Origin of the sequence: Stenotrophomonas sp. AS012628 (assembly GCF_010608305.1) — a bacterium.
In the GTDB taxonomy this organism is placed as follows: domain Bacteria; phylum Pseudomonadota; class Gammaproteobacteria; order Xanthomonadales; family Xanthomonadaceae; genus Stenotrophomonas; species Stenotrophomonas geniculata.
Genome location: NZ_VMBJ01000021.1, coordinates 1 through 54,462, shown reverse-complemented (window position 1 = coordinate 54,462; position 54,462 = coordinate 1). Strand labels below are relative to the sequence as shown.

Genomic DNA, 54,462 nt, shown 5'->3' with positions numbered 1-54,462 from the left:
TGAAACCGCGCACGGTCAGGCGCTGGCGCAGAATCTGGCTGAACAGTGCGGGCAACCGGTCCGGACCGGGCTGCTCGACGCCGCGCTCGTTGTAGGTGGCGATGGTGCCGCACACCGGAATGCGGGCGAAATCGTTGAGCAGCGGCAGCACTGCATCCAGCACGTGCCCGCCCACGTTCTCGAAATACACGTCGATACCCGCAGGAACCGCTGCGCGCAGCTGGGCGGCGAAATCAGCGGCGCGATGATCCAGCGCCACGTCCACGCCCAGCGTCTGCAGATAGGCACGCTTGGCTTCGCCACCGGCGATGGCGACCACGCGCGCGCCCTGCAGCTTGGCCAGCTGGGCCACAGTCGCACCCACCGGCCCGGTCGCGGCAGCCACCACCAACGTCTCGCCCGGCTTCAAACGGGCGATTTCATGCAGGCTGGAATAGGCGGTGAAGCCGGGCATGCCATATACCCCCAGCGCCGTACTCAGCGGCAGCCCGGCCGGATCCAGCCGGCGCCCCAGTGCCTTGGCCGGCAGCACCACATGGGTCTGCCAGCCACCCGGCGCCAGCACCAGCTCACCTGCGGCCACGCCCTCGGCATTGGACTGCAGCACCTCGGCCACGGTCTGCCCTTCCATCACCTCGCCCACCGCCACCGGCGCGGCGTACGACGGGCCCTCGTCCATGCGTCCGCGCATGTACGGGTCCAGCGACAGGTAGCGGTTGCGCAGCAGCACCTCGCCAGCGGCCAATGACGGCAACGCAACTTTTTCCAGGCGGAAATTGGCTGCACTTGGCGCCCCCTGCGGACGCGACGCAAGCACGATGCGGGAGGTGGTCGAGGAATCGGACATGGCCAGGTCTCTGCTGTTGCCAGCATTGGGAAAGGACTGCCGACACTACGCCGCGGCGATCCCCGATGGCGGCCACGAAAACAGCGTTCCATTGCCCGGACCCGCGCGGGTCCGGCGCCCCCCTTGCCCCTGCAGCTTTGGCGATCGCGGCGACCTGCTGATTTCCACCGCAGGCCATGATCGATTGGCCACGCCCCGCCCCACAACGGAGGATCAAGCACTTGCGCGCGCGCAGACGGCAATGTGAAGAAATCTTGGCAAAACGCTTGCCGAAGGCAGGCGACCTCCGTAATATACGCGTCCTTGGCAGCGACCTCGCTGCAACGAAACATGTGGCCGAGTAGCTCAGTTGGTAGAGCAGGGGATTGAAAATCCCCGTGTCGGCGGTTCGATTCCGTCTTCGGCCACCATCTTCAGAGACCTGCAGAAATGCAGGTCTTTTTTTGTCTGCGATCTGCGATCCACGCCTGGCCTCGATACATGCCAGCCCACCGCCGTCCGGTTGACGAAACATTTACACCGCCGCGCGCCGCGGCACCTACGCTCCAGACTCCTGCCTGGAGCCTGTCGATGCCTCTGCGCCCCGCCCTGCTCGCCTGCCTGCTGCTGGCCGCCCTGCCGGTGATCGCCGCCGAGCCGGTGCGCGCGGTCGACACGCTGGACATCGATCGCTATGCCGGCCAGTGGCACGAGATCGCGCATCTTCCGGTGTCATTCCAGAAGCAGTGCGTCGGCGAAATCACCGCCAACTACGGGCTGCGCCGCGATGGCCGCATCAGTGTCACCAACGCCTGCCGCAACGGCGACGGAGAACGTGTGGTTGCTGAAGGCGTAGCACGCCCGGTCGCCGGCCATCCCGGCCAGTTGCAGGTGCGCTTCGTGCCGGACTGGCTGAGCTGGGTGCCGCTGGTCTGGGCCGACTACTGGGTCCTGGCACTGGATCCGGACTATCAGTGGGCGTTGGTCGGTGAACCGGACCGCAAGTACCTGTGGATTCTCTCGCGCCTGCCGGAAATGGATCGCGCCCGGTTCGAACAGCTGAAAGAAAAAGCCGAAGCCATGGGCTACGACCTCGGCCCACTGCGCCTGATGGCCCCGATTCGCGATACACCCGCCGACTGAACCTCCCCGCATCCGGCGCACCACGCGCGCGCCATCCGGCGCCGCGCACGCCCGGCCGCCATCTTCACGCGCTACCCTCTGCGACGGGTCGCCACAGGCGATCCAAACGACCATACGCCGTAGTATGCTTATCCAACGCACCCCTCCAGAGGACCTGCGCCCATGCTCCACCGTTTCCGTATCGCCTTGATCGTCCTGTGCACCCTCGCCCTTGTTGCCTGCAACAACGGCATCGTCAAGCGTGTTTCGGAACCGGCGGCCAGCCTGCAGCAGCTGACCGTGCGCGCCGACGGCAACTGGACCGTGGCCCTGCGCCTGCAGAACTACAGCTCCATGCCAATGACCTTCGATGACGTCGCGCTGGCACTGACCGTCGGCGACAGCGACGCCGGCACCCTGCAGGCCAAGCCGGGCATCTCCATCGGCGGCACCTCGGCCGATGTCATCCAGGTCGACCTCGTGCCCAGTTCGGCCGCGCGCCTGGTGGTGGCCGACGCATTGGCCAGCAACCGCACCCTGGCTTACGGCCTGAAGGGAACGGTGGCGGCCACGCCGCAGGAAAAGAAGCAGCGCAGCTTCGACATCAGCAGCCGCAGCACCCTCAACCAGGCCCCGGGCCTGCCGGGCGTGCTGCGCTGACTCCCGCTTTCCGCCGCGGCGCCCGGCGCCGCTCCCCCTGTCCCTGATCAAATCGAGACGTACCGATGAGCAGCTACACCGCCCCGCTTTCCGACCTCCGTTTCGCCCTGCACGACGTGCTCAAGGTCGAACCCCTGTTCGCCCGCCTGGGCTTCACCGACGCCACCGCCGACGTGGTCGATGCCGTGCTGGAAGAAGCCGGCCGCTTCAGCGCCACCGTGCTGGCCCCGCTCAACAGCGTCGGCGACGAGATCGGCTGCGTGCTCGACCAGGCCACCGGTGAAGTGACCACCCCGCCTGGCTTCAAGCAGGCCTACGACCAGTTCGTCGATGGCGGCTGGACCGGCCTGACCGCCTCGCCGGAACTGGGCGGCCAGGGCCTGCCGCACACCCTGGGCGTGCCGCTCAACGAAATGATCAACGCCGCCAACCTGGCGTGGGGCAACTTCCCGCTGCTCTCGCACGGCGCCATCGAAGCGCTGAAGCAGCACGGCGAAGCCTGGCAGCACGAGGCCTTCCTCAAGCCGCTGATCGAAGGCCGCTGGACCGGCACCATGTGCCTGACCGAACCGCACTGCGGCACCGACCTGGGCCTGCTCAAGACCAAGGCCGAGCCGAATGCCGATGGCAGCTACGCGATCACCGGCACCAAGATCTTCATCACCGCCGGCGAGCACGACCTGACCGGCAACATCGTGCACCTGGTGCTGGCCAAGCTGCCTGACGCCCCTCCGGGCGCCAAGGGCATCTCGCTGTTCGTCACCCCCAAGTTCAAGGTCGACCGCGACGGCAACGTCGGCGAGCGCAACGCACTGCGCTGCGGCTCGATCGAGCACAAGATGGGCATCAAGGGTTCGGTCACCTGCGTGATGAATTTCGATGGTGCGCAGGGTTACCTGGTCGGCCAGCCGCACAAGGGCCTGCAGGCGATGTTCACCATGATGAACACCGCGCGTCTGGGTGTGGGCCTGCAGGGCATTGGCCTGTCCGAGCGCGCCTACCAGAACGCGCTGAAGTACAGCCGTGAGCGCCTGCAGTCGCGCGCCCTCAGCGGCGCCAAGTTCCCGGACAAGCCGGCCGACCCGATCCTGGTCCACCCGGATGTGCGTCGCATGCTGCTGACGGTGAAGTCGCTGGTCGAGGGCAGCCGCCTGCTGGCCCTGCACGCTGCCACCCTGATCGATGTCGCCCACCATGCCGAGGACGCCGCCGAGCGCGAGCGCGCCGACACCCTGGTGAGCTTCCTCACCCCGATCTCCAAGGCCTGCCAGACCGAGTGGGGTATCGAGAACACCTACAACGCCCTGCAGTGCTTCGGTGGCCACGGCTACATCCGCGAGCACGGCATGGAGCAGCTGGCGCGCGACGCCCGCATCACCACGCTCTATGAAGGCACCACCGGCATCCAGGCACTGGACCTGATCGGCCGCAAGACCGCGTCCAGCCAGGGCGCCGGCCTGAAGCTGATGCTGGCCGAGATCGAAGCCTTCGCCAAGGAACACGAGGGCAACGAAGCGCTGGCCGAGTTCATCGGCCCGCTGCGCGCAAAGGCCACCGAATGGGGCAAGCTGACCCTGGACGTGCTGCAGCGCGCGGCCGCCAACCCGGACGAACTGGGTGCGGCCAGCTACGACTACCTGTTCTATTCGGGGTACGTGGTTCTGGCCTACTGGTGGGCCCGCAGCGTGGCCGCCGCCGATGCCAGCGCGCACGGCGCCGCCTTCGCCCAAGGCAAGCGCGAGACCGCGCGGTTCTACTTCGCCCGCGTGTTGCCGCGCACGCTCAGCCACGCCGCCGCCATCCAGGCCGGCGCCGCCCCGCTGATGGCCATGGACGACGAGCGCTTCGGCGCCTGAGCCGGGCTGCCGCGGTAGTGCCGGCCGCTGGCCGGCAACCGCAAAAGCAACAGCTGGATCCCGGTGGATGGCGGGGCGGTGTGGGCTGGCAGGACACGCCGTAAACCCATCCCTGGGGGCTCGATGGCGCCATCCATGGCGCCAACGGTCCTGCCACCCCACACCTCCCCGCCTCTGACAGTTCCCCGCGATCTGCGTAGATCCACGTCATGCGTGGATGAAAACCACCGAAATCCACCTGGAGAAAAGCCCCCCTTTGTTAAGGGGGGCGCGCCGGCGGCGCAGGGGATAGGAGGAATGCGTGGGCATCCCAACCCGCCATCGGCGGGCTGGGATGCGGAATGCGCGGACCTGAATGTTGACGATTTGCGTATCGCCGACGGGCGATACACAAATCGTCAACATTCAGGTATAAGCTGTTCTCCCGATGGAGACAGACACTACACGCTTGGGTCTGATCGAAGCCGGAGCTCCGTTTTCTGCTCCGGGCGCCGAAGCATCGCCCAACGCCACGACGTTGCATCGCCCCGGTTCGGTCCGGCTGCTCTCGCTTGATGCCCACGGACGCGTACTGGACTGGATCACCTGGCAGGATGCGGCGTGCCTCTACGCCCGCGAAGCCGTCGCCTGGACACTCGGCGATCCCTGCCTGCACATCCATGGCGGCACCAACCGCTTCAGCGGCCTGCAGAGCGGGATGGACCTGCACCCGATCATCGCCGCGCGCGGCCACGCCCGCTCCCGCGCGATCGACCCGACGCCGAACCTGACCAACCCGGCCCTGTTCGCCCGCGACGCCCACCTGTGCATGTACTGCGGCCAGCAGTTCAACCGCCCCACGCTCACCCGCGACCACGTCATGCCGCTGTCCAAGGGCGGGCTGGACTGCTGGGAAAACGTGGTCACCGCCTGCTTCCACTGCAATTCACGCAAGAGCGACCGCACCCCGCAGCAGGCCGGAATGCCCCTGCTGGCGGTGCCCTACCGGCCCAGCTGGATCGAGCATCTGATCCTGTCCAACCGCAACATCCTGGCCGACCAGATGGCCTTCCTGAAGGCGCAATTGCCGAAGCGTTCAAAACTGAGCACCTGAACCGCCGAAAATGCAACCCTCACCGTCCTGTCACGGGCGGCGGCGTTTGCTTGCCCCACCCCCGTTTGAGGGCGAAAATGGGCGTTCAGAACAAGTGCGAACATGATGATCGACTCTGCCCGCTATCCCCGCCTCGCGCGCATCCAGACACCGGATGACCTGCGCACGTTCGACGAATCCGAAATGAGGGCGGTCGCCGACGAACTGCGTGCCTACCTCATCGAGTCGGTGGGCAAGAGCGGCGGCCACTTCGCCGCCGGTCTGGGCGTGATCGAACTCACCGTGGCCCTGCACTACCTGTACCAGACCCCGCAGGACCAGCTGGTCTGGGACGTCGGTCACCAGACCTACCCACACAAGATCCTGACCGGTCGCCGCGACGAGATCCACACCGTCAAGCAGAAGGACGGCGTGGCACCGTTCCCGAAGCGTGAAGAGAGCGAGTACGACACCTTCGGCGTCGGCCATTCGTCGACCTCGATCTCGGCCGCGCTCGGCATGGCCATCGCTCGCCAGTCCGAAGGCGACAACCGCCAGGTCGTTGCGGTGATCGGTGACGGTGCGATGACCGCCGGCATGGCCTTCGAAGCGCTGATGCACGCCGGCGGCATGGAGCCGGAACCGAATCTGCTGGTGATCCTCAACGACAACAACATGTCGATCTCCGAGGCGGTCGGCGGCCTGACCAAGATGCTCGGCCGTGCTACCGGCAGCCGCACGCTCAATGCACTGCGCGAAGGCGGCAAGAAGATCCTCGGCGACAAGAAGAACAACCCGGCGCGCTTCGTGAAGCGTTGGGAAGAACACTGGAAGGGCATGTTCGTGCCGTCCACGATGTTCGAGGAAATGGGTTTCCACTACACCGGCCCGATCGACGGCCACGACATGCCCGCCCTGCTGTCCACGCTGAAGACGCTGCGCGCCTCCAAGGGCCCGAAGCTGCTGCACGTGATGACGACAAAGGGCAAGGGCTACGAGCCGGCCGAAGGCGATCAGATCGGCTACCACGCGGTGGGTCCGTTCGATCCGGACAAGGGCCTGGTGGCCAAGGCTGGCGCCAAGAAGCCCACCTATACCGACGTGTTCAGCGACTGGCTGTGCGATGCCGCCGCCGCCGAGCCGCGCCTGTACGGCATCACCCCGGCGATGCGCGAAGGCTCCGGCCTGGTGCGTTTCAGCAAGGAATACCCGCAGCGCTACTTCGACGTGGCGATTGCCGAACAGCACGCGGTCACGCTGGCCGCCGGCATGGCGACCCAGGGTGGCAAGCCGGTGGTGGCGATCTATTCGACCTTCCTGCAGCGCGCGTACGACCAATTGGTGCACGACGTGGCCATCCAGGACCTGGATGTACTGTTCGCGATCGACCGCGCCGGCGTGGTCGGCCCGGACGGTGCGACCCACGCCGGCAACCTCGACCTGAGCTTCCTGCGCTGCGTGCCGAACATGGTGGTGATGGCGCCATCCAATGAAGCCGAGTGCCGGCAGATGCTCAGCACCGGCCTGCAGCACCCGGGCCCGGCCGCCGTGCGCTATCCGCGCGGCACCGGCACCGGCGTGGCTGCCGGCACCGACCTGTCCACCCTGCCGATCGGCAAGGGCGAGTTGCGCCTGCAGGGCAGTCGTATCGCCCTGCTCGCCTTCGGCAGCACCGTGGCCGCCGCCGAACAGGTTGGCCGCGAACTGGGCCTGAGCGTGGTCAACATGCGCTTCATCAAGCCGCTGGACCGCGAGCTGGTGCTGGCTGTCGCCGCCCAGCACGAGGGGCTGGTGACGATCGAAGACAACGTGGTGGCCGGTGGCGCCGGCTCCGGCGTCGGTGAGCTGCTCAATGCCGAAGGCGTGCTGCGCCCGATCCTGCACCTGGGCCTGCCCGACAGCTACCAGCACCACGCCAGCCGCGAGGACCTGCTGGCCGAAGCCGGCATCGACGCCGCAGGCATCCGCGCGGCCGTACTCAAGCGCTGGCCGCAGCTGGCTGCCGGGACCCCGCCGCTCAGCGCGGCAGGCTGAGACCGGTCACCACCCAGTGGATCCACGCATGGCGTGGATCCACTGCGGAACAGGGGTCGATCCACGCCATGCGTGGGGACAGATCAGGGAGCCCCAGCCCTCAGCCGTAGCTGACCGCTTCCACGAACGCGCCGCTGGCCTCCACCCGCACCGCAGCGCGCTGCCCGGTGTCGACGAAGTGGAGGCGTGCAAGGGTTTCAGCGAAATCGTAGGCCCGGGCACCATCGCGGAACTCGATCGGTTCCGGCCGGTCCGGGTGCAGCACGCGCCATTGGCGTTGCTCGCATTGCAGGCGGATCAACATGCAGCTCACTCCTTGAGGCAGCGTATCGACGGTGGCGGGATGGGCGTGCCGGTTACGGCAGACTTCATCGCGGCGGATCAGGGGCACGTAGAGGTGCCCTGATCGCAGAAGATACGACGTTCAAAATGTGAGCTGTATCAGATTATTCTGATTTTCGAGGCGCGTGCTCAATTCACCTGGAACTGCGCCCGGCAACCGTCGCTGACCCAGATGCCACGGCGGTCCCAGCCCCAGGTCTGGCCCTCGATGCAGGCGCTGCGTGAATCCTGGCGGACCAGGCGCACACCACGACGGATGCGCGCATCGCAGTACTCCTGGCGATGACCGTTGGAATGGCAGGTGATCACCTCACCCCCACCCCAGCCATTGCCACCATTGCCCCAGCCGTTGCCATGGCCACCACCCCAGCCACCGCCGCGGCGGTACTCGCCAACGAACTCGGCACGACAGCCCTGGGTAACCCAGACACCATAGCGCGATTGTCCCCAGGTCTCGCCTTCCACGCACGGCGAGCCCGACAACTGGCGGATCATCCGGGCACGGCCTTCCAGGCGGCATTCATTGCTGCGGTTCTTGATCGATTCGCAGCGTACGATGCCGCCGCCATCACGACCGCCGTAGCGATCGTCGTCATAACCGTAACCATAGCTCTGCGCCTGCGCGCCGCCCGCGGCCGCCAGCATTGGCAGCAGGGTGCAGGCCAGGGTGCGCCAGGTGAGTGCCTTGCCCATCGGGATCTCCGGATGAATACGATGGCGCAAGCATCGAGGATTCGTGGCGCGGCGCACAGGGGGGCGCCCCACGGCGGTTTTTTCCCCATTCAAACAACTCAACCGTGGCTGACTGCGCCTCAGCCGGTGGTGTCAACTTCCGACGTGGAGTGCGTCCACCGAATTGCCGAGCGCCTCAACCCGTACCGTGCTGCGCTGGCCGGTACGGCGGTGGTGCTCCAGGGCCCGCGCCGCAGCGACATCGAAAGCCTCGGCGCCCCGTGCATAACGGGTGGCGTCATGCGCCTGCGGATCCAGTACGGACCAGTGCCGGGCGTTGCATTGAACGGTAATGACCATTGGAAGACTCCTGCGGAATGAAGGCACGCCGGCAGCGGAAGCCCCTGAGCGCCGGTACACCATCAGGCTAGCGAGCACCTCCGGGATGGCCTATCAGATTTGTACGAAAATGCCGCGCCGGACTGTCAGACCGCCCCGCCCTCACATCCCTGAGGCCGTTTAGTGAATCCCTTTCGTGACCCTTGTCACGGAGTTGACAGAGCTTCACACTACCGTCACCAACAGGGGCCCCTTCCACATGCGCACCTTCTTCTCGCAGCAGCGTTGGACGTTGCTGAAGTTCTACTTCGTGGCCAGCTATCTGGTGCTGATCGAGGAACTGATCCGCGCCGCCCTGCACTGAGCACTTGCTGCCGTTTTTCCTGCGGCCGACACTGTTGCTTTGGGCACGGAGCTCCGCCGATGAAATCCCTTCTTCTGATTCCCGCGCTACTGGTCCTGGTCGCCTGCGCCAGCCTGGACAAGGCACCCACGCACGCCCAAGCGACAGCCACGCCGGTGGTCGGCGGTGATCGCGATGCGCATGGCTGCATCGGTTCGGCCGGCTACCAGTGGTGCGAGCACAGCCAGCGTTGCGAACGCCCGTGGGAACTGGCGCAGGCACAGGGCCTGGCCAATACCGCCGAAGCCATCAACGCCTATTGCGCAAAGCCGGCCAGCCCGGCGCGCAAGTGAGTCGCGCCCACCATGGCTGAGCTGAGTCCGCTCCCCACCCTGGCCCCGGGCCGCTACCGCCACTTCAAGGGCGGCGAGTACGAAGTGCTGGACATCGTCCGCAGCAGCGAGACCCTGCAGCCGATGGTGCTGTACCGCGCGTTGTATGGCGAAGGCGGCCTGTGGGTACGCCCGTACGCCATGTTCGTCGAGCAGGTGCCCGGCGAGCACGGACCGCAACCACGTTTCGCCCGCGTCGACGCATGACGGTTCCGCTGCCGGTCCAGGCCGGCAGCGCGCGGCAACACAGCGGGCCTGCGCTACAATCGTACCGTCCAGTCGGTTTCTTCCCACCATGTCCGCATCCCCCTCCCGTTCGCGCCGCAAGGCGCCCGACAGCGTGCGCCAGTCACTGCTGCAGGCCACCATTGAAGTGATCGGCCGTAACGGCCTGGCCGCGCTGACCGTGCAGGACGTCGCGCAGGCCGCTGGTGTCAGCAAGGGTGCGTTGTTCCATCATTTCAGCAGCAAGCAGGCACTGGTGGATGAAGCCGTCGGAGCGCTCATCGGCGAGTTCGAAGCGCGGGTACGCGCCCTGCTGCAGGAAAATCCCGAAGGCCATGGCCGTTTCAGCCGCGCCTATGTGCAGGCCAATTTCGAGCATCTGCTGCAGCAGGAGCAGGACAACGACATCGGCCTGACCCTCGGCAACCTGATGGAACCGGCCCTGCTCGCGCATTGGCGCACCTGGAAGCGTGCGATGCTGGCCGAATTCGCCGGCGAAGCCAACGATCCCCGGCTGTACGCGGCGCGCTGCGCTGCCGATGGCTACTGGGCCACGGCCTATGGGCGTCCACTGGACGAGGAGGAACGATTCCGACCGGCATCGCCTACGCGATCTGGTCCGGCGTCGGCATCGTGCTGATCTCGCTGATCGGGCTGGTCGTGTTCAAGCAGCGCCTGGATGCACCCGCGTTGATCGGCATCGGCCTGATCTGCGCCGGTGTACTGGTGATCAATCTGTTCTCGCGCAGCAGCGCACACTGAGCACGCTGCTGCGCGATCAACGCTAGCTGACCTTCTTCGCTACGGTCATGCCGAGCAGGAACAGCACCACGGCGATGATGATGCCGGCCCAGAACAGGAACTTGGCGATGCCGACCGCGGCGCCGGCAATGCCACCGAAGCCGAGCACGCCCGCAATGACGCCGATGATGGCGAAGATGATGGCCCACTTGATCATGTCAAACCTTTCCCCGCAGGGACTGCGTACTGGATGATCAGGCTAGGCCGTGGCCGATGCGGCAGTCGTGAACAGGCCGCGTGCGCGGCGTGAATCAGCGCGGACGGAAGCGCAGCAGCGCGACGGCAAACGCCAGGAACACGCTGCCCACCAGCCGCTCGAACCAGCGTCGTGCAAACGGCTTGGCCAGCCAGCGGCGCAGGCCATGGCCACCGGCTGCATACATCACGTACCAGAACAGTTCGCAGGCGGCGAAGGTGGCCACCAGCACGCTGTACTGCAGTGCCTGGCCGCGTGACGGATCGACGAACTGCGGCAGGAACGCCGCCGCGAACAGCAGCAGCTTGGGATTGCTCAGGCCCACCAGAAGGCCACCACGGAACACGGTCCAGGCACCAAGCGTCGGCGTCATCGGCAGTGCGGCATCCACCGTCACCGCAGGCGCGGGACGGCAGCTATCGCGCCATGCCTTCAGGCCCAGCCAGGCCAGGTAGGCCACACCCAGATAGCGCAGCATTTCGAACAGCATCGGCGAGGAATGAAGCAATGCGCTCAGGCCAGCAGCGGACGCGGCCAGCACCAGCAGCATCGCCAGCAGGCAGCCGGCCATCGCCGGCACACTGCCGCGGAAGCCGAGTCCGACGCTGCGGCCGAGGATATGCAGCATGTTCGGCCCCGGCGTGCCACACAGAACAAACACCGTGGCCAGGAACCACCACCAGGTATGCAGGGCCATAGCGCACATCCACTTCAGAAGACGCAACCAGCATAGAACGCGCCTGCAGCGCGCGGCACATACAGCACAGCGTGGATGTGGTGGTTACAGAGGCCGGCTCAGGCAGCGAGCGCGTCGCGCCGTACCAGTACCTGGTCGATCAGGCCCCATTCGCATGCCTGCTCGGCACTCATGAAACGATCGCGGTCCAAGGTCTGCTCGACGTCCTCGACACTGCGTCCGCAATGCTGCGCATACAGTCGGGTGATGCGCTGCTTGGTGCGCTGCATCTCCTCGGCGTGGATGAAGATGTCCGAAGCTTGGCCCTGCACCCCGCCCAGCGGCTGGTGCACGTGCAGGCTGGCATTGGCCAACGCCGCGCGGTGACCGGGCTCGCCGGCCATCAGCAGGAACGACCCCATCGACCGCGCGGTGCCCATGCACAGCGTATGCACCGGGGCCGAGATGTATTGCATGGTGTCGTACATCGCCAAGCCGCTGGAAATGACTCCGCCTGGCGAGTTGATGTACAGATGGATCGGCTTCTCCGGGTTTTCCGATTCCAGGAACAGCAGCTGCGCGCAGACCAGCGCCGACACGGTGTCATCGACTTCGCCGTTGAGAAAGATGATGCGCTCGCGCAGCAGCCGCGAGTAGATGTCATAGGAACGCTCGCCGCGCTCGCTGCGTTCCACCACCATCGGTACCAGCTGCATCCTGTCCCGCATGTGCCTGCTCCCTATAGCGTTCGATCCAAGCGCTGGTTCAAGCCGCGCGCATCACCGTGCGATGCTCATCGTTGGAAGCCGGCGGGATCAGAGAACGCCGGTCAGTGAGCCGATGCACGATGGTCAGCACCGTCCCTCCACCCCCATCCGCGCGCAGCCGGAAACACACCAGACTGTGCAGATGTGGGGGCTGCGCATCGCGCAAGCGGAAGCCCAGCTCCCGTCCCTCCTCGCACAGGCAGGGCTGCGGGTCGGCAAGATCGGCTGCGGGCAACCAGCGCTCACGCAGCGCCGGGTCCAACAGTGCGCGCCAGACCCGTTCCGGTGGCGCTGGCAGCCACTGCTCCATCACCAACGCAGGAGCCGCTTCGTTCAGAACGTCGTCCATCAATCCATCTCCTTCAGCAGATCCTGCAAGGCATCCATACGCGCGGGCCAGTAGGCCCGGTAGCGCTGCAGCCAGTTGCCGATGTGGGCCAGTCCGCGCGGATCGACCTCGTAGTAGACGAAGCGGCCTTGGCGCTGTTCGCTCACCAGCCCGGCATCGCGCAGCACTGCCAGGTGCTGGGACATCGCAGACTGGCTGATCGCCACGCCCTCGCGCAGCGCGCTGGCATGCTGCCCGCCCTCGGCCAGCTTTTCGAAGATGTGGCGGCGGGTCGGGTCGGCCAGCGCCTTGAACAGGGCGTTCTCGATCATGGTCAACACATTAGCAATCGCTAATGTGTGGTGCAACTCCCGCATCGGCTGTGCTGCAATGACGGCTCCCCGGCATGGAGCTGTGCATGAAGACCCTTGGCCTGATCGGCGGCATGAGCTGGGAAAGCTCGGCGCAGTATTACCGGCTCATCAACGAGGACGTGCGGCAGCGCCTCGGTGGCGCACATTCGGCGCAGCTGCTGCTGTGGTCGGTGGACTTCGCCCCGATCAAGCAGCTGCAGCACGACGGCGACTGGGATGCACTGGGCGACCACATGGTTGAGGCCGCACGGCGCCTGCAGGCCGGTGGTGCCGATCTGCTGCTGGTCTGCACCAACACCATGCACCAACTGGCCGACCGCATCGAGGCGGCCTGCCCACTGCCACTGCTGCATATCGCCGACCCCACCGCCCAGGCCATCGTGCAGGCAGGCGCGCGAAAGGTGGGCCTGCTCGGCACCGCCTTCACCATGGAGCAGGACTTCTACCGCGGCCGGCTGCAGGATCGCTTCGGATTGGAGGTCCTGGTTCCCGAAGCCGATGATCGTCGCAGCGTGCACGACATCATCTACCAGGAACTGATCGCCGGCGTGGTCAGCGAACACTCACGACAGGTCTACGCCGGCGTGATCGAGAGACTGGTCGCGCGCGGCGCCGAGGCCATCATCCTCGGCTGTACCGAGATCATGCTGCTGGTACGGCCGGAGGACAGCACAGTGCCGCTGTTCGATACCACTGCACTGCATGCGCGGGCCGCCGTGGATGCGGCGCTGGCGTGAATCAATGCGCGCCGGAACGCGGAATCAGTCCGCGCCCTGCACTTCCAGCGCGGTGATCAGCCACTCGACCACCGCCTGGGAATCGCACAGGAAGAAGATGGCATCGCCGGAGCGCGCTTCGGTAAGCAGGCGATAGACCGTGATCGCCACCGCCGACTGGTTGGCGATGAACACTTCCGGGCTGCGCGGCCCTTCGCTGTGGCCGGCAACCGCGTGCAGCGCCTTGCGTGCGGCCACGGTCGCAGCCGGGTCCGCGCTGCGGGTCAGTTCCGGCCCGCGCAGGCCCCAAGCAATGAACACATGCTTGCCCTTGAACGTGGTGTCCAGGACCCGCACCTCGGCGCCGCCTGCGTCGGCCGAGCGATGAATGACGGTACTGCTGATCAACGCAACCCCCTGTGGTCGTCGTGGTCCGCGCATCCTCCCCCACAGGCCGCCCGCACACCAGTGACGGCAGCCACAGGCTGCGCCGACAGGCGTGGAAGACATGTAAGAAGGTGTAAACCGATGCGATCGGATGTGCAGCGATGATACGGGATGTAAGCCTCTGCATGGGCCCGTGCGCACTACTAAATCCTTACTGAGCCACATCCGGAACGATGCGTTCCGACGGCCTCGTGCTGGGTCATTCTTGCCGCCCGAATCCACGCTCGAGGCTCCCTATGACCCTTCGCCCGCTGCTGCCGATCACCGGCGCCGCCCTTGTCCTGCTGCTGGCCGCCACCGCCGTGGCCGCCCAGGACTACGACACTGATCACATTCCAGCGCTGCGCTGCGAATCCCAGTTCAACAAGACCGAGCAATGCCCCATCGAGGGCCCGATGCGCCTGGCCAGGCAACTGTCGGTCACCCGCTGCGTGGAGAACCAGAACTGGGGCCAGAGCCGCCGCACATTATGGGTGACCGACGGCTGCCGCGCCGAGTTCGTCGCCGATGGATACGGGCGCTGGCCGGGACGTGGCCGCGGCCGTGACCGCGACAACGAGGGTGAACGCCTGGTCTGCGAGTCCTACGAGAACAAGGACAAGGAGTGCCGGATTCGCGTTCGTCACGAGGTACGGCTGGTCAAGCAGAAATCGGTGACGACCTGCATCGAGGACCGCAACTGGGGCTGGGACCGTCGCGGCGTGTGGGTCAGCGACGGCTGCCGTGCCGAGTTCCGGGTGTATTGACTGCCTGCCACGCGCTGGCTGCAACGCGTAGGCGTGCGTGCAAGGCGGAGTCGATAGACTATGGCCTGCATGGCAGGGAGCACGACATGGAACGATGGTATCTGGCGACGCTGCTGGCGTTGATCCTGCATCAGATCGACGCTGCGTTCTGGCAGGAATGGACCATGTTCCATGTGCCCGGCGGCATCCAGGGCTTCCTGCTGTTCAACCTGTTCGCAGTCGGCGCCGTGCTTTGGGGTTATCGCCATGCCCTGCTGGGTACATCCACGGCGCGCGGCTATGCACTGGTTTGTGGCGCGCTCGGCATTGGCACGGCGCTGATCCACCTGGCGTTTGCCCTGCTCGGTCGCAATGAATTCCACCTGCCGCTGTCGATCATCGTCCTGCTCGCCTGTTTTGTATCGGGTGGCGGTCTGTTGCTGCAGCTCCGCCCGCGATGAGCCGGACGTCCCGTTCTCCGCGCCTGCGTAACGGCAGCCCCCAGGACGCGGATGCCTTGATCGCGCTCGACAGCGTGGCAGCCATTGATCCAGAGCGGATCATGCAGATTGGCAACTGGCTGGCACACGGCGGCGTGTATGTCGCCGAGCAGGACGGCAGGGTCGTCGGCTACCTGGTCATGCATCACCACTTCTTCGGCGAGGCCTTCGTCGAGATGCTGATGGTGGCGCGCGAACGCCGCGGCCACGGCATTGGTACCGCACTGCTGCGACACGCGATCGCACGGCGCGGTCGCGGCAAGCTGTTCACCTCGACCAATGCCTCCAACATCGGCATGCAGCGCCTGCTCGTTGCGTCGGGCTTCATCGACAGCGGCATCGTGCACGGATTGGATGACGGCGACCCGGAGCTGATCTACCGCTTCGCTGAAGACTGATCATCGGCATCAGCAGCGCGCACAAAAAAGCCCACGCATTGCTGCGCAGGCTTCTTGATTCATCACAGTGGTCGGGACGGCCGGATTCGAACCGACGACCCTCTGCCCCCCAGGCAGATGCGCTACCAGGCTGCGCTACGCCCCGACTGATGCTGCGATGTGCCCGCCAGTGCGGCGGGCCGTGAAGTATAGCGGATTACGATGGAAATGGGATCAGCGGCGCAACAACTGCAGCACTTCTTCCAGCTCCATGCGTACCTGCTTGATGATCTGATTGCTCAGCGCCGATTCCTCGCGGGCATCGGGGCCGTCCAGACGCAGGCGCGCACCACCGATGGTGTAGCCCTGTTCGTACAGCAGGCTGCGGATCTGCCGCACCATCAGCACGTCATGGCGCTGGTAGTAGCGGCGGTTGCCTCGGCGCTTGGCCGGCTCAAGGCTGGGAAACTCGGTTTCCCAGTAGCGCAGGACGTGCGGCTTGACGTCGCACAGCTCGCTGACTTCACCGATGGTGAAGTAGCGCTTGGCCGGGATCGGCGGTAGTTCGCGGTTACTGCCCGGATCCAGCATAAGCTTCCACCCTCTCCTTGAGCTTCTGGCCCGGACGGAAGGTGACCACCGTACGGGCGGAAATCGGAATTTCCTCGCCGGTCTTGGGGTTGCGACCCGGGCGCTGGTTCTTGCGCCGAAGATCGAAATTACCGAAGCCCGACAGCTTCACCTGACGTCCCTGTTCCAATGCTTCACGCAGCACATCGAAAAACGCGTCGACGAATTCCTTGGCTTCCCGCTTGTTCAGACCGACTTCGTCGAACAGCTTTTCCGCCATCTCCGCCTTGGTCAATGCCATTGCCTGCTACCCCCGAGTGCTGCCCGCTCAGCCGCGGATCCGGGCGTGGTGTTCACGCTCGATGGCAGTGACCGCCTCGGCCACCACCGCATCCACGTCGCGGTCCGTCAGAGTGCGCGACTTGTCCTGCAAAATCAAGCCCATAGCGAGACTCTTGAATCCCGGCTCGACGCCCTGGCCGACATAGCGGTCGAACAGGTTCAGGTCGCGCAGCAGCGGGCCGGCGGCCTGGCGGACGGTCGCCGCCAGATCGGCCCAGGCCACCTGTTCAGGCACCAGGAACGCCAGGTCGCGGCGCACGGCCGGGAAGCGCGACAGCTCGCCGGCACGCGGCAGGCGGCGGGCGGTCAGCGGTTCCAGATCCAGTTCGAAGGCGTAGACGTCGGATTCGATGTCCATCGCCTTGACCAGGCGCGGATGGACCTGGCCGATCCAGCCCATCGCCACGCCATCGCGGAACACCTCGGCCGAGCGCGCCGGGTGGCCGTAAGGACGGGCCGACGGGCGGAACTCCAGCTGCGCGCCACTGGCAGCGGCCAGCGATTCCAGGTCGCCCTTCAGATCGTGGAAGTCGACCTTGCGGGTCGGCAGGCCCCACTGCACCGCCTGCGCATCACCGCAGACCGCAGCGGCCACGCGCGGGGTTTCCAGCGGCGCCGGCTGGCCATCTCCGGCCTGCTGGGTGAACACCCGGCCGAGCTCGAACAGGCGCACGCGACCCAACTGGCGCGCGGCATTGCGGCCCAGCGTGGCGACCAGGCCCGGCAGCAGCGACGGGCGCATCACCGCCAGTTCGGCCGACAGTGGGTTGGCCAGCGGTACCAGGCCATCGCGCAGCTGCCACTGGGTCAGCAGCGCGTCGTCGACGAAGGCAAAGTTGACGGTTTCCTGCTGGTCGCGGGCGATCAGCTGGCGACGAACGCTCAGCGCGTCCAGCTGGGTCTCGCTCGGCATCGCCACGCGCGAGGCACCGCCCGGCAGCGTGGTCGGGATCTGCTCGTAACCGTGGATGCGGGCCAGTTCTTCGATCAGGTCTTCTTCGATGGCGATGTCGAAGCGACGGCTCGGCGCGACGACCTGCCAGCCCTCGGCCGTCGCAGCCACGTCCATGCCCAGCGCGCGCAGGATGCGCTCGACTTCGGCGTCGTCGATGGTGATGCCCAGCACGCGGCTGATGCGAGCACGGCGCAGTACGATCGTCGCCGGCTGCGGCAGGTCATCGGCACGCACGGCCTCGGTGACCGGCGCCGGGGTACCGCCGGCGAGGTCCAGCACCAGGCGGGTGGCGTATTCGATGGCGGTGCGCGGCAATGCCGGGTCGACGCCACGCTCGAAGCGGTGGCCGGCATCGGTGTGCAGGCCGAGCTTGCGGCCACGGCCCATGATCGCGGCCGGCGCGAAGTGCGCAGCTTCCAGGAACACGGCGGTGGTCGCGTCGGTGACGCGGGTATCGAAGCCGCCCATCAGGCCGGCCAGACCGACCGCACGGTCAGCATCGGCAACCACCAGGAAGCTGTCGTCCAGTGCGGCATCGCGGCCGTCCAGCAGCTTCAGGCTCTCGCCCGCGCGCGAACGGCGCACGGCGATGCTGCCCTGCAGGGTACCGAGGTCGTAGGCATGCATCGGCTGGCCCAGCTCCAGCATCACGTACTGGGTGATGTCGACCAGCAGCGAGACCGGACGCACACCGCTGCGGCGCAGGCGCTCAGCCATCCACAGCGGGGTCTTGGCAGCGGCGTTGACGCCTTCGATGACGCGGCCCAGGTAACGCGGTGCTTCGGCGCCGGCGTCGAGCTGGATCGACAGTTCGCGGCTGCCGACCGGCGCAATGGCGTCGGCCGCGAAGTCCAGCACTTCACTGCGGGTGGCGGCGGCGACGTCGTAGGCGATGCCGCGCAGGCTGAAGCAGTCGGCACGGTTCGGGGTCAGCTTGATCTCGATGCTGGCGTCCGGCAGCCCCAGATACTCGACCAGGGACTGGCCGACCGGTGCGTCGTCCGGCAGTTCCAGCAGGCCGGAGGCATCGTTGTCCAGGCCCAGCTCCTTGGCCGAGCACAGCATGCCGTTCGACTCGACGCCGCGCAGCTTGGCCGGCTTGATCTTCAGCTCGCCGATCTGCGCGCCGACCATCGCCAGCGGCGCGACCAGGCCCGGGCGCGCGTTCGGCGCGCCGCACACGATCTGCAGCAGCTCGCCCTGCCCGGCATCGACCTTGCACACCTGCAGGCGATCAGCTTCGGGATGGCGCACCGCTTCGACGATGCGCGCCACGACCACGTGCTCGAGGCCTTCGCCAAGCGCGGTCACCTCTTCCACTTCCAGGCCGATGGCGGTCAGCACCGCGCTGAGCTCATCGCGCGAGGCGGAGGTCGGGACGTGGCTGCGCAGCCAGTTTTCGGAGAATTTCATGGTGTCACCCTGGTGGGAGGTGTGCCTCCCGTTGCGGTTTTTGTGGTCGCCCAGCGCATGCGCAAGGAGGCGTCCATCCAGAAAAGCAGCCGAGCATGGCCCGGCTCTACACGGTTGCGGCTTACGCGAACTGCTTCAGGAACCGCACGTCGTTCTCGAAGAACGCGCGCAGGTCGTTGACGCCGTAGCGCAGCATCGCGAAACGCTCCACGCCCATGCCGAAGGCAAAGCCGGTGTAGCGCTCCGGATCGATGCCGACATTGCGCAGCACGTTCGGATGGACCATGCCGCAGCCGAGCACTTCCAGCCAGCGGGTGCTGCCATCGGGCTGCTGCCAGGCGATGTCCACTTCCGCACCCGGTTCAACGAACGGGAAGTAGCTGGGACGGAAACGCATCTCGAAGTCGCGCTCGAAGAACGCGCGCACGAACTCGGCCAGCGTGCCCTTCAGGTCGGCGAAGGTCGAATGCTCGTCCACCAGCAGGCCTTCGACCTGGTGGAACATCGGCGAGTGGGTCTGGTCGCTGTCGCTGCGGTACACCTTGCCGGCGGCGATCATGCGCAGCGGCGGCGCGTGGTCGCCCATGTAGCGCACCTGCACACCGGAGGTATGCGTGCGCAGCAGGCGTCCGTCGCCGAAGTAGAAGGTGTCGTGCATGGCGCGCGCCGGGTGGTGCGGCGGGAAGTTCAGCGCCTCGAAGTTGTGCCAGTCGTCCTCGATCTCCGGCCCTTCCGACAGCTCGTAGCCCAGCCGGCCGAAGATGCCGGTGATGCGCTCCAGGGTGCGGGTGATCGGGTGCAGGCCGGCGCGGTCGCCGTTGCGACCCGGCAGGGTGATGTCGATGGCTTCGGCGGCCAGGCGCGCATCCAGTGCCGCGTCTTCCAGCAGCGCCTTGCGCTCACCCAGCGCGCGGGTCAGCGCATCGCGGGCCTGGTTGATCGCTTCACCGGCGGCCTTGCGCTCGTCGGCCGGCAGCGCGCCGAGCTGCTTGAGCTGCGAAGTGATGCTGCCACTCTTGCCAAGCAGGGCCACGCGCAGCTGTTCCAGCACGTCGGGGCTCTGTGCGGCGGCCACATCGGCCAGCGCCTGGGTGGTGAGGGATTGGATGTCGCTCATGGGGGGCCGGAACTCCAGTCGATCTGCCATCGCGATGCGCGAAGGGCCGACCCCTGTCGCCACCGCCGTCCCCGCGCTGCCATCGTGGCCTCGCCGGGACCCAAAAAAGAATGGGGAAGGACTTGCGCCCTTCCCCATGCATTGCCTTGACCTGACACCGTTCCGAGTGAACGGTTACGGCATCGGGAAGGACTTATGCCGCCAGCGCGCCCTTGGCCTTTTCGGCCAGCGCAGCAAAACCGGCTGCGTCGTGCACGGCGATGTCAGCCAGGACCTTGCGATCCAGGGTGATGCCGGCCTTCAGCAGACCGTTCATGAAGCGGCTGTAGCTCAGACCGTTGATGCGGGCAGCCGCATTGATACGGGTGATCCACAGCGAACGGAAGTTGCGCTTCTTCTGCTTACGGCCGATGTAGGCGTACTGCTGAGCCTTGATGACCGCCTGCTTGGCGACGCGGAAGACCTTGCGACGGGCGTTGTAATAGCCCTTGGCGAGATCCAGAATCTTCTTGTGGCGGCGACGCGCCTGTACGCCACGCTTAACTCGTGCCATTTTTCAGTTCCTCAGAGGTAAGGGAGCATGCGGTCCAGACGGCCTGCGTCTTCTGCACGGACATGGCCCGTCTGACGCAGATTACGCTTACGCTTGGTCGCTTTCTTCGTGAGGATGTGGCTACGGTTGGCGTGGCCGCACTTGTACTTGCCCGAGGCGGTCTTGCGGAAACGCTTGGCCGCTGCCCGGTTGGTCTTGATCTTGGGCATTGCAATGTCCTTGATGGGATATGACCCTGGTTTCTGACTGATCTGGCGGCGGCCTGGGCCGCTCTTTCCGTCCTGCCATGATCGGCGTACGACCCGTCCTGGGTGGGTCGAGCCGGGCATGATACAGGCAAAACCGCCCTGCCACCAGCCCCTGCAACCCTTTCACGGCAATTCACCGGCATGCCGCAAAAGCGAAGGGGCGCCGATGGCGCCCCTTCACCCTGAACCGTTCAGCCAGGCGCCCCGGAGGGCGGCCCGTCAGGCCTCAGGTCTTCTTCTTCGGCGCGATCATCATGACCATCTGACGCCCTTCCAGGCGCGGACGGGATTCAATGACGATGTCCTCGCCCAGATCGGTCTCGATCCGGTTGGCCATTTCGCGGCCCAGTTCCTGGTGGCTCATTTCACGGCCGCGGAAGCGGATGTTGACCTTGATCTTGTCACCATCCTCAAGGAACCCGCGCATCTTGCGCAGCTTGATCTGGTAGTCGCCCTCGTCCGTGACCGGACGGAACTTCACTTCCTTGATCTCGACCTGCTTGGTCTTCTTCTTGGCCTCGCTGGCCTTCTTCTGCGCTTCGAACTTGAACTTGCCGAAGTCCATGATCTTGCAGACCGGCGGATCGGCCTGCGGCTGGATTTCGACCAGGTCCAGGCCTTCATCTTCGGCCATGGACAGCGCTTCGTCGCGCGACAACACGCCGATCATTTCTCCGTCACTGCCGATCACGCGGACGCGCGGCACACGGATTTCCTGATTCTTGCGGTTCTGTTTGTTGTCAGGGGTGCTGATATTACGTTCTCCCAAGGGTATCGAACCGGTCCGGGTGCCTGTGCGCCCGGACCGGACCTTTGCTTACGCGCCCTCGGCGTGGAGCCGCTCGATGAAGGCCTGCAGGCTCATGCTGCCCAGATCTTCGCCAGAACGCGTACGCACCGCCACAGCCCCATTTTCCTTCTCGCGGTCACCAATGACCAGCAGGTAGGGCACGCGCTGCAACGTATGCTCGCGGATTTTATAGCCGATCTTCTCGTTACGCAAATCCGAGCTGACGCGGAAGCCTTGCTCCGCAAGGGTTTTGGTCACGCCCGAGACGTAGTCGGCCTGGGCGTCGGTGATGTTGGCCACCACCACCTGGGTCGGGGCCAGCCAGGCCGGGAACTGGCCGGCATGGTGCTCGATCAGGATGCCCAGGAAGCGCTCCATCGAGCCGACGATGGCCCGGTGCAGCATGACCGGGTGCTTCTTCTGGCTGTTCTCGTCCACGTACTCGGCGCCCAGGCGGCCCGGCATCATGAAGTCGACCTGCATGGTGCCCAGCTGCCAGGTACGGCCGATGGCGTCCTTCAGGTGGTACTCGATCTTCGGGCCATAGAAGGCACCCTCGCCCGGCAGCTCCTGCCATTCCACGCCACAGGCGGTCAGCGCCGAGCGCAGCGCGCCCTCCGCTTTGTCCCAGGTCGCATCGTCACCCAGGCGCGATTCCGGGCGCAGGGCGATCTTGATCTGGATGTCGTCGAAGCCGAAGTGCTGGTAGACCGCCAGCGCCTGCTGATGGAAGGCCGTCACTTCCGACTCGATCTGGTTTTCCGTGCAGAACACGTGGCCGTCGTCCTGGGTGAAGCCACGCACGCGCAGGATGCCGTGCAGCGCGCCGGACGGCTCGTTGCGGTGGCAGGAACCGAACTCACCGTAGCGGATCGGCAGGTCGCGGTAACTGTGCAGGCCCTGGTTGAACACCTGGATGTGGCCCGGGCAGTTCATCGGCTTGACCGCGTAGGTGCGCTTCTCCGATTCGGTGAAGAACATGTTGTCCTGGTAGTTGTCCCAGTGGCCGGACTTCTTCCACAGGCTCACGTCCAGGATCTGCGGGCAGCGCACTTCGCCGTAGCCGCTGTTGCGGTAGACCTTGCGCATGTACTGCTCGACCACCTGCCACAGCGCCCAGCCCTTCGGGTGCCAGAACACCAGGCCCGGCGCTTCTTCCTGCAGGTGGAACAGGTCCTGCTGCTTGCCGATGCGGCGGTGGTCGCGCATCTCGGCTTCCTCGATGCGCTTGATGTACGCCTCAAGCTGCTTCTTGTCCGCCCAGGCGGTGCCGTAGATGCGCTGCAGCTGTTCGTTCTGCGCGTCGCCACGCCAGTAGGCGCCGGAGATGCGGGTCAGCTTGAAGGCCTTCAGGAAGCGCGTGTTCGGCACGTGCGGGCCACGGCACATGTCCACGTATTCCTGATGGTAGTACATGCCCATCGCCTGGATGTCGTCGGACATGTCCTCGATCAGGCGCAGCTTGTAGTCCTCACCACGGGCCTTGAAGATCTCGATCACTTCGGCGCGCGGCGTCATCTTCTTGATGACGTCGTAGTCCTGGGCGATCAGTTCACCCATGCGCTTCTCGATCGCGGCCATGTCGTCCGGGGTGAACGGGCGCTCGGAGTAGATGTCGTAGTAGAAGCCTTCGGCGATCACCGGACCGATCACCATCTTCACATCCGGGTACAGCTGCTTGACCGCGTGGCCGACCAGGTGGGCGCAGGAGTGGCGGATGATCTCCACGCCCTCCTCGTCCTTGGCGGTGATGATGCGCAGGCTGGCATCGTGGTCGATGACGTCGCTGGCATCGACCAGCACGCCATCCACGGCACCGGCGATGGTGGCCTTGGCCAGGCCGGCACCGATCGACTGGGCGACGTCCATGACGCTGACGGGGTTTTCAAACTCGCGGCGGCTGCCGTCGGGGAGGGTAATGTTGATCATCGGAGTGGCTTCGTGCGGGGCCCGCTGGGCGGGCTGGAAAGCGCTCCCGGGGCGGCGCCCGGGCAATAAAAAAGCGCCACGAGGGCGCCAGGGACACAGGGCCTTCGGGGGCAGGTCAACAGTGGGCGGTGGTAGTGCTCATGTCGCACGCTCGGCCGGCGCTGGGCGCGGGCCACCTTGTTCCAGTTAGGGAGTGTGATGATCTTAAACCAGCGCACCGGAAAGCCCAAGGGCTACCGTACGGTACGCTGAATGGCCCTCGCTGGCGGCGTGAAAACGCAATGATTACCATGTCCGCGCAGCCCGCCCCGTGCCAGCCTGCCCGCTTCCCCCCAGGACCTCGTGATGCGCCACCCGCTCCGACCGGCTCCCGCCGGCCCCGCCCGTGCCCCGCGTTCGCTGGCCCGCTGCCACGGCGGCCGCCCGCAATGATCACCGTCGGCCTTTCCACCCTGGGCTTCTGCAGCCTGGGCATGCTGGCGGCGATGTTCTCCGCGCTGGCCTTCTATGCCGCCTCGCCGCACTGCCGCTGGCCGCGCCTGCGCCGGGCCGGCCGCCTGGGCCGCCAGATCGGCCTGGTCGCGGCCGCCGCCGCGCTGTGGCTGTGGATGGCCGAGCTCGGCTTTGCCGCCGGCCTGGTGGCCATGCTGTGCACCTGGATGCTGGCGGCGATGCTGCTGCCGGCACTGGCCGCCTGGCATCGCCCGGGCACGGAGTCGCCCTGATGTGGCCGCGCGCCTTCGCCGGCATCGTCGCCGGCTTCTTCCTGGCCGCGGCCGCGACCGGCCTGCTGGCATGGCTGCCGCCCGGCCCCTGGCAGCGGGCGCTGGTGCCGACCCTGATCGCTTTCATCCCGCTGTGGATGCTGGCCGCCCTGTGGGCGTTCAGTTTCCGCAGCGCGCTGCGTGCCTGGCTCGTGCTGGGCGGCAGCGCCGCCGCCGGCTTCGCCGTGCTCGGGCTGCTGCGCCTGACCGGCGCGGTGCAATGAGACCTCTCCCATGAAGTTCAGTTCGCAGACGCTGCGCACGTTCACCACCCTGCACACCTGGGTCGGCCTGGTCGCCGGGTTCGGCCTGTTCGTGGCCTTCTACGCCGGTGCGCTGACCCTGTTCCATCACGACCTGCCGCTGTGGCAGACCCCGGGCGCGGCCACCGCACTGCCAGCCGGGCTGGACGATGCGCAGTACCTGCTGGAAGACGTACTGGCGACACACCCGGAAGCCCGCCGCCACGTCGGCATGACCTTCCCCGGCGCCGACCACCCGCAGCCACTTGCGTACTGGCAGGCCGATGATGGCAGCTGGCGTTATGCCTGGCCGGGGCAGATTGGCGGCAGCCCGACGCCGCCGCAGACCGGGCTGGCCGAGCTGGTCAACGAGCTGCACTACAGCCTGGGCCTGCCCGTGGCCGGCATCTACGTGATGGGCATTGTCAGCCTGCTGTACGGCATGGCGCTGCTCAGCGGCCTGGTGATCCATCTGCCGAAGCTGCTCGGCGACCTGTTCGCGCTGCGTCCGGGGCGCAACCTGAAACAGCTGTGGCAGGACGCGCACAACGTGATCGGCGTACTGAGCCTGCCCTTCCACCTGATGTTCGCGGTGACCGGCGCCCTGCTCTGCCTGGTGTTCGTGCAGATGGCCCTGCTCAACCCCCTGATCTTCGACGGCAAGGCCCTGCAGGCCGTGCCAACAGCGATGGACACCGCACCGGTGCGTGAAGCGACCGGCATCCCCTCGCCGCCGGGCAGCCTGCGCGTGCTGCAGGCGCGGGCGCTGGAGGTGGCGCGCGCACAGGGCGTGACCAGCTTCGAGCCGGCCTACCTGAAGCTGGCCAACGCGGGCGACACCAACGCCACCATCGAGATCACCGGCGAATCCACCGGCACCCTCGGCCCGCTCGGCGCCGTGGCGCTGGATGTCGCCACCGGCCAGGTACTGGCCACCCAGCTGCCAGGCCAGCGCGACGCCAACCACGCCACGCTCAGCGCCGCCTATGCGCTGCACTTCGGCGAGTTCGGCAACGGGGTGGTGGTCTGGCTGTACTTCCTGCTCGGCCTGGGCGGTGCGTTCCTGTTCTACTCGGGCAACCTGCTGTGGATCGAGTCGCGGCGCAAGCGTCGCCAGCCGCAGCAACCGCGCGCCGGAGTGAACATGGCACGGGCCACGGTCGGCGTGTGCATCGGCCTGTGCGTGGCGATCTCGGTCGCGTTCCTCACCGCGCTGGTGCTGGAACGGCTGGCGCCGGCGGCGGTCGACCACGGCATCCGCTGGGCCTGCTTCGGCAGCTGGGCGGCCTGTGCGCTGTGGGCCGCGCTGCGCCGCCCGGCACAGGCCGCACGCGAGCTGCTGTGGGCGGCGGCAATCAGTACCGCGCTGGTGCCGATCCTGCACGGCGCACTCAATGGTGACTGGCTGTGGCGTGCGGCCGCGCGTGGCCACTGGCCGCTGTTCTGGGTCGATGCCATCGCGCTGGCCATGGCCTTCGGCTTCGCCCGCCTGGCAGTGGCCAGTCAACGCCGCGCCCGCAACGGCGATCCGAACAGCGTCTGGGCCAACTGAGCCTTCGCCGGGCATGGCCCGGCGCTACCGGAGCAGGTGCGCTGGGTCCAGGTAGCGGCTGACTTCGATCAGGTTGCCATCCGGGTCGCGGAAGTACACCGATTCGATTGGACCCAGTGCGCCGGTGCGGGCCACCGGCCCCTCCTCCACCGCGACGGCCTGCGCCTGCAGGTGTGCCAGCACATCGATTGTCGCCGTAAGCGTGACCAGGCACAGGTCGGCACTGCCCGGCGTGGGTCGTAACGCATGCGGCTGCAGCGGGGCACTGGCCGGATGCAGATTGATCTTCTGCTGGCCGAACTGCAGCGCGGTACGTCCCGCGCCGAAGCGCACGACCTGCATGCCGAGCACGCGCTGGTAGAAATCACAGCTGCGGTCGATGTCGGCGACGGTGAGGACCAGATGGTCCAGGCGTTCGAGATGGATCATGCCCGCAGCGTAACGCTGCGGGCGTGGACATGCTGTGCGGGGTTGGGCCGATGGCGTTGCGGCATTGCGCCGGGCATCGCCTGATGCAGCTCAATCGCCGATGCGCGCCTTCTGCCAGGGGCCCAGCATGGCGTTGAGCAGGCTGGCCTGCTCGTCGTCGCCGGTCAGCTCCCACATGAATACACCGGCCAGGCCCTGCTCGCGGGCGAACTGCGCATGCAGCCCGATCGAGCGCGGGTCTTCATAGCTGATGAAGACCTTCTGTTCGGCGTTGTACAGCCACGGGCTCTGCGCCTGCGGCTGCCAGTGCTTCGTCCAGCCCGGCTGGTCGAGATAGCGCGCCTTGATCACCCGCCAGTCGCCTGCATCGGCCGGTGCGCTGTAGGGCTGGTACAACCCATCCGGGGCATCACCTGTAACCTTGAAGCCGCGCCCGTAGAACGGCACGCCCAGCACCAGCTTGTGGGCCGGTACGCCGTGGTCGCGGTAAAACTGCACGGCACCGGCCACGTTGTTCCAACGGCGCAGCTCCGGCGCCAGTGGATCGGCCGCCACCTCAAGCAGCGGTGCGTTGAAGGTCGACACCGCCGAGAAGCCGGTGCCCATGTCGTAGCTCATCAGGTTGATGAAATCGAACACCTTGGCCAGCGCCGGCAGGTCGTAGCTCGCCGCCGGATCGTAGGGGCCATCCGTCTGCAGGCGACCGGCGGCCAGCGCGGCGGTCAGCAGCATCGGCTGCCCCGCCTTGCGACCGCGCGCATCAAGTGCCACGCGGAACGCCTGCGCGAGCCGGGTCAGGTTGGCGCGATCCTGCGGGCGGTGCGCCAGTTCCTTCGGCCCACCACTGACCGGGAATTCCCAGTCGATGTCCACACCATCGAAGCTGCCTGCATGGCGCTCGAAGAACAGCGTCATGCATGAGTCGACCAGGCGCTTGCGGCTGGTTTCGGTCAGGGCCGCATCGGAGAACCCGCCTGCGCCCCAGCCGCCGATCGAAATCAGCGTGCGCAGGTGCGGATGCGCCTTCTTGAGTTCGGCCAGTGCGGCGAAATTCTTCGGCGCTTCCGCACCGATCGTGCAGCGCCCGTCCTCGATGGTCGAGAACGCGTAGAACAGGTGGGTCAGGCGCTCGGCCGGAATGCTCGACACCGGATAGCGCTCGGCGGAACCACCGGGGTAGTAGGCACCGAAGATCGGCGGCTGCGCGGGCGCAGCGTGCGCGGCAATGGGCAGGGCGCCGGCAATCAGTCCGGCAAGGACGGCCACAGTCTGGCGGAACATGGAATCTCCCGGTTCGAAGGCGCCGCCACGTTAGCAAACCGATGGGGCTGTGGGACCGATGTCGTGGCATGTCGTCCGATGGACAGGCGCGATCCGTGCAACGGTGACAGAACAATGGCTGCGTAGCGCCTCTCATGCACCGCAGCAGGACATGCGGCGACCTGGGTGAGCGGTTGTTCGCAACTTCGAGGCAAAGAAAAAGCGGGCCGAAGCCCGCTTTTTCATTTCAGCGATTCCAGGAGCGTGTCAACCAAGCAAGGTTGACACCCACCGCCGATTATTCGGCGCTGACGGCGTCGCCTTCTTCCACGGCCTTCATCGACAGGCGGATACGGCCCTGCTTGTCGACTTCCAGCACCTTGACCTTGACCACATCGCCTTCCTTCAGCACGTCGCCGACCTTCTCGACGCGATCGCTGGAGATCTGCGACACGTGGACCAGACCGTCCTTGCCCGGCAGGATCGTGACGAACGCACCGAAGTCCATGATCTTGGCAACCTTGCCTTCGTAGATGCGGCCCGGCTCGACGTCCGAGGTGATCTGCTCGATGCGGGCCTTGGCGGCCTGGGCAGCGATGGCGTTGACCGATGCGATGACGATGGTGCCGTCGTCCTGGATGTCGATCTGGGTGCCGGTTTCCTTGGTGATGGCCTGGATGGTCGAACCACCCTTGCCGATCACTTCGCGGATCTTGTCCGGGTGGATCTTGATGGTCAGCAGGCGCGGCGCGTAGTCCGACAGCTCTTCACGCGGAGCGGTCAGACCGTGGGCCATTTCGCCCAGGATGTGCAGACGGCCAGCCTTGGCCTGCTGCAGGGCCTGCTTCATGATCTCTTCGGTGATGCCTTCGATCTTGATGTCCATCTGCAGGGCGGAGATGCCCTCAGCGGTACCGGCCACCTTGAAGTCCATGTCGCCCAGGTGATCTTCGTCACCCAGGATGTCGGACAGGACGACGAAGCGCTCGCCTTCCTTGACCAGACCCATGGCGATACCGGCAACCGGCGCCTTCACCGGCACGCCGGCGTCCATCAGGGCCAGCGAGGAACCGCAGACCGAGGCCATCGACGAGGAACCGTTCGACTCGGTGATTTCCGAGACGACGCGGATGGTGTACGGGAAGGCTTCCAGCGACGGCATGACAGCCAGCACGCCGCGCTTGGCCAGGCGACCGTGGCCGATTTCGCGGCGCTTCGGGCCCATCATACGGCCGCACTCACCCACCGAGAACGGAGGGAAGTTGTAGTGGAACAGGAAGTTTTCCTTGTACTCACCGGCAACGGCGTCGATGACCTGGCCGTCACGGGCGGTGCCCAGGGTGATGGTCACAATGGCCTGGGTTTCGCCGCGGGTGAACAGCGAGGAACCGTGGGTACGCGGCAGCACGCCGGTCTTCACGGCGATCGGGCGGACGGTGTCCAGCGCACGGCCGTCGATGCGGACCTTGGTGTCCAGCACCGAGTCACGCATGGTGCGGTATTCCAGCTCGCCGAATTCCTTCGACAGCTCGGCCGGGTTCCAGCCTTCAGCGGCCACGCGGCCAGCCAGGGTTTCGACCACGTCCTTCTTGATCGCCGAGATGGCGTCGCGGCGCTGCAGCTTGTCGCGCACCTGGAAGGCTTCGCCCAGGCGCGGGCCGATGGCTTCCTTCAGGGCGGAGATCAGCGCGTCGTTCTTGGCCGGGGCTTCCCAGGTCGACGGCTTGGTGCCGGCTTCGACGGTCAGCTCGTTGATCGCGTTGATGACCTTCTGCATCTCGCGGTGACCGAAGGTCACGGCGCCCAGCATCACTTCTTCGGACAGCAGCGCAGCTTCGGATTCAACCATCAGCACGGCGTTGGAGGTGCCGGCGACGACCAGTTCCAGCTGCGAGTCAGCCAGTTCGCTGACGGTCGGGTTCAGGATGTACTCGCCGTTCTTGTAACCGACCTTGGCAGCGCCGATCGGACCCATGAACGGGGTGCCGGCCAGGGCCAGGGCAGCCGAGGCGCCGATCAGGGCCGGGATGTCGCCGTCCACGTCCGGGTTCAGCGACATGACCGTGGCGATGATCTGCACTTCGTTCTTGTAGTCTTCGGGGAACAGCGGGCGGATCGGACGGTCGATCAGACGCGAGATCAGGGTTTCCTTCTCGGTCGCACGGCCTTCACGCTTGAAGAAACCACCCGGGATACGGCCGCCGGCGTAGAACTTTTCCTGATAATCGACGGTCAGCGGGAAGAAGTCCTGGCCTTCGCGCGCGCTCTTGGCGGCGACGGCGGTGACCAGCAGTACGGTGTCGTCCATCTTGACGATGACGGCACCGCTGGCCTGACGGGCGACTTCGCCGGTCTCGAGCGTGACGGTGTGCTTGCCGTACTGGAAGGTTTTGGTGATTTTTGCCACGGAGGGTGTCCTTGGGGATGCTGTCTGCGAATTTGGACCGTCGGCGACCCTTGCCGCCAGCGGGTGGCCGGATCGTTCCGGCCTGAATCGGGGATTGCGGTGCTACAAAACAAAACCGCGGCGCATCGCTGCGCCGCGGGGGATTCGTTGCTTAGCGACGCAGGCCAAGCTTTTCGATCAGGGCCTTGTAACGCTCGACGTCCTTCTTCTTCAGGTAGTCGAGCAGGCTGCGACGGCGGTTGACCATCTGCAGCAGGCCGCGGCGGCTGTGGTGGTCCTTCTTGTGGGTCTTGAAGTGGCCGGTCAGCAGTTCGATGCGGGCGGTCAGCAGTGCAACCTGGACTTCCGGGGAGCCAGTGTCAGCCGAGCTGCGCTTGTTGTCTTCAATGACCTTCTGGGTGTCGATCGACATTTCTTTTTTCTCTGTGATGCGTGGCCGGCAGGAACGCGCTTCGCGCACCGCCAGGCTCGCCGTGGACTACGAGGATGAAACCTGCGCGAGGCAGGCTGCCGGAAAACGGCCGCGAAATTGTAACGGTCGGGGGGCCTCGGAACAAGGTCCGGGGCTGAACCGTCCGGGCCCGGTCAGAGGTTGAAACGACGCTGCGGAGCCAGCAGGCCACTGTCATCGACCTGACCCAACCCCTGGACAGCATCGTCCGGACCGAACACGGCCACCAGACCACGGGGCCACGACAGATCGCGCTGGCGCTGGCCGACGCAGAAGCGGTGGGCCTGGTCGGCATCGAGGTCGACCCGCGGGTATTCAGCCAGGCCGGCCGCCAGCGGCAGCAGCAGCGCGTCCATGCCCGCCTCGTCACCCGCCTCGACCATCGCCCGCAGCTGATCCAGGGTGACCATCGCCGGTTCACGGAACGGCTCGACCCAGAGCCGGCGCAGCGCACTGATATGCGCGCCACAGCCCAGCGCCTCGCCCAGATCGCGGGCCAGGCTGCGGATATAGGTGCCCGAGCCGCAGGTCACACGCAGCCGCAACCGCTCCGGCTGCTGCTCGAGCACCTCGATGGCGTGCACCTGCACCTCGCGCTCCGGCGCTTCAATGACGTCACCGCGGCGGGCCTTCACATACAGCGGCTCCCCGCCCTGCTTCAGCGCCGAATAGATCGGGGCGCGCTGGCGGATGCTGCCGGTCAGCGGCGCCAGCGCCGCCTGCAGGGTCTCGGCACTGATCGAAGGCACCGGGCGCTGCAGCAGCACCTGGCCTTCGGCATCGTCGGTGTCGGTGGTCTGGCCCAGCATGATCTCGGCGTCGTAGGCCTTGGCCGAGCCGAGCAGCAGGCCGGCAATCTTGGTCGCCTCGCCGAAGCACAGCGGCAACAGGCCGGTGGCCAGCGGGTCGAGACTGCCGGTATGGCCGCCCTTTTCGGCACGGAACAGGCGACGAGCCACCTGCAGGGCGGCGTTGGAACTCATGCCGGTCGGCTTGTCGAGCAGCAGGATGCCATCCAGGCGGCGGAACTGAATTCGGGTCATGACAGGACGTTGTAGAGCCGAGCCATGCCCGGCTGCCGCAACGCGGCCCGCACAGGCGTCGCGTTGCCGGAATGAAAAGACGCCGGGCATGGGCCCGGCGCTGGCTTATTCTTCGTCGCTCTCGCGACGCTTCTCCGCGGCCAGCGTATCGGGCAGGTCGCGCAGGATGTTGTCGATGTGCTCACCACGGTCGACCGAGTCGTCGTAGTGGAAATGCAGCTCCGGCACGTGGCGCAGCTTCATCGCGCGGGCCAGATCCATGCGCAGGCGGTAGCCCAGCTCCTTCAGGCCGGCCACAGCTTCAGCCGAACGTTCCGGCATCAGCGCGGTGACGAACACCTTGGCATGGGCCATGTCGCGGGTGATTTCCACGTCGGACACGCTCACCGAGGGCAACCCATGCTCGCGCACGGCGTTGTGCACCAGGGTGCCGAGTTCACGGCGCAGCTGGGCGGAGACACGGTCGGTTCGATGGAAAGTCTTGGGCACGAGGAGCTCTTGGTTCAGTTGTCGCCCGACCAACGGTCGGGCGCTACCTTTGATTCGATTGTCGCCCGACCAACGGTCGCGCGCTACAGGTACATGGTAGGGCCCGACCGTTGGTCGGGCCACCTTGCAGCATTACAGGGTGCGCGGCACTTCGATACGCTCGAAGCACTCGATCTGGTCACCCGGCTTGACGTCGTTGTAGGCCTTCACCGCGATACCGCATTCGGTACCGTTGCGGACTTCCTCGACGTTTTCCTTGAAGCGGCGCAGCGATTCCAGTTCGCCTTCGAAGATCACCACGCTGTCGCGCAGCACGCGGATCGGCTTGTTGCGCTTGACCACGCCCTCGATGACCATCGAGCCGGCAACGGCGCCCAGCTTGGAGCTGCGGAACACGTCGCGGACCTCGGCGATACCGATGATCTCTTCGCGGATCTCCACGCCCAGCAGACCGGAGGCCACCTGCTTCACCTGATCGATCACGTCATAGATGATCGAGAAGTAACGCAAGTCGACGCCGTTGGATTCGATGATGCGACGGGCCGAAGCATCCGCACGCACGTTGAAGCCGATGACGGTGGCCTTCGAAGCAGCCGCCGAGTTGGCGTCCGATTCGGTGATGCCGCCCACGCCGGAGTGGATCACGTTGATGCGGATGTCGTCGTTGGACAGCGCGACCAGTGCCTGGCTCAAGGCCTGCACCGAACCCTGCACGTCGGCCTTGATGACCAGGTTGAGGACCTGCTGGCCCTCGCCCTTGCCCAGGGTCGCCATGATGTCTTCCATGCGGCTGCCAGCGGTGGCCACCAGGCGCGATTCACGGCGCTTGGTCTCACGCTGCTGGGCAACGTCCTTGGCCAGGCGCTCATCCTCGACGACCACGAAGTCGTCACCGGCTTCCGGCACGCCGGACAGGCCCAGGACCTGCACCGGGATGGACGGGCCGGCGAACTCCGGCTGCTTGCCGGTTTCGTCGAACAGCGCACGCACGCGGCCGTACTGGATGCCGCACACCAGGTAGTCGCCCTTCTTCAGGCGGCCCTGCTGCACCAGCACGGTCGCGACCGGGCCGCGGCCCTTGTCCAGCGACGATTCGATCACCACGCCCGAGGCGCGGCCTTCGTCGACGGCCTTCAGCTCCAGCAGCTCGGCCTGGATCGAGATGGCGTCCAGCAGGTCGTCGATGCCCAGGCCGGTCTTGGCCGAGATCTCCACCATCTGGGTATCACCACCGAAGTCTTCGGCCACGACCTGCTCGGACAGCAGTTCGTTCTTGACCCGCATCGGGTCGGCGTCGGACTTGTCGATCTTGTTGATCGCCACGATCAGCGGCACACCCGCCGAACGGGCGTGCTGGATCGCTTCCTTGGTCTGCGGCATGACGCCGTCATCGGCGGCCACGACCAGCACCACGATATCGGTCAGCTTGGCGCCGCGGGCACGCATCGAGGTGAAGGCAGCATGGCCCGGGGTATCCAGGAAGCTGATCACGCCCTTCGGCGTATCCACGTGGTAGGCACCGATGTGCTGGGTGATGCCGCCGGCTTCGCCGGTGGCGACCTTGGTACGGCGGATGTAATCCAGCAGCGAGGTCTTGCCGTGGTCGACGTGGCCCATGATGGTGACCACCGGCGGACGCTGGGTGGCTTCGCCCTGGTTTTCACCGGTCGAGGCCAGCAGTGCGTCTTCGGCATCGTTGTCATTGGCACGGATTGCCTTGTGACCGAGTTCTTCGGTCACCAGCGCGGCGGTGTCATGGTCGATGGACTGGGTGATGGTGGCCATCACGCCCATCTTGAACAGCGCCTTGACCACCTCACCGCCCTTCAGCGCGAGCTTCTGCGCCAGGTCGGCCACGGTGATCGTGTCGCCGATCGCCACTTCACGCACCACCGGCGCGGTCGGACGCTCGAAGGCGTGCGGACCGGCATTGTTGCCACCGCGCGACATGTCGCGACGGCCACCCGCCTGGTTGCGCCCGCCCGGACGACCACGGGTGTTGCTGTTGTTGCTGTTGCCACGACGCGCGCGGTCGGCAGCCGACAGGTGCATCTGGCCGGCGAAACGATCGCCCGGGCCACGCTCGTTGCGCGGCGCGCTGCGGTTGTTGCGGTCGTCGTTGCGCGGCGGCGGCGGCGCACTGCGCGGCGCAGCCGGAGCGGCGGCCGGCGTGCGTGGCGGCCGCGGCGCGGTTTCATCGATCGGAGCGCGCTTGGGCTTGGTGGCGGCCAGTGCCTCGGCAGCCTTGGCGGCAGCCGCAGCCTCTTCGGCAGCCTTCTTCTCGGCCTCTGCGCGTTCCTTGGCCGCAATCTCTTCCTCACGGGCGCGGACGATGGCTTCGTCGCGCAGACGATCCTTCTCGGCCAAGGCCTGCTGTTCGGCGAGGTTGCGGGCACGCGACTCTTCCAGCTTGCGCAGGATGTCGGCGCGCTCTTCGTCCGGCGTCATGGCGCGCGCACCATCCTTGACGTAGGTGCGCTTCTGGCGCACCTCGACATTCACGGTCGTCTTGCTGCGACCGGAATTGACCGTCACTTCCTGCTGCTTCCGGCGGTTGAGCGTGATCTTCTTTGCAGACTGATCGGTCTCTTCCGGGGCCTGCTCGGGCTTGCCGTGCGAACGACGAAGGAAGCCCAGGAGCTTAACCTTCTCGGAGCTGGTCACGACCTGGTCGGGACCGCTGAACTTCATGCCGGCACCGGCCAGCTGTTCCAGCAGTTTTTCGACCGGCGTGTTGACCAGTTCGGCAAGCTTGCGGATGGTGGTTTGCTGCGACATTCGGATCCTATGATCTTGTGGGCGCCCCCCCGCATCTGGAGGTGGCGCGGATTCTACGCCCTGAGCGGCTCAGGGCCCTGTTCATTGCCGGCTCATTCGCCGCGTTCCAGTCGGGCGATCTCTTCGGCACGGGCGGCCAGGATCAGCGCAGCGGCGCGCGCCTGATCCAGTCCTTCGATACCGAAGTCCATGACCTCGTCGGCGGCCAGGTCGGACAGGTCCTCGCTGGTACGCACGCCGTGGCCGGCCAGCGCATATGCGGTGGCTTCGTCCATGCCCTTCAGGGACAGCAGGTCCTGCGCCGGCTGGCCGTCTTCAAGGCCTTCTTCGACTGCCAGGGCCTCATTGAGCAGCGCATCGCGGGCACGAGCGCGCAGCTCTTCGACGATGTCTTCGTCGAAACCTTCCACGGCCAGCAGTTCGCCGACCGGGACATAAGCGATTTCCTCGACGGTACCGAAGCCTTCGCTGACCAGGATGCCGGCGATCTCTTCGTCCACTTCCAGCTTGTCCATGAACAGCTGGCGGGCCGACGCCTGCTCGGCTTCCGACTTGGCGGTGACCTGGTCCTGGGTCATCACGTTGAGCTGCCAGCCGGTCAGGCGGCTGGCCAGGCGCACGTTCTGGCCGCCCTTGCCGATCGCCTGGGCCAGGCGGTCTTCAGCGACAGCCAGGTCCATCGAGTGCTTGTCTTCATCGACGATGATCGACTGCACTTCGGCCGGCGCCATCGCGTTGATGACGAAGTTGGCCGGGTTGTCGTTCCACAGCACGATGTCCACGCGCTCGCCATTGAGCTCGTTGGACACGGCCTGCACGCGCGAACCGCGCATGCCGATGCAGGCACCGATCGGATCGGTGCGCTGGTCGTGGGCCAGCACGGCGATCTTGGCGCGGTCGCCCGGATCGCGGGCACAGGCCTTGATTTCCACCAGGCCCTGGCCGACTTCCGGCACTTCCAGCTTGAACAGCTCGATCATGAATTCCGGGGCGGCACGGCTGATGAACAGCTGCGGGCCACGCGGTTCCGAACGGACTTCGGCCAGGTAGCCGCGCACGCGGTCGCCGGCGCGCAGCACGTCGCGCGGAATGCCCTTGTCCTTCGGGATGAAGCCTTCGGCGTTGCCACCGAGGTCGACGTAGATGTTGCCGCGCTCGGCGCGCTTGACCACACCGGTGATCAGCTCACCCACGCGATCCTTCCATGCATCCACGACCTGCTGGCGCTCGGCTTCGCGCACGCGCTGGACGATGACCTGCTTGGCGGCCTGGGCAGCGATGCGGCCGAAATCCGGGTTCTCGATCTGCTCTTCGATGTAGTCGCCGACGTCCACGCCTTCGGCCTCATCGACCGCGTCCATCAGGCGGATCTGGCGATCCGGCGATTCCATGACCACGTCATCGGCCACCACTTCCCAGCGGCGGTAGGTTTCGTAGCTGCCATCCTTGTGGTCGATGACCACGCGGGTCAGCACTTCCTCGTCGGGATAGCGCTTCTTCGCTGCCGAGGCCAGGGCGGCCTCGATGGCATCGAAGATCACTTCACGCGGCACGCCCTTCTCGTTGGCGACTGCGTCGACTACCAGCAACAGTTCCTTGCTCATTGGCTCACTCCGCGCGCGGCTTCTTTGCCGCCGGCTCGTTGGAAGAAGAATTCGTGTTCGGCTTCGGACGCTTCGGTGCCGGACCGGTCGGCTTGCTCGGGGCCAGCCCCAGCGCCACCCAGTCGGGCATGATCCGTGCCTTGTCGATGTTGTCGGCCGACACCACCACTTCGGTCTTGTCGACGATGAAGGTGATGGTGCCAGCGGCCTCGTCGGTCGCCTCGATACGGCCCTGCAGGCGACGACGGTTGTCCTGCGGCAGCTTCAGCGTGACCTTGGCCGATTCACCCTGGTGTCGGGCGAACTGCTCCAGGTTGAACAGCGGGCGATCCACGCCCGGCGAGGACACTTCCAGCGTGTAATTGCCGCTGATCGGGTCTTCGACGTCCAGCTGCGCCGACACTTCGCGGCTGACCCGCTCGCAGTCGTCGACATTGATGATGCGCTCGGGCTGTTCAGCCAGCGGCACGTCGATGTAAAGGCGCAGGGTCGCACCGCCGGGGGCCGGCAGATACTCAACGCCCAGCAGCTCCAGGCCCAGCGACACAACGGTCGGGGCGAGCAGATTCGCGATGTCGGTTGCCTTGTCGCTCACAGCCTGCCTTGATCTCTTGGTTGGGTGCCGGCCTTGGCCGGCGTGAAAACATGACGCCCCGGAAACGACAAAGGGCCCGCTGGGCCCCTTTTCCGGAAAGACTCCGGTGACTGGATTCCGGTTGCAACCTGCAGTGCCTGCCGGTTGCGGCCCTCCTTCCGGGTCCGGACTCCCGCCGGGAGGCCGCCTTCAGGGGTACTGCTAGGTCGCTGATGATAGCGGCTGCACCGCGCTGGTGCAAGGTGCGGGGCTACCCCGAAGCGTCCGCTGCGCTCGCCGGGCATGGCCCGGCGCTACCACCGTGCGGCGTACGGGTAGCGCCGGGCCATGCCCGGCGGATCGAGCACCGCCCCATAGAAAAACGCCTTCGAAGCAGGACTTCGAAGGCGATTTCTTTACTTGGTAGCGGGGGCAGGATTTGAACCTGCGACCTTCGGGTTATGAGCCCGACGAGCTGCCAGACTGCTCCACCCCGCACCGGAAGTGTTTGAACTGCTGCCCTGCTCTTTCGAGGAGGGCTACCGCAACGATGTTCTGGCTGAACCGCTGCAGTGACAACTCAGGCTGCGCATATTACACGAATCGCGCAGCTTTGTGTCAACTTTTATGCAAGATGCGCAAATGCCTGCTGGCACCAGACCATGATCGGGTTCCAGGCCAGGCCCAGCGCCAGCAGTGCCAGCGCGTTCACGCCCAGCACCAGGCCCAGGACGCGGTCGTTGCTGCGCGGCATGGCCTCGCCCACCGGCTCATCGAAGTACATGACCTTGATGACGCGCAGGTAGTAGAAGCAGCCGACCACGGCACACAGCACGCCGAGGATGGCCAGCCACAGCAGGCCACCGTTGACGGCCGCGCCCAGCACCGCCAGCTTGGTCCAGAAGCCCAGGAACGGCGGGATGCCGGCCAGCGACGCCATGATGCACAGCACCAGGCCGGCCATCCACGGGTTGCGGGCGTTCAGGCCCTTGAAGTCCTCGATGTTCTCGGCTTCAAAGCCGGCACGCGACAGCGCGATGATCGCACCGAAGGCGGCGGTGGACATGATGGCGTAGGCCAGTGCATAGAACAGCGCGGCGGCATAGCCCTGCGAACCGCCACCGGCAATACCCATCAGCAGGAAGCCGATGTGCGAGACGGTGGAGAACGCCAGCATGCGCTTGAGGTTGCTCTGCGCGATGGCCATCAGGTTGCCGATCACCAGCGAGACGGCGGCCAGGCCAGCAATCAGCAGCTGCAGTTCGGTCGACAGCGGGCCCACGCCCATTTCCAGCAGGCGGTAGGCCATGCCGAATGCGGCCAGCTTCGGCGCCGAGCTGATGAACAGCGCGATCGGTGCCGGGGCACCCTGGTACACGTCCGGCAGCCACATGTGGAACGGTGCGGCACCCAGCTTGAAGGCGACGCCGGCGATCATGAACACCGCACCGGTGATCAGCAGCACGCGCTCTTCCGAGTGCGGGATGGCGTCGCGGATGACGTCCAGGTGCAGGCTGCCGGTGGCGCCGTAGATCAGCGACATGCCGTACAGCAGCAGGCCCGAGGCCAGCGAGCCGAGCACGATGTACTTCATCGCCGCTTCCGAGGCCAGGCCGTTCTCACGGTTGCTGGCGACCAGGGCGTAGGAGCACAGCGCCAGCAGTTCCAGGCCCAGGTAGACCATCAGCAGGCTGCCGGCCGACACCAGGATCATCATGCCGGCGGTGCCGAACAGGATCAGCACCGGGATCTCGCCCTGGAACAGGTTGCGGTCACGCAGGTAACGCCAGCCATAGACCAGGGTCAGGCCGCTGAGCAGCACGATCCCGGTCTTCATCACGTCCGCAGCGGTATCGCGCACGAACATGCCATGGAAGACCTCCCCCTGCCCGCCCACGCCGGTGGCCAGCATGAACAGCACCACGGCCAGCGCAGCGAGCGAGAACAGGTGGGTGACGATCTTGTTCCGGTTGCTGACGAACAGGTCGAGGATCATCAGGGCGAAAGCGCTGCCGATCAGCACCAGCTCGGGAGCGAGCGGTGGCAGGTCAGCGGCGGTCAATGGCAGCAGCGGCGAGGTGGTCATCATCAAATCCTGGAATTACAGCAGCTTGCTGGATGCGATCTGCATCGCCAGCTTCGCGATCGAGGGCTCCATCAGGTCGGTCAGCGGCTTGGGGTAGATGCCCAGCGCCAGCACGCCGATGGCGAACACGCCCAGCACCAGCCATTCGCGGCCGTTGATGTCCTTCAGTTCGGCCACGTGGCTGTTGGCCACCTCGCCGAAGAAGATGCGCTTGTACAGCCACAGGGTGTAGGCGGCACCGATGATCAGGGTGGTGGCCGCGCCCAGTGCGATCCACGGATTACGCTGGAAAGCCGACAGGATGACCATGAACTCACCGACGAAACCGCTGGTGCCCGGCAGGCCCGCATTGGCCATGAAGAACAGCATGGCGAAGGTGGCGAACCACGGCATCACGTTGACCACGCCGCCGTAATCGGCGATGCGGCGGCTGTGCATGCGGTCGTACAGCACGCCGACGCAGGAGAACATCGCACCGGACACGAAGCCGTGCGAGATCATCTGCACCATGGCGCCCTGCAGGCCCAGGCGGGCGGCGTCGGCGTTGCCGGCTTCACGCACCAGCCACAGGGCAATGAAGGTGCCCAGGGTGACGAAGCCCATGTGTGCGATCGACGAATAGGCGATCAGCTTCTTCATGTCGTCCTGCACCAGGGCGACCAGGCCGACGTAGATCACCGCGATCAGCGACAGCGCGATCACCAGCCAGGCCCATTCCTGCGACGCGTCCGGGACGATCGGCAGGTTGAAGCGCAGGAAGCCGTAGCCACCGATCTTCAGGGCGATGGCGGCGAGGATCACCGAACCGGCGGTCGGCGCTTCCACGTGCGCGTCCGGCAGCCAGGTGTGCACCGGGAACATCGGCACCTTGACCGCGAAGGCGATCAGGAAGGCGAAGAAGATCCAGGTCTGTTCCTTGGCCGACAGCGGCAGCGCGTACAGGTCGGCCAACTGGAAGCTGCCGCCCTTCATGTACAGGTAGATCAGCGCCACCAGCATCAGCACCGAGCCGAGGAAGGTGTACAGGAAGAACTTCAGTGCTGCGTAGATGCGGCGCGGGCCGCCCCAGACACCGATGATCAGGAACATCGGGATCAGCATCGCTTCGAAGAACACGTAGAACAGCATCGCGTCCGTCGCGGCGAAGATGCCGACGGTGACGCCTTCCAGGATCAGGAAGGCCGCCACGTACTGGTTCACGCGCTTGTCGATGGCGCTCCAGGCGCCGATCAGGGCAAGCACGCTGACCAGGGTGGTCAGCAGGATCAGCGCCACGGCGATGCCGTCCACGCCCAGGTTGTAGCCGATCTTGTACGCCGGGATCCAGGCATGGGTCTCGACGAACTGCAGACCGTCGATGCCTGCGTTGTAGCCGCTCAGCAGCGAAAGGCTTGCAACGAAGGTGAGTACCGCGACGCCCAGCGACGCCCAGCGGGCGGTCTGTGCATCACGGATCGCAAGGATCAGGGCGCCACCGATGATCGGCAGCCAGATGAGGACACTGAGTAGAGGCCAGTTCGACACGTCTTCTTATTCCGTACAGGTCATCAACGCAGGTAATGCATCAGCACGCCCAGCAGGGCAATCAGGCCGATGATCATCGCGAAGGCGTAGTGATAGAGGAAACCGGATTGGGTACGACGCAGCACGCCGGCTGCAACGTCCACAACACGTGCCGAGAGATTGACCACGCCGTCGACGATGTTGCTGTCGATCCAGCGCGAGACCTTGCCCAGCTTGACGCTGCCGCCGGCAAAGCCATCGATCCACAGCTTGTCGAAGCCGTACTTGTTTTCCAGCACCGAAACGATCGGGGCGAAGGTCTTGCGTGCCTTGCCCGAGAGGTCCGGCTTCCACAGGTAGAACAGCGCGGCCAGCAGGAAGCCCGCCAGGGTCAGCCAGAACGGCGGCAGCATCATGCCGTGTAGCGCGAACGCGACCGGGCCATGGAACTCTTCACCCAGGAACGCGACGGTGTTCTTGGCCGGATCGTAGAAGTCGACGATGCCGGTGAAGAACGTCTGTGCCTGGCCCTTGATCGCCTCGTGCGCATGCTGGCCAGCCCAGTCGGTGCCGTGCAGCATCGGACCGATGCTGAAGAAACCGATGGCGATCGACGGGATGGCCAGCAGGATCAGCGGCAGGGTCACCACCCACGGGGTTTCGTGCGGCTCATGCGGACCGTGGCCATGGCCGTGGTCGTCATGGGCATCGCCATGGTGGGCGTCGGCGGCGTGGTGATCGTCATGGCCATGGGCATGATCGTCGTGCGCGTCGCGGAAGCGTTCCTTGCCATGGAAGGTCATGAACAGCAGGCGGAAGCTGTAGAAGCTGGTCACCAGCACGCCACCCAGCACTGCCCAGTAACCATAGGTGGCCACCCAGCTGTTCTGCATGTGGGCGTGGATCTCGGCCGCCTCGATGATGGTGTCCTTCGAATAGAAGCCGGAGAAGAACGGCGTACCGACCAGGGCCAGCGTACCGATCCACATGGTGACGAAGGTGATCGGCATGTACTTGCGCAGGCCGCCCATCTTGCGCATGTCCTGCTCGTGGTGCATCGCGATGATGACCGAGCCGGCACCCAGGAACAGCAGCGCCTTGAAGAAGGCGTGGGTCATCAGGTGGAACACGGCCGCCGAATAGGCCGACACGCCCAGGGCGACGGTCATGTAGCCCAGCTGCGACAGCGTGGAGTACGCGACGACGCGCTTGATGTCGTTCTGCACGATGCCGATCAGGCCGGTGAAGAACGCGGTGGTGGCACCGATGAACAGCACGAAGTTCAGCGCGGTCTGCGACAGCTCGAACAGCGGCGACATGCGGGTGACCATGAAGATACCGGCGGTCACCATCGTCGCGGCGTGGATCAGTGCCGAGATCGGGGTCGGGCCTTCCATCGAGTCCGGCAGCCACACGTGCAGCGGGACCTGGGCCGACTTGCCCATGGCGCCGATGAACAGGCAGATGCAGATGACGGTGGCGATCGACCAGATCACCGGCTCGTTCAGCAGCTGCATGCCCAGGATCGTGCCGTCCCAGATCTGCAGCTGGGCGCGCGGGTCAGCCAGCATGCCGGCCTGCGAGAACACCTGCGAGTAGTCCAGGGTGCCGAACACCCACAGCACGCCGGCGATGCCCAGCAGGAAGCCGAAGTCACCGACGCGGTTGACCAGGAACGCCTTCATGTTGGCGAAGATCGCGGTCGGGCGCTTGAACCAGAAGCCGATCAGCAGGTACGACACCAGGCCAACCGCTTCCCAGCCGAAGAACAGCTGCAGGAAGTTGTTGCTCATCACCAGGGTGAGCATCGAGAAGGTGAACAGCGAGATGTAGCTGAAGAACCGCTGGTAGCCCGGATCGTCCTGCATGTAGCCGATCGTGTAGATGTGGACCAGCAGCGACACGAAGGTCACCACCACCATCATCATCGCGGTCAGCTTGTCGACCATGAAGCCGACGTGGGCCGAGTACTGGCCGACTTCAAAGAACGTGTAGATGTTCTGGTTGAACGGCTGCGCACCGCCCCAGAGCAGCTGGTAGAGCGTGTACATCGACAGGCCGCAGGCAACCGCAACGCCGAGGATGGTGATGGTCTGCGCGCCGAAGCGCTTGACCTGGCGACCGAACAGGCCGGCGATGATGCTGCCGAACAGCGGTGCAAGCACCACTGCGATCAACAGACTCTTGGAGAGAGTGATTTCCATCTGTGGATCAGCCCTTCAACGAATCGACTTCGCCGACATTGATCGTGCGGCGGGTACGGAACAGGGTCACCAGGATCGCCAGGCCGATGGCGGCTTCCGCGGCGGCGACGGTCAGGATGAAGAACACGAACAGCTGGCCGGACGGATCGCCCAGCTGACGCGAGAACGCGACGAAATTGACGTTCACCGACAGCAGCATCAGCTCGATCGACATCAGCAGGACGATGACGTTCTTCCGGTTGAGGAAGATGCCGGCCAGGCTGATGGCGAACAGCACCGCGCCCAGCGCAAGCATGTGGCCAAGGGTAATCACGGCTGGGTCTCCTCGCCGGTGGCCGGCTTGCTGTTGCTGTGCACGACCGGCGCTTCGGCGCCCATCTTGACCATGCGCAGGCGCTGGCCGGCCTTGACCATGGTCTGCTCGCCCGGGTTCTGGCTCTTCACGCCGGTACGGCGACGCAGGGTCAGCATCACGGCGGCAACCACGGCCACGGTCAGGATGACCGCAGCGAACTCGAACGGCAGCAGGTATTCGGTGAACAGCGTGCGCGCAAGCCAGGTGACGTTGGAGCTGTCGGCAGCGACCGCGGCGGCGTTGTCGGCGGGGAACGGGGTAACCGCCCTGCCCTTCACGCCGATCAGGATCAGCATCTGGACCAGCATGGCCACGGCAACGATCAGGCCGACCGGCAGGTAGCGGACCCAGCCCTCACGCATCTTGGTGGGATCGATGTCCAGCATCATCACCACGAACAGGAACAGCACCATCACCGCGCCGACATACACCAGCACCAGTGCCACACCGAGGAACTCGGCGCCGACCAGCAGCCAGACGCAGGCGATGGAGAAGAAGGTCAGCACCAGGCAGAGCACGGCGTGAACCGGGTTGCGCACGCTGATCACCGCACCGGCCGAAACCGTTGCCGCGATGGCGAACACCCAGAAAGCGATATTTACCCAATCCATCTCTCGACCTCAGCGGTAAGCGGCATCGGCGGCGCGACGCTCGGCGATCTCGGACTCGAGACGGTCGCCCAGGGCCAGCAGCTGCGGCTTGGTAACGATGTTTTCGCCACGATTCTCGAAGTGGTACTCGAGGATGTGGGTTTCGACGATCGAGTCCACCGGGCAGCTTTCTTCACAGAAGCCGCAGAAGATGCACTTGAACAGATCGATGTCATAGCGCGTGGTACGGCGGGTGCCGTCTTCGCGCTTGGCCGAGTCGATGGTGATGGCCAGTGCCGGGCACACCGCTTCGCACAGCTTGCAGGCGATGCAGCGCTCTTCACCGTTGGGGTAACGGCGCAGGGCGTGCAGGCCACGGAAGCGCGGCGACTGCGGGAACTTCTCCATCGGGTACATCATCGTGTACTTGGGCTTGAAGCTGTACTTCAAGGTCAGCCAGAGACCGGCCAGCAGTTCGAGCAGCAGCAGGCTCTTGAAGTAATGGGTAATCCTGTTCATCACTTTAGACGCCCTTTTGAATCACGCCGAAGAACACCATGACGGCGGTAACCGCGATCCACAGAATGGCCAGCGGGATGAAGACCTTCCAGCCCAGGCGCATGATCTGGTCGTAGCGGAAGCGCGGGAAGCTGGCACGGAACCAGATGTAGGCACTGGCGAAGAAGAACACCTTGACGAACAGCCACGGTGCACCGCCCTTCCAGATCCAGTCGACCAGCGGCGAGACATCGCCGAAGTTGACCCAGCCCTGGATCGGGCTCAGCCAGCCGCCGAGGAAGAAGATCGAGATCAGGAAGCTGATCAGGATCATGTTCGCGTATTCGGCCAGGAAGAACAGGGCGAAGGCACCGCCGGAGTACTCGACCATGTGGCCGGCGACGATTTCCGACTCGCCTTCCACCACGTCGAACGGCGCGCGGTTGGTTTCAGCCACGCCCGACACCCAGTAGATGACGAACAGCGGGAACAGCGGCAGCAGGAACCAGTCGAAGAAACCGGAATTGCCGGCCTGCGCCATCACGATGTTGCTCAGGTTCAGGCTGCCCGACGCGATCATCACGCCGACCAGGGCGAAGCCCATGGCGATTTCGTAGCTGATCATCTGTGCCGAGGCGCGCATCGCACCCAGGAACGCATACTTCGAGTTGGATGCCCAACCGGCCAGGATGATGCCGTAGATGCCCAGCGAGGTCATCGCCAGCAGATACAGCAGGCCGGCGTTGGCGTTGGACAGCACGATCTGCGAATCGAAGGGCACCACCGACCAGGCCGCGAAGGCCGGCGCCAGGGTGATCAGCGGTGCCAGCAGGTAGATCGCCTTGTTGGCACTGCTCGGCTGGACCACTTCCTTGAACAGCAGCTTGAAGACGTCGGCGAAGGCCTGGAAGATGCCCATGCCCACGTACATCGGGCCGTGGCGGACGTGCATCCAGCCGATCAGCTTGCGTTCCCAGACCACATAGAAGGCCACCGAGATGATCACCGGAACGGTGATCACCAGGATCTTCAGGATGATCCAGATCAGCGCGCCGATGTCACCGAGGCCAAGCAGCCACTGGTGCAGCGGGTCGACCGCGTTCAACAGCAATTCGTTCATGCAGCCACCACCGATACGCGAGCGGCACCCAGCGGCGCGGTCGCGCCGTGGCCCGATTCAATCCAGACCGAACCCGCAGCGACGCGGGCGTCGACCACCACCGGCAGGGTGGCCTTGCCGGCATCGGTGCCGACCTTGGCCATCTGCCCTTCCTGCAGCTGCAGGCGAGCGGCATCTTCAGCATTCAGCACGATGCGCGGGGCGTTGTTGAGCGGATGCGACTGCAGCGCCGGGGCGCGACGGACCACCGCATCGGTGCGGTAGATCGCGGCGGTCGAAGCCACTTCCAGGCCTTCGCCGGCAACCGCCGGCTGCGCCGAAGCGGCGACGGCGACCGAAACCGGGGCCAGGCTGGCACGCAGGCCGGCCAGGTCGGTGAAGTCGAAACCGGCCACGGCCAGCTCGCCGCCCAGGGCGCGCAGCACGCGCCAACCCTCACGGGCCTCGCCCGGCAGCTTGCCGCCGGCACGGGCCAACTGCTCGCGACCATCGAGGTTGGTCAGGGTGGCGTCGATTTCCGGCAGCGCACCGATCGGCAGGATCACGTCGGCGACGTCGCGGGTCGAAGCACAGGCGAACTGGCTGAAGGCCACCACCTGGGCACCCACCAGCGCCTTGCGCGCGGCGGGTGCGTCGGCAAAGTCCAGGCCCGGCTCCAGGCCGTACACCACGTAGGCCTGGCGCGGCTGCGCCAGCATCGCGGCGACGTCCTTGCCGGCCGGCAGCACACCGGCGCGGGTCAGGCCAACAGCATTGGCGCCCTGCGGGATGCGGCACAGCTTGGCACCGGTAGCGGCAGCGAAGTCACGCGCGGCGGCGCGGATCGCGGCAGCCTGCGGGTGGTTCTCGGCGATGCCACCGACGATCAGTACGGTGTTGTTGCCGCCCTGCACTGCCGAGCGCAGCTCTGCGTTGGCCAGCGCGTCGACGAACTTCGACGGCGCAACGATCTGCTTGCCGGCGATGCTGAAGGCGAAGTCGAAGTCCACCGGGTTGACGACGTGGATCTTCGCGCCGTTGGTGGTCTGCGCCTTGCGCAGGCGGGCGTGCAGCAGCGGCAGTTCGTGGCGGATGTTGCTGCCCAGAACGACGATGCGGTCGGCGCCTTCGATTTCGGCCAGCGGCAGGCCGAACACTTCGGCGGTGGCGGCGTCGGAGAAATCGCGGTTGTTGATGCGGTGGTCGATGTTGCTCGAGCCCAGGCCCTTGGCCAGACGGGCCAGCAGCGCACCTTCCTCGTTCGAGGTGGACGGATGCACCAGCACGCCCAGGTTGTCGCCCTGGTTCGCCTTGAGAATCTCGGCGGCCGCGGCCAGGCCTTCGGCCCAGCTCACTTCCTTCCACTCGCCATTGACCTTGCGCAGCGGCTTGACCGCACGGTCTTCGCTGTACAGGCCCTGGTGCGAGTAGCGGTCACGGTCGGACAGCCAGCACTCGTTCACCGCTTCGTTGTCGCGCGGCACGGTGCGCAGCACTTCGCCGCGACGCACGTGCAGGAACAGGTTCGAACCCATCGCGTCGTGGTAGCCCAGCGATTCGCGCGCGGTCAGTTCCCACGGGCGGGCGCGGAACTGGAACACCTTGTTGGTCAGCGCACCGACCGGGCAGACGTCGACGACGTTGCCCGACAGCTCGGTGGTCAGCGGCTTGCCGTCGAAGGTACCGATCTGCAGGTTCTCACCGCGATACATGCCGCCCAGTTCGTAGGTACCGGCCACGTCGGCGGTGAAGCGGACGCAGCGGGTGCACTGGATGCAGCGGGTCATCTCGGTGGCGACCAGCGGGCCCATGTCCTCGTCCGGCACCACGCGCTTGCGCTCGTTGAAGCGGCTGACCGAACGGCCATAGCCCAGCGACACGTCCTGCAGCTCGCACTCGCCGCCCTGATCGCAGATCGGGCAGTCCAGCGGGTGGTTGATGAGCAGGAACTCCATCACCGAGCGCTGGAACTTCAGTGCCTTCTCGCTGCGGGTGGCGACCTTCATGCCATCCATCACCGGGGTGGCGCAGGCCGGCGCCGGCTTCGGCGACTTCTCCACGTCCACCAGGCACATGCGGCAGTTGGCGGCGATCGGCAGCTTCTCGTGGTAGCAGAAGCGCGGAATCGAAATGCCGGCCTTGTCGGCCGCCTGGATGATCATCGAACCCTTGGGCACGACCAGGGACTTGCCATCGATTTCGATGGTCACGTGATCCGGTGGCACGTTCGGGTTTACGGGTTGCGCGCTCATGCGGCGGCTGCCTCCACCTTCTTGCCGTCAACCATCGAATGACCGTTGACGATGTAGTACTCGAATTCGTCCCAGAACTGGCGCAGGAAGCCCTGGATGGGCCATGCAGCCGCTTCACCGAACGCACAGATGGTGTGGCCTTCGATCTGGCCGGCCACCGCCTTCAGCTGGTGCAGGTCTTCCATCGTGGCCTTGCCGGCGACGATGCGCTCCAGCACGCGGTGCATCCAGCCGGTACCTTCACGGCACGGGGTGCACTGGCCGCAGGATTCCTTGTGGAAGAACTGGCTGATGCGGCAGGCGAACTTGACGCAGCACACGCTGTCGTCGAGCACCACGATCGCACCCGAACCCAGGCCGGAGCCCAGCGCACGGATGGTGTCGTAGTCCATCGGCAGGTCCTTCAGCTCGGCCGCGGTCAGCACCGGCATCGACACACCGCCCGGGATCGCGCCCTTCAGCGTGCGGCCCGGACGCAGACCACCGGCCATTTCCAGCAGATCGTGGAATTTGGTGCCCAGCGGCACTTCGAAGTTGCCACCGTTCTGCACGCAGCCGGACACCGAGAAGCACTTCGGGCCGCCGTTGGCGGTCAGGCTCAGGCCCTTGAACCACTCCGGGCCGTTGCGGATGATCGCCGGCACCGAACCATAGGTTTCGGTGTTGTTGATCGTCGACGGCTTGCCGTACAGGCCGAAGTTGGCCGGGAACGGCGGCTTGTAGCGCGGCTGGCCCTTCTTGCCTTCCAGCGATTCCATCAGCGCGGTTTCTTCGCCGCAGATGTAGGCGCCAGCGCCCAGCGCGCCGTAGATGTCGATGTCCACGCCGCTGCCGAGGATGTTCTTGCCCAGCCAGCCGTTCGCATAGGCATCGGCCAAGGCCTGTTCGAAGTGCTCGAACGGCTCATGGTGGAACTCACCGCGCAGGTAGTTGTAGCCCACGGTCGAACCGGTGGCGTAGCAGGCGATCGCCATGCCTTCCACCACCGAATGCGGGTTGTAGCGCAGGATGTCGCGATCCTTGCAGGTGCCCGGCTCGGATTCGTCCGAGTTGCAGAGGATGTACTTCTGCATGTTGCCCTTGGGCATGAAGGACCACTTCAGGCCGGTCGGGAAGCCTGCGCCACCGCGGCCGCGCAGGCCCGAGGCCTTGACCATCTCGATGACCTGCTCCGGCGGGATCTTCTCTTCGAGGATCTTGCGCAGGGCGGCGTAGCCACCGGTCTTCAGGTAGCTTTCGTACGACCACGGGGTGTCGTAATGCAGGGTGGTGTAGACCACCTGGTGCGGCAGCGGCGCGGGGCCGACCGGACCCTTGGATTCGTGGTGATGTGCCATGCCCTTACTCCAGCCCGTCCAGCAGCTCGTCGACCTTTTCCAAGGTCAGACGCTCATGGTAGTGACCGTTGATGACCATCATCGGCGCGCCACCGCAACCGGCCAGGCACTCTTCCTCGCGCTTGAGGTAGACGCGGCCGTCCGGGGTCGATTCACCGTGTTTGATGCCCAGCTTCTTCTCGCAATGGCGGACGATGTCCTCGGCGCCATTGAGCCAGCAGCTGATGTTGGTGCAGATGGCCACGTTGTTGCGGCCCACCTTCTCGGTCTCGAACATCGAGTAGAAGCTGGCGACCTCGTAGGCCCACACCGGCGGCAGATCAAGGTACTTGGCCACGCCGGCGATCAGCTCGTCGGTAAGCCAGCCCTCGTTCTGTTCCTGGGCCGCATGCAGGCCCTGCAGCACGGCAGAGCGCTTGCGGTCCGGCGGGAACTTGGACAGCCAGTGATCGATGTGAGCGCGGGTCTTGTCGCTCAGCACCACCATCGGGTCGACGTCGCGCGCCGCCTCGAAATTACCTGTCGCCTTCATCGGCCGACCTCAGCGAAATGCATAACGTGAAATTCCAGAAACTGCGGCGCCGGCTTGCGCCGGCTGCCTGCAGCGGGCGTTGGCGTGGCGGACGGCATTACCGGTCAACCTCGCCGAACACCAGGTCGTAGGTACCGATCATCGCCACCACGTCGGCCAGCATGTGGCCGCGCACGACCGAATCGATCGAGGACAGGTGGGCGAAGCCCGGTGCGCGCAGGTGCACGCGGAACGGCTTGTTGGCGCCATCGGAGACCAGGTAGCAGCCGAACTCGCCCTTGGGCGCTTCCACTGCCGCATAGGTCTCGCCGGCCGGCACGCAATAGCCTTCACTGAACAGCTTGAAGTGATGGATCAGCGCTTCCATGTCGTCCTTCATGTCCTCGCGCTTGGGCGGAGCGACCTTGAAGTTCTTCACCATCACCGGGCCCGGGTTGGCCTTCAGCCACGCCACGCACTGCTTGATGATGCGGTTGGATTCGCGCATTTCGGCAACGCGGACCAGGTAACGGTCGTAGCAGTCGCCTTCCTTGCCCAGCGGGATGTCGAAATCGACGGCATCGTACTTGGCGTACGGACGCTTCTTGCGCAGGTCCCAGGCAATGCCCGAGCCGCGCAGCATCACGCCGGTCATGCCCCACTGGTGGGCCAGTTCCGGAGTGACCACGCCGATACCGACGGTACGCTGCTTCCAGATGCGGTTGTCGGTCAGCAGGGTTTCGTATTCGTCGATGCGCTTGGGGAACTCGACGGTGAAGTTCTCCAGGAAGTCCAGCAGCGAGCCTTCGCGCGAAGCATTGAGCTGCTTCAGCGCCTTGCCCTTGTGCCAGCGCGATTCCTTGTACTTCGGCATGTGGTCCGGCAGGTCGCGGTAGACACCGCCCGGACGGTAGTACGCCGCGTGCATGCGCGCGCCGGAGACCGCTTCATAGCAGTCCATCAGCTCTTCGCGCTCGCGGAAGGCGTACAGCATCACCGCCATCGCACCCAGGTCGAGCGCGTTGGAGCCCAGCCACATCAGGTGGTTGAGGATGCGGGTGATTTCGTCGTACATGGTGCGGATGTACTGCGCACGCTCCGGCGCCTCGATGCCCATCAGGGTCTCGATCGCGCGCACGTAGGCGTGCTCGTTGCACATCATCGACACGTAATCCAGGCGATCCATGTAGCCGATCGACTGGTTGAACGGCTTGGACTCGGCCAGCTTTTCGGTACCACGGTGCAGCAGGCCCACGTGCGGGTCGGCGCGCATGATGGTTTCGCCGTCCATTTCCAGGATCAGGCGCAGCACACCGTGCGCGGCCGGATGCTGCGGGCCGAAGTTCATGGTGTAGTTGCGGATTTCCTGCCGGCTTTCGGCGGCGTTGCTGGCGAATGCTTCGCCGGCCTGGTGTACGTGGCTCACTTCACTGCCTCCTGCGCGCGCTCACCTTCTGCGGTCTGCAGACGGGCGTCGTCGCGGATCACGCGCGGCACGCCGACGCGCGGCTCCACCGAGGTGACCGGTTCGTAGATCACGCGCTTCTTTTCTTCGTCGTAGCGGACTTCGACATTGCCGATCAACGGGAAGTCCTTGCGGAACGGATGGCCGACGAAACCGTAGTCGGTCAGGATCCGGCGCAGGTCCGGGTGGCCTTCGAAGATCACGCCGTACAGGTCGAACGCTTCGCGCTCGAACCAGTTCAGGCCCGGCCAGATGCTGGTCAGCGAGGACACCACCGGCAGCGCTTCGTCAGGGGCGAAGCACCGCAGGTGCATCATCAGGTTGTGCTGGTACGAGCGCAGCTGGGCGACCACGGCGAAGCGCTGGGTCGGCATGTGCTGCGGGCGGGCACCGTCGGCGCCGTTTTCCTCGGTGGGGAACTCGCCCCACGCGAAGCGGCCCTGGGCCTTGCCTTCGACGCCGCGACTGAAGCCCTGAGAAGACACGTCGGCGGTGTCCCATTCGTCGGAGCCATAACCAAGGTAGTCGACGCCGCAGAGATCCACGGCCTGTTCGAAACCAAACTCGTCACGCAGCGCCAGGGCGGTGGCGTGCCACTCGGCGGCAGGCACTTCCAGCGTCACTTCGCCGCGGGGTTCGACCACGATGACTTTCGCACCAGCGAAACGTGCGGACAGTCGGTCGATGAAGGATGCTTGCTCTGCCATGGGGGCTTGGCGCGCTCTTGTCAGGTGAAGGGGTCAGCGGGCGATGGTCTGTGTACGCCAGATCTTCTTCTGCAGCTGCAGGATCCCGTACACCAGCGCCTCGGCGGTCGGCGGGCAGCCCGGGACGTAGACGTCCACCGGCACCACGCGATCACAGCCGCGCACCACAGAATAGGAGTAGTGGTAATAGCCGCCACCGTTGGCGCAGCTACCCATCGAGATGACCCACTTCGGGTCCGGCATCTGGTCGTAGACCTTGCGCAGCGCCGGGGCCATCTTGTTGACCAGGGTACCGGCCACGATCATCACGTCGGACTGACGCGGCGACGGGCGGAACACCACGCCGTAGCGGTCAAGGTCCAGGCGAGCGGCGCCGGCGTGCATCATCTCGACCGCGCAGCAGGCCAGACCGAAGGTCATCGGCCACATCGAGCCGGTGCGCGCCCAGTTCAGCAGTGCATCGACGCTGGTGGTGACGAAGCCCTTTTCCAGCAGCGGGTTGTCGCCTTCCGGCCGCAGGATGTCATCAACCCGGCCTTCCGGCGTGGGGTTGTTCATGAGGCCATCGAGAGTCTGAATCACTCCCATTCCAGCGCTCCCTTCTTCCAGACGTAAATGAAACCGAGGAACAGCATGCCGACGAACAGGCCCATGGTGATGAGCGAACGGGCACCCAGCTCCATGAAGACCTGGGTCCACGGCACGATGAAGATGATTTCCAGGTCGAAGACGATGAACTGGATCGCGATCAGGTAGTAGCGCACGTCGAACTTCATGCGCGCGTCTTCGAAGGCCTCGAAGCCGCACTCGTACGGCGACAGCTTTTCCAGATCGGGGCGGCGGGGACCGAGGAATCGACCAACCAGCATCAGCGTAACGCCGATACCGGTGGCAACGATCAGAAACAGCAGAGACGGCAAATATTCGGCCAGCACAGCGATTCTCTCTTGCCTCTGCCGCCGCGCCTGCAGGCGCTTTGGCATGGGGGAGTGGACGGGAATCTGCCTGGCGCCTTGCGCGCCAGACGAACCCGCTTTACTTACAAATGGTGCCCAAGAGGGGACTCGAACCCCTACGACTTGCGTCGCTACCACCTCAAGGTAGTGCGTCTACCAATTCCGCCACCTGGGCAAACGATCACATCAGACTATCTTCCCGATGCGCCGCGTATTGTAACCGGCTTCAGTCTTTCTGGGAGCCTTCCGAAGGCTTTTCTTCACCAGAAACCGAAGATTCCGCCTGAGCCGGCACATTCGCGGCCGGAACCGGGGCGGCCGGGACCGCATCGGCCTTCGGAACGGCCGGCAGCTCGCCCGCCGGAGCCGCCGGAGCGACGGCCGCCGGAGCGGACATCAGGCCCAGATCCTGGTCGGCCGCCGGGCGGCTGCCATGACCGGCATACCAGGCCATGAAGAGGCTGATGCCGAAGAACACGACAGCCAGCCACTTGGTCGATTTGGACAGGAAGTTCGAGGCGCCACGCGCACCGAACACCGTACCCGAGGCACCGGCACCAAAGCCCGAACCCGCCGCCGCACCCGAACCACGCTGCATCAGGATCAGCGCGATCATGGCCACAGCGACCAGCACGTAGACGACATTGAGGATCAACATCAGCATTGGAAACCGCCCTCGGACAAAACTTCTAGGATTAGTTCGCGGCCGCCGCCCTTGCGATGGCCAGGAAGTCCGCGGCCACCAGGGAGGCGCCGCCGACCAGCCCACCATCGACATCCGGCTGCGCGAACAGTTCCCCGGCATTGTCGGGCTTCACGCTACCGCCGTAAACAATGGGCAGTGAATCAGCGATTCTAGCATCGATGCGCGCGACTTCGCCACGGATGAACGCGTGCACCTGCTGCGCCTGCTCCTTGGTGGCGGTACGGCCGGTACCGATGGCCCAGACCGGCTCGTAGGCGACCACGGCCTTGGCGAAACCGGCCGCGCCGACCAGCTCCAGCACCGGCGCCAGCTGGCTGGCGATGACCGCTTCAGTCTGCCCGGCCTCGCGCTGCTCCAGGGTCTCGCCCACGCACAGCACCGGCACCAGGCCGGCGTGCTGGGCGGCGGCGAACTTGCGTGCGACCAGCTCGCTGCTTTCATGGTGGTACTGGCGACGCTCGGAATGGCCGACCAGGCCATAGCGGGCCCCGACCTCGACCAGCATGGCCGCGCAGACTTCGCCGGTGTAGGCGCCCTTCTCGTTGCTGCTCACGTCCTGTGCGCCAAAGGCCAGGCCGGCCTCGCCGAAGTCCTCGACCAGCTCCCCCAGGTAGGGCAGCGGCGGCAGGATCACCACGTCCACTCCCTCCAGCGGCAGCCCAGCGGCCACCTGCCCCAGCAGTTCATTGGCGAATTGACGGCTGCCATGCAGCTTCCAGTTTCCGGCGACGATCTTGCGGCGCATGAGCGGGTGGCTCCTGTGTGAAGTCAGCCGGTCATGATACCCGTTGCGGCAAAAATCCGTTTCCTTGTAAGCGGTTACATGGATTTTCAGCCAACGGCGCAGCCCCTCGTGGCGGGGGTTGGGTTGGGTTGGTCGCGGAGAGCCCGGT

58 protein-coding genes, 4 tRNA genes and 1 pseudogene (1 of these 63 only partly in view) are annotated in these 54,462 nt (G+C 65.6%); 17 read left to right on the top strand and 46 right to left on the bottom strand.

From position 1 onward, the window contains the following. Positions 1–847, bottom strand: the 5' portion of a protein-coding gene (locus G5A07_RS11360) for an NADP-dependent oxidoreductase (RefSeq protein ID WP_191863325.1). It extends 179 nt beyond the left edge of the window; the window shows 847 of its 1,026 coding nt (coding positions 1–847); it begins with the start codon at positions 845–847; the stop codon falls past the left edge of the window. A gap of 334 nt (positions 848–1,181) precedes the next feature. Between G5A07_RS11360 and G5A07_RS11355 the strand changes: the two genes are divergently transcribed. The 6 genes from G5A07_RS11355 to dxs all read left to right on the top strand — a co-directional run bounded on the left by G5A07_RS11355 (position 1,182) and on the right by dxs (position 7,570). Then, positions 1,182–1,257: transfer RNA gene (locus tag G5A07_RS11355), tRNA-Phe, on the top strand. Positions 1,258–1,417: 160 nt separating this feature from the next. Further along, positions 1,418–1,969: a lipocalin family protein gene (locus G5A07_RS11350; RefSeq protein ID WP_049437370.1), complete on the top strand. Its 552-nt coding sequence runs from the start codon at positions 1,418–1,420 to the stop codon at positions 1,967–1,969. 162 nt (positions 1,970–2,131) lie between these two features. Next, entirely contained in the window at positions 2,132–2,608 is a 477-nt protein-coding gene (locus G5A07_RS11345; RefSeq protein ID WP_049401709.1) for an LEA type 2 family protein, read from the top strand. Positions 2,609–2,673: 65 nt separating this feature from the next. Then, the gene (locus tag G5A07_RS11340; RefSeq protein WP_010486514.1) at positions 2,674–4,464 is read left to right on the top strand and encodes an acyl-CoA dehydrogenase C-terminal domain-containing protein; all 1,791 of its coding nucleotides are present in this window, start codon (positions 2,674–2,676) and stop codon (positions 4,462–4,464) included. Between the two features lie 427 nt (positions 4,465–4,891). Then, positions 4,892–5,557: an HNH endonuclease gene (locus G5A07_RS11335; protein ID WP_019336875.1), complete on the top strand. Its 666-nt coding sequence runs from the start codon at positions 4,892–4,894 to the stop codon at positions 5,555–5,557. Positions 5,558–5,662: 105 nt separating this feature from the next. Next, on the top strand, positions 5,663–7,570 hold the full coding sequence (gene dxs / locus G5A07_RS11330; RefSeq protein WP_191863324.1) for a 1-deoxy-D-xylulose-5-phosphate synthase: 1,908 nt from the start codon (positions 5,663–5,665) through the stop codon (positions 7,568–7,570). A gap of 100 nt (positions 7,571–7,670) precedes the next feature. Here the strand turns inward: dxs and G5A07_RS11325 are convergent, their stop codons facing one another. The 3 genes from G5A07_RS11325 to G5A07_RS11315 form a co-directional block, all read right to left on the bottom strand. Continuing rightward, complete coding sequence (locus G5A07_RS11325) at positions 7,671–7,874, bottom strand: hypothetical protein (RefSeq protein WP_005417823.1); 204 nt, start codon at positions 7,872–7,874, stop codon at positions 7,671–7,673. A 167-nt stretch (positions 7,875–8,041) separates the two neighbouring features. Then, on the bottom strand, positions 8,042–8,605 hold the full coding sequence (locus G5A07_RS11320; protein WP_010486507.1) for a DUF3011 domain-containing protein: 564 nt from the start codon (positions 8,603–8,605) through the stop codon (positions 8,042–8,044). 132 nt (positions 8,606–8,737) lie between these two features. Continuing rightward, positions 8,738–8,944 (bottom strand): hypothetical protein, encoded by a 207-nt coding sequence (locus G5A07_RS11315; RefSeq protein ID WP_010486505.1) that lies wholly within the window; start codon positions 8,942–8,944, stop codon positions 8,738–8,740. A 402-nt stretch (positions 8,945–9,346) separates the two neighbouring features. On the opposite strand from G5A07_RS11315, the gene G5A07_RS11310 reads away from it, so the two are divergent. The 4 genes and pseudogenes from G5A07_RS11310 to G5A07_RS11295 all read left to right on the top strand — a co-directional run. After that, positions 9,347–9,619 (top strand): hypothetical protein, encoded by a 273-nt coding sequence (locus G5A07_RS11310; RefSeq protein ID WP_010486501.1) that lies wholly within the window; start codon positions 9,347–9,349, stop codon positions 9,617–9,619. A 12-nt stretch (positions 9,620–9,631) separates the two neighbouring features. Continuing rightward, positions 9,632–9,865 (top strand): DUF1653 domain-containing protein, encoded by a 234-nt coding sequence (locus tag G5A07_RS11305; RefSeq protein WP_005410421.1) that lies wholly within the window; start codon positions 9,632–9,634, stop codon positions 9,863–9,865. A gap of 88 nt (positions 9,866–9,953) precedes the next feature. Further along, entirely contained in the window at positions 9,954–10,523 is a 570-nt protein-coding gene (locus tag G5A07_RS11300) for a TetR/AcrR family transcriptional regulator (protein WP_191863323.1), read from the top strand. Next, a pseudogene (locus tag G5A07_RS11295) lies at positions 10,469–10,645 on the top strand (SMR family transporter); the annotation flags it as partial. The gene G5A07_RS11300 and the pseudogene G5A07_RS11295, both read left to right, overlap by 55 nt. A 22-nt stretch (positions 10,646–10,667) precedes the next feature. On the opposite strand, the gene G5A07_RS11290 reads toward G5A07_RS11295, so the two are convergent. From G5A07_RS11290 to G5A07_RS11270, 5 genes are all read right to left on the bottom strand, one after another. Then, positions 10,668–10,841 carry a DUF1328 domain-containing protein gene (locus G5A07_RS11290; protein WP_006380555.1) on the bottom strand — a complete coding sequence of 58 codons (174 nt, stop codon included), beginning with the start codon at positions 10,839–10,841 and terminating at the stop codon, positions 10,668–10,670. Between the two features lie 94 nt (positions 10,842–10,935). Further along, positions 10,936–11,577 (bottom strand): LysE family translocator, encoded by a 642-nt coding sequence (locus G5A07_RS11285; RefSeq protein WP_191863322.1) that lies wholly within the window; start codon positions 11,575–11,577, stop codon positions 10,936–10,938. A gap of 98 nt (positions 11,578–11,675) precedes the next feature. After that, positions 11,676–12,284 (bottom strand): ATP-dependent Clp protease proteolytic subunit, encoded by a 609-nt coding sequence (locus tag G5A07_RS11280; RefSeq protein WP_191863321.1) that lies wholly within the window; start codon positions 12,282–12,284, stop codon positions 11,676–11,678. A 37-nt stretch (positions 12,285–12,321) separates the two neighbouring features. Continuing rightward, positions 12,322–12,672, bottom strand: a complete 351-nt coding sequence (locus G5A07_RS11275) for a polyketide cyclase (protein ID WP_053443329.1) — start codon at positions 12,670–12,672, stop codon at positions 12,322–12,324. Then, positions 12,672–12,983 carry a metalloregulator ArsR/SmtB family transcription factor gene (locus tag G5A07_RS11270; RefSeq protein ID WP_019660556.1) on the bottom strand — a complete coding sequence of 104 codons (312 nt, stop codon included), beginning with the start codon at positions 12,981–12,983 and terminating at the stop codon, positions 12,672–12,674. Before G5A07_RS11270 ends, G5A07_RS11275 begins: the two co-directional genes overlap by 1 nt. Positions 12,984–13,069: 86 nt before the next feature. On the opposite strand from G5A07_RS11270, the gene G5A07_RS11265 reads away from it, so the two are divergent. Continuing rightward, entirely contained in the window at positions 13,070–13,762 is a 693-nt protein-coding gene (locus G5A07_RS11265; RefSeq protein WP_053443330.1) for an aspartate/glutamate racemase family protein, read from the top strand. A gap of 24 nt (positions 13,763–13,786) precedes the next feature. Here G5A07_RS11265 and G5A07_RS11260 read toward each other — a convergent pair whose 3' ends face one another. After that, complete coding sequence (locus G5A07_RS11260) at positions 13,787–14,182, bottom strand: hypothetical protein (RefSeq protein ID WP_012511691.1); 396 nt, start codon at positions 14,180–14,182, stop codon at positions 13,787–13,789. A 242-nt stretch (positions 14,183–14,424) separates the two neighbouring features. Here G5A07_RS11260 and G5A07_RS11255 point away from each other — a divergent pair, with 242 nt between their 5' ends. The 3 genes from G5A07_RS11255 (at position 14,425) to G5A07_RS11245 (ending at position 15,811) form a co-directional block, all read left to right on the top strand. Further along, positions 14,425–14,934 carry a DUF3011 domain-containing protein gene (locus tag G5A07_RS11255; RefSeq protein ID WP_010486479.1) on the top strand — a complete coding sequence of 170 codons (510 nt, stop codon included), beginning with the start codon at positions 14,425–14,427 and terminating at the stop codon, positions 14,932–14,934. Positions 14,935–15,020: 86 nt separating this feature from the next. Further along, the gene (locus G5A07_RS11250; RefSeq protein ID WP_010486477.1) at positions 15,021–15,374 is read left to right on the top strand and encodes a DUF6713 family protein; all 354 of its coding nucleotides are present in this window, start codon (positions 15,021–15,023) and stop codon (positions 15,372–15,374) included. Beyond that, positions 15,371–15,811 carry a GNAT family N-acetyltransferase gene (locus G5A07_RS11245; protein WP_019336887.1) on the top strand — a complete coding sequence of 147 codons (441 nt, stop codon included), beginning with the start codon at positions 15,371–15,373 and terminating at the stop codon, positions 15,809–15,811. Before G5A07_RS11250 ends, G5A07_RS11245 begins: the two co-directional genes overlap by 4 nt. Before the next feature lie 68 nt (positions 15,812–15,879). Here the strand turns inward: G5A07_RS11245 and G5A07_RS11240 are convergent. The 9 genes from G5A07_RS11240 to thrS all read right to left on the bottom strand — a co-directional run bounded on the left by G5A07_RS11240 (position 15,880) and on the right by thrS (position 23,707). Further along, positions 15,880–15,956 (bottom strand) — tRNA-Pro (locus G5A07_RS11240). A 68-nt stretch (positions 15,957–16,024) separates the two neighbouring features. Continuing rightward, positions 16,025–16,381 (bottom strand): MerR family transcriptional regulator, encoded by a 357-nt coding sequence (locus G5A07_RS11235; RefSeq protein ID WP_005410431.1) that lies wholly within the window; start codon positions 16,379–16,381, stop codon positions 16,025–16,027. Then, on the bottom strand, positions 16,362–16,661 hold the full coding sequence (locus tag G5A07_RS11230; RefSeq protein ID WP_005410432.1) for an integration host factor subunit alpha: 300 nt from the start codon (positions 16,659–16,661) through the stop codon (positions 16,362–16,364). The genes G5A07_RS11235 and G5A07_RS11230 overlap by 20 nt, the downstream gene beginning before the upstream one ends. 27 nt (positions 16,662–16,688) lie before the next feature. Further along, positions 16,689–19,070, bottom strand: a complete 2,382-nt coding sequence (gene pheT, locus G5A07_RS11225; protein WP_049455700.1) for a phenylalanine--tRNA ligase subunit beta — start codon at positions 19,068–19,070, stop codon at positions 16,689–16,691. A gap of 121 nt (positions 19,071–19,191) precedes the next feature. Continuing rightward, positions 19,192–20,187, bottom strand: a complete 996-nt coding sequence (locus G5A07_RS11220) for a phenylalanine--tRNA ligase subunit alpha (protein WP_005417865.1) — start codon at positions 20,185–20,187, stop codon at positions 19,192–19,194. Between the two features lie 193 nt (positions 20,188–20,380). Next, positions 20,381–20,740, bottom strand: coding sequence for a 50S ribosomal protein L20 (rplT, locus tag G5A07_RS11215; RefSeq protein ID WP_005410435.1), 360 nt, complete (start codon positions 20,738–20,740; stop codon positions 20,381–20,383). An 11-nt stretch (positions 20,741–20,751) separates the two neighbouring features. Continuing rightward, on the bottom strand, positions 20,752–20,949 hold the full coding sequence (gene rpmI, locus G5A07_RS11210) for a 50S ribosomal protein L35 (RefSeq protein ID WP_005410436.1): 198 nt from the start codon (positions 20,947–20,949) through the stop codon (positions 20,752–20,754). A gap of 265 nt (positions 20,950–21,214) precedes the next feature. Further along, entirely contained in the window at positions 21,215–21,742 is a 528-nt protein-coding gene (gene infC / locus G5A07_RS11205) for a translation initiation factor IF-3 (protein WP_074725076.1), read from the bottom strand. 63 nt (positions 21,743–21,805) lie between these two features. Further along, the gene (gene thrS / locus G5A07_RS11200) at positions 21,806–23,707 is read right to left on the bottom strand and encodes a threonine--tRNA ligase (RefSeq protein WP_010486466.1); all 1,902 of its coding nucleotides are present in this window, start codon (positions 23,705–23,707) and stop codon (positions 21,806–21,808) included. Between the two features lie 428 nt (positions 23,708–24,135). On the opposite strand from thrS, the gene G5A07_RS11195 reads away from it, so the two are divergent. Genes G5A07_RS11195 through G5A07_RS11185 form a run of 3 tightly spaced genes read left to right on the top strand, consistent with a single transcriptional unit; the run spans position 24,136 to position 26,265 of the window. Continuing rightward, a complete protein-coding gene (locus tag G5A07_RS11195) occupies positions 24,136–24,432 on the top strand; it encodes a hypothetical protein (protein WP_005410439.1) in 297 nt (98 codons plus the stop codon). Then, positions 24,432–24,695 (top strand): hypothetical protein, encoded by a 264-nt coding sequence (locus G5A07_RS11190; RefSeq protein ID WP_043401932.1) that lies wholly within the window; start codon positions 24,432–24,434, stop codon positions 24,693–24,695. The genes G5A07_RS11195 and G5A07_RS11190 overlap by 1 nt, the downstream gene beginning before the upstream one ends. Positions 24,696–24,705: 10 nt before the next feature. After that, on the top strand, positions 24,706–26,265 hold the full coding sequence (locus tag G5A07_RS11185; protein WP_019336890.1) for a PepSY-associated TM helix domain-containing protein: 1,560 nt from the start codon (positions 24,706–24,708) through the stop codon (positions 26,263–26,265). Positions 26,266–26,289: 24 nt separating this feature from the next. On the opposite strand, the gene G5A07_RS11180 is transcribed toward G5A07_RS11185, so the two are convergent. The 27 genes from G5A07_RS11180 to tpiA all read right to left on the bottom strand — a co-directional run bounded on the left by G5A07_RS11180 (position 26,290) and on the right by tpiA (position 54,314). Further along, on the bottom strand, positions 26,290–26,694 hold the full coding sequence (locus G5A07_RS11180; protein ID WP_010486459.1) for a VOC family protein: 405 nt from the start codon (positions 26,692–26,694) through the stop codon (positions 26,290–26,292). 90 nt (positions 26,695–26,784) lie between these two features. Further along, complete coding sequence (locus tag G5A07_RS11175; protein ID WP_191863320.1) at positions 26,785–27,975, bottom strand: glycoside hydrolase family 18 protein; 1,191 nt, start codon at positions 27,973–27,975, stop codon at positions 26,785–26,787. 277 nt (positions 27,976–28,252) lie between these two features. Beyond that, a complete protein-coding gene (pnp, locus tag G5A07_RS11170) occupies positions 28,253–30,361 on the bottom strand; it encodes a polyribonucleotide nucleotidyltransferase (RefSeq protein ID WP_032128652.1) in 2,109 nt (702 codons plus the stop codon). Positions 30,362–30,512: 151 nt separating this feature from the next. Next, positions 30,513–30,773, bottom strand: a complete 261-nt coding sequence (rpsO, locus tag G5A07_RS11165) for a 30S ribosomal protein S15 (RefSeq protein ID WP_005410445.1) — start codon at positions 30,771–30,773, stop codon at positions 30,513–30,515. A 173-nt stretch (positions 30,774–30,946) separates the two neighbouring features. After that, a complete protein-coding gene (gene truB, locus G5A07_RS11160) occupies positions 30,947–31,855 on the bottom strand; it encodes a tRNA pseudouridine(55) synthase TruB (protein ID WP_043401948.1) in 909 nt (302 codons plus the stop codon). A 105-nt stretch (positions 31,856–31,960) separates the two neighbouring features. Continuing rightward, entirely contained in the window at positions 31,961–32,344 is a 384-nt protein-coding gene (rbfA, locus tag G5A07_RS11155; RefSeq protein ID WP_005410447.1) for a 30S ribosome-binding factor RbfA, read from the bottom strand. A gap of 132 nt (positions 32,345–32,476) precedes the next feature. After that, a complete protein-coding gene (gene infB / locus G5A07_RS11150; protein WP_010486450.1) occupies positions 32,477–35,122 on the bottom strand; it encodes a translation initiation factor IF-2 in 2,646 nt (881 codons plus the stop codon). Between the two features lie 92 nt (positions 35,123–35,214). Then, positions 35,215–36,726 carry a transcription termination factor NusA gene (gene nusA / locus G5A07_RS11145; RefSeq protein WP_006458580.1) on the bottom strand — a complete coding sequence of 504 codons (1,512 nt, stop codon included), beginning with the start codon at positions 36,724–36,726 and terminating at the stop codon, positions 35,215–35,217. A gap of 4 nt (positions 36,727–36,730) precedes the next feature. After that, entirely contained in the window at positions 36,731–37,321 is a 591-nt protein-coding gene (gene rimP, locus G5A07_RS11140) for a ribosome maturation factor RimP (RefSeq protein WP_005410450.1), read from the bottom strand. A 400-nt stretch (positions 37,322–37,721) separates the two neighbouring features. Beyond that, positions 37,722–37,798, bottom strand: a tRNA-Met gene (locus G5A07_RS11135). A 127-nt stretch (positions 37,799–37,925) separates the two neighbouring features. Continuing rightward, on the bottom strand, positions 37,926–39,386 hold the full coding sequence (gene nuoN / locus G5A07_RS11130) for an NADH-quinone oxidoreductase subunit NuoN (protein ID WP_054172230.1): 1,461 nt from the start codon (positions 39,384–39,386) through the stop codon (positions 37,926–37,928). Between the two features lie 15 nt (positions 39,387–39,401). After that, entirely contained in the window at positions 39,402–40,910 is a 1,509-nt protein-coding gene (locus tag G5A07_RS11125; protein ID WP_005410452.1) for an NADH-quinone oxidoreductase subunit M, read from the bottom strand. A 23-nt stretch (positions 40,911–40,933) separates the two neighbouring features. Beyond that, the gene (gene nuoL / locus G5A07_RS11120; protein ID WP_053443337.1) at positions 40,934–43,093 is read right to left on the bottom strand and encodes an NADH-quinone oxidoreductase subunit L; all 2,160 of its coding nucleotides are present in this window, start codon (positions 43,091–43,093) and stop codon (positions 40,934–40,936) included. 7 nt (positions 43,094–43,100) lie between these two features. Next, positions 43,101–43,406, bottom strand: a complete 306-nt coding sequence (gene nuoK, locus G5A07_RS11115; RefSeq protein WP_006381125.1) for an NADH-quinone oxidoreductase subunit NuoK — start codon at positions 43,404–43,406, stop codon at positions 43,101–43,103. Next, entirely contained in the window at positions 43,403–44,059 is a 657-nt protein-coding gene (locus G5A07_RS11110) for an NADH-quinone oxidoreductase subunit J (protein WP_010486441.1), read from the bottom strand. Before G5A07_RS11110 ends, nuoK begins: the two co-directional genes overlap by 4 nt. A gap of 9 nt (positions 44,060–44,068) precedes the next feature. Beyond that, the gene (gene nuoI / locus G5A07_RS11105) at positions 44,069–44,557 is read right to left on the bottom strand and encodes an NADH-quinone oxidoreductase subunit NuoI (RefSeq protein WP_005417924.1); all 489 of its coding nucleotides are present in this window, start codon (positions 44,555–44,557) and stop codon (positions 44,069–44,071) included. 4 nt (positions 44,558–44,561) lie between these two features. Continuing rightward, positions 44,562–45,656: an NADH-quinone oxidoreductase subunit NuoH gene (gene nuoH, locus G5A07_RS11100; RefSeq protein WP_006381129.1), complete on the bottom strand. Its 1,095-nt coding sequence runs from the start codon at positions 45,654–45,656 to the stop codon at positions 44,562–44,564. Continuing rightward, on the bottom strand, positions 45,653–47,887 hold the full coding sequence (gene nuoG, locus G5A07_RS11095; protein WP_049409123.1) for an NADH-quinone oxidoreductase subunit NuoG: 2,235 nt from the start codon (positions 47,885–47,887) through the stop codon (positions 45,653–45,655). Before nuoG ends, nuoH begins: the two co-directional genes overlap by 4 nt. After that, positions 47,884–49,224, bottom strand: a complete 1,341-nt coding sequence (nuoF, locus tag G5A07_RS11090) for an NADH-quinone oxidoreductase subunit NuoF (protein WP_010486436.1) — start codon at positions 49,222–49,224, stop codon at positions 47,884–47,886. The genes nuoG and nuoF overlap by 4 nt, the downstream gene beginning before the upstream one ends. 4 nt (positions 49,225–49,228) lie before the next feature. Beyond that, the gene (nuoE, locus tag G5A07_RS11085; RefSeq protein ID WP_006381132.1) at positions 49,229–49,756 is read right to left on the bottom strand and encodes an NADH-quinone oxidoreductase subunit NuoE; all 528 of its coding nucleotides are present in this window, start codon (positions 49,754–49,756) and stop codon (positions 49,229–49,231) included. A 97-nt stretch (positions 49,757–49,853) separates the two neighbouring features. Beyond that, positions 49,854–51,161, bottom strand: coding sequence for an NADH-quinone oxidoreductase subunit D (locus G5A07_RS11080; protein ID WP_010486430.1), 1,308 nt, complete (start codon positions 51,159–51,161; stop codon positions 49,854–49,856). After that, entirely contained in the window at positions 51,158–51,907 is a 750-nt protein-coding gene (locus G5A07_RS11075) for an NADH-quinone oxidoreductase subunit C (protein ID WP_010486428.1), read from the bottom strand. The genes G5A07_RS11080 and G5A07_RS11075 overlap by 4 nt, the downstream gene beginning before the upstream one ends. 33 nt (positions 51,908–51,940) lie before the next feature. Then, positions 51,941–52,495 (bottom strand): NADH-quinone oxidoreductase subunit B, encoded by a 555-nt coding sequence (locus G5A07_RS11070; RefSeq protein WP_005410463.1) that lies wholly within the window; start codon positions 52,493–52,495, stop codon positions 51,941–51,943. Beyond that, complete coding sequence (locus G5A07_RS11065) at positions 52,486–52,842, bottom strand: NADH-quinone oxidoreductase subunit A (protein ID WP_010486426.1); 357 nt, start codon at positions 52,840–52,842, stop codon at positions 52,486–52,488. The genes G5A07_RS11070 and G5A07_RS11065 overlap by 10 nt, the downstream gene beginning before the upstream one ends. A gap of 111 nt (positions 52,843–52,953) precedes the next feature. Next, positions 52,954–53,038: transfer RNA gene (locus G5A07_RS11060), tRNA-Leu, on the bottom strand. Between the two features lie 51 nt (positions 53,039–53,089). Further along, the gene (gene secG, locus G5A07_RS11055; RefSeq protein ID WP_010486424.1) at positions 53,090–53,527 is read right to left on the bottom strand and encodes a preprotein translocase subunit SecG; all 438 of its coding nucleotides are present in this window, start codon (positions 53,525–53,527) and stop codon (positions 53,090–53,092) included. A 31-nt stretch (positions 53,528–53,558) separates the two neighbouring features. Continuing rightward, a complete protein-coding gene (gene tpiA / locus G5A07_RS11050) occupies positions 53,559–54,314 on the bottom strand; it encodes a triose-phosphate isomerase (protein ID WP_010486422.1) in 756 nt (251 codons plus the stop codon). Between the last annotated feature and the right edge of the window lie 148 nt (positions 54,315–54,462).

Bases quoted from the DNA above. Each gene is read 5' to 3' on its own strand.
- G5A07_RS11190 (WP_043401932.1), top strand. From the start codon at position 24,432: ATGTGGCCGCGCGCCTTCGCCGGCATCGTCGCCGGCTTCTTCCTGGCC.
- G5A07_RS11340 (WP_010486514.1), top strand. From the start codon at position 2,674: ATGAGCAGCTACACCGCCCCGCTTTCCGACCTCCGTTTCGCCCTGCAC.
- G5A07_RS11325 (WP_005417823.1), bottom strand. From the start codon at position 7,874: ATGTTGATCCGCCTGCAATGCGAGCAACGCCAATGGCGCGTGCTGCAC.
- G5A07_RS11315 (WP_010486505.1), bottom strand. From the start codon at position 8,944: ATGGTCATTACCGTTCAATGCAACGCCCGGCACTGGTCCGTACTGGAT.
- G5A07_RS11350 (WP_049437370.1), top strand. From the start codon at position 1,418: ATGCCTCTGCGCCCCGCCCTGCTCGCCTGCCTGCTGCTGGCCGCCCTG.
- G5A07_RS11110 (WP_010486441.1), bottom strand. From the start codon at position 44,059: ATGGATTGGGTAAATATCGCTTTCTGGGTGTTCGCCATCGCGGCAACG.
- nuoH (WP_006381129.1), bottom strand. From the start codon at position 45,656: ATGAACGAATTGCTGTTGAACGCGGTCGACCCGCTGCACCAGTGGCTG.
- G5A07_RS11235 (WP_005410431.1), bottom strand. From the start codon at position 16,381: ATGCTGGATCCGGGCAGTAACCGCGAACTACCGCCGATCCCGGCCAAG.
- nuoF (WP_010486436.1), bottom strand. From the start codon at position 49,224: ATGGCACATCACCACGAATCCAAGGGTCCGGTCGGCCCCGCGCCGCTG.
- truB (WP_043401948.1), bottom strand. From the start codon at position 31,855: ATGACCCGAATTCAGTTCCGCCGCCTGGATGGCATCCTGCTGCTCGAC.
- G5A07_RS11185 (WP_019336890.1), top strand. From the start codon at position 24,706: ATGAAGTTCAGTTCGCAGACGCTGCGCACGTTCACCACCCTGCACACC.
- G5A07_RS11075 (WP_010486428.1), bottom strand. From the start codon at position 51,907: ATGGCAGAGCAAGCATCCTTCATCGACCGACTGTCCGCACGTTTCGCT.
- infB (WP_010486450.1), bottom strand. From the start codon at position 35,122: ATGTCGCAGCAAACCACCATCCGCAAGCTTGCCGAACTGGTCAACACG.
- G5A07_RS11290 (WP_006380555.1), bottom strand. From the start codon at position 10,841: ATGATCAAGTGGGCCATCATCTTCGCCATCATCGGCGTCATTGCGGGC.
- G5A07_RS11305 (WP_005410421.1), top strand. From the start codon at position 9,632: ATGGCTGAGCTGAGTCCGCTCCCCACCCTGGCCCCGGGCCGCTACCGC.
- G5A07_RS11180 (WP_010486459.1), bottom strand. From the start codon at position 26,694: ATGATCCATCTCGAACGCCTGGACCATCTGGTCCTCACCGTCGCCGAC.
- G5A07_RS11195 (WP_005410439.1), top strand. From the start codon at position 24,136: ATGATCACCGTCGGCCTTTCCACCCTGGGCTTCTGCAGCCTGGGCATG.
- rpsO (WP_005410445.1), bottom strand. From the start codon at position 30,773: ATGTCGATCGACACCCAGAAGGTCATTGAAGACAACAAGCGCAGCTCG.
- tpiA (WP_010486422.1), bottom strand. From the start codon at position 54,314: ATGCGCCGCAAGATCGTCGCCGGAAACTGGAAGCTGCATGGCAGCCGT.
- G5A07_RS11260 (WP_012511691.1), bottom strand. From the start codon at position 14,182: ATGCGCGGACCACGACGACCACAGGGGGTTGCGTTGATCAGCAGTACC.
- rpmI (WP_005410436.1), bottom strand. From the start codon at position 20,949: ATGCCCAAGATCAAGACCAACCGGGCAGCGGCCAAGCGTTTCCGCAAG.
- G5A07_RS11255 (WP_010486479.1), top strand. From the start codon at position 14,425: ATGACCCTTCGCCCGCTGCTGCCGATCACCGGCGCCGCCCTTGTCCTG.
- pheT (WP_049455700.1), bottom strand. From the start codon at position 19,070: ATGAAATTCTCCGAAAACTGGCTGCGCAGCCACGTCCCGACCTCCGCC.
- thrS (WP_010486466.1), bottom strand. From the start codon at position 23,707: ATGATCAACATTACCCTCCCCGACGGCAGCCGCCGCGAGTTTGAAAAC.
- nuoN (WP_054172230.1), bottom strand. From the start codon at position 39,386: ATGACCACCTCGCCGCTGCTGCCATTGACCGCCGCTGACCTGCCACCG.
- G5A07_RS11280 (WP_191863321.1), bottom strand. From the start codon at position 12,284: ATGCGGGACAGGATGCAGCTGGTACCGATGGTGGTGGAACGCAGCGAG.
- G5A07_RS11220 (WP_005417865.1), bottom strand. From the start codon at position 20,187: ATGAGCGACATCCAATCCCTCACCACCCAGGCGCTGGCCGATGTGGCC.
- nuoG (WP_049409123.1), bottom strand. From the start codon at position 47,887: ATGAGCGCGCAACCCGTAAACCCGAACGTGCCACCGGATCACGTGACC.
- nuoL (WP_053443337.1), bottom strand. From the start codon at position 43,093: ATGGAAATCACTCTCTCCAAGAGTCTGTTGATCGCAGTGGTGCTTGCA.
- nuoI (WP_005417924.1), bottom strand. From the start codon at position 44,557: ATGAACAGGATTACCCATTACTTCAAGAGCCTGCTGCTGCTCGAACTG.
- G5A07_RS11345 (WP_049401709.1), top strand. From the start codon at position 2,132: ATGCTCCACCGTTTCCGTATCGCCTTGATCGTCCTGTGCACCCTCGCC.
- G5A07_RS11320 (WP_010486507.1), bottom strand. From the start codon at position 8,605: ATGGGCAAGGCACTCACCTGGCGCACCCTGGCCTGCACCCTGCTGCCA.
- G5A07_RS11285 (WP_191863322.1), bottom strand. From the start codon at position 11,577: ATGGCCCTGCATACCTGGTGGTGGTTCCTGGCCACGGTGTTTGTTCTG.
- G5A07_RS11175 (WP_191863320.1), bottom strand. From the start codon at position 27,975: ATGTTCCGCCAGACTGTGGCCGTCCTTGCCGGACTGATTGCCGGCGCC.
- G5A07_RS11335 (WP_019336875.1), top strand. From the start codon at position 4,892: ATGGAGACAGACACTACACGCTTGGGTCTGATCGAAGCCGGAGCTCCG.
- secG (WP_010486424.1), bottom strand. From the start codon at position 53,527: ATGCTGATGTTGATCCTCAATGTCGTCTACGTGCTGGTCGCTGTGGCC.
- G5A07_RS11230 (WP_005410432.1), bottom strand. From the start codon at position 16,661: ATGGCATTGACCAAGGCGGAGATGGCGGAAAAGCTGTTCGACGAAGTC.
- nuoE (WP_006381132.1), bottom strand. From the start codon at position 49,756: ATGAAGGCGACAGGTAATTTCGAGGCGGCGCGCGACGTCGACCCGATG.
- nusA (WP_006458580.1), bottom strand. From the start codon at position 36,726: ATGAGCAAGGAACTGTTGCTGGTAGTCGACGCAGTCGCCAACGAGAAG.
- G5A07_RS11310 (WP_010486501.1), top strand. From the start codon at position 9,347: ATGAAATCCCTTCTTCTGATTCCCGCGCTACTGGTCCTGGTCGCCTGC.
- dxs (WP_191863324.1), top strand. From the start codon at position 5,663: ATGATCGACTCTGCCCGCTATCCCCGCCTCGCGCGCATCCAGACACCG.
- G5A07_RS11300 (WP_191863323.1), top strand. From the start codon at position 9,954: ATGTCCGCATCCCCCTCCCGTTCGCGCCGCAAGGCGCCCGACAGCGTG.
- G5A07_RS11070 (WP_005410463.1), bottom strand. From the start codon at position 52,495: ATGGGAGTGATTCAGACTCTCGATGGCCTCATGAACAACCCCACGCCG.
- G5A07_RS11270 (WP_019660556.1), bottom strand. From the start codon at position 12,983: ATGATCGAGAACGCCCTGTTCAAGGCGCTGGCCGACCCGACCCGCCGC.
- G5A07_RS11265 (WP_053443330.1), top strand. From the start codon at position 13,070: ATGAAGACCCTTGGCCTGATCGGCGGCATGAGCTGGGAAAGCTCGGCG.
- G5A07_RS11245 (WP_019336887.1), top strand. From the start codon at position 15,371: ATGAGCCGGACGTCCCGTTCTCCGCGCCTGCGTAACGGCAGCCCCCAG.
- rplT (WP_005410435.1), bottom strand. From the start codon at position 20,740: ATGGCACGAGTTAAGCGTGGCGTACAGGCGCGTCGCCGCCACAAGAAG.
- G5A07_RS11250 (WP_010486477.1), top strand. From the start codon at position 15,021: ATGGAACGATGGTATCTGGCGACGCTGCTGGCGTTGATCCTGCATCAG.
- G5A07_RS11275 (WP_053443329.1), bottom strand. From the start codon at position 12,672: ATGGACGACGTTCTGAACGAAGCGGCTCCTGCGTTGGTGATGGAGCAG.